The sequence below is a fragment of the Nonomuraea sp. NPDC048881 genome (assembly GCF_040649795.1).
In the GTDB taxonomy this organism is placed as follows: Bacteria; Actinomycetota; Actinomycetes; order Streptosporangiales; family Streptosporangiaceae; genus Nonomuraea.
Window position 1 is genome coordinate 1 of the sequence record NZ_JBEZGC010000004.1, and the last position, 57671, is coordinate 57671.

At 65.3% G+C, this 57671-nt stretch carries 46 protein-coding genes and 5 pseudogenes (1 of these 51 running past the window's edge); 23 read left to right on the forward strand and 28 right to left on the reverse strand.

Annotation, left to right across the window (positions count from 1 at the left end):
* Nucleotides 1-153: 153 nt before the first annotated feature.
* The 8 genes from AB0C33_RS15120 (at nucleotide 154) to AB0C33_RS15155 (ending at nucleotide 6035) form a co-directional block, all read left to right on the forward strand.
* Nucleotides 154-570: a plasmid replication, integration and excision activator gene (locus AB0C33_RS15120; RefSeq protein WP_358287602.1), complete on the forward strand. Its 417-nt coding sequence runs from the start codon at nucleotides 154-156 to the stop codon at nucleotides 568-570.
* On the forward strand, nucleotides 570-836 hold the full coding sequence (locus tag AB0C33_RS15125) for a hypothetical protein (RefSeq protein ID WP_358287605.1): 267 nt from the start codon (nucleotides 570-572) through the stop codon (nucleotides 834-836). Before AB0C33_RS15120 ends, AB0C33_RS15125 begins: the two co-directional genes overlap by 1 nt.
* Nucleotides 833-1144, forward strand: coding sequence for a hypothetical protein (locus AB0C33_RS15130; RefSeq protein ID WP_358287608.1), 312 nt, complete (start codon nucleotides 833-835; stop codon nucleotides 1142-1144). Before AB0C33_RS15125 ends, AB0C33_RS15130 begins: the two co-directional genes overlap by 4 nt.
* 215 nt (nucleotides 1145-1359) lie before the next feature.
* Entirely contained in the window at nucleotides 1360-2658 is a 1299-nt protein-coding gene (locus AB0C33_RS15135) for an FtsK/SpoIIIE domain-containing protein (RefSeq protein WP_358287611.1), read from the forward strand.
* A complete protein-coding gene (locus AB0C33_RS15140; RefSeq protein WP_358287613.1) occupies nucleotides 2655-2858 on the forward strand; it encodes a hypothetical protein in 204 nt (67 codons plus the stop codon). The genes AB0C33_RS15135 and AB0C33_RS15140 overlap by 4 nt, the downstream gene beginning before the upstream one ends.
* 44 nt (nucleotides 2859-2902) lie before the next feature.
* Nucleotides 2903-4468: a replication initiator gene (locus tag AB0C33_RS15145; RefSeq protein ID WP_358289044.1), complete on the forward strand. Its 1566-nt coding sequence runs from the start codon at nucleotides 2903-2905 to the stop codon at nucleotides 4466-4468.
* The gene (locus AB0C33_RS15150; RefSeq protein WP_358287616.1) at nucleotides 4465-4656 is read left to right on the forward strand and encodes a helix-turn-helix domain-containing protein; all 192 of its coding nucleotides are present in this window, start codon (nucleotides 4465-4467) and stop codon (nucleotides 4654-4656) included. The genes AB0C33_RS15145 and AB0C33_RS15150 overlap by 4 nt, the downstream gene beginning before the upstream one ends.
* On the forward strand, nucleotides 4653-6035 hold the full coding sequence (locus AB0C33_RS15155; protein WP_358287619.1) for a tyrosine-type recombinase/integrase: 1383 nt from the start codon (nucleotides 4653-4655) through the stop codon (nucleotides 6033-6035). The genes AB0C33_RS15150 and AB0C33_RS15155 overlap by 4 nt, the downstream gene beginning before the upstream one ends.
* Nucleotides 6036-6605: 570 nt before the next feature.
* Here the strand turns inward: AB0C33_RS15155 and AB0C33_RS15160 are convergent.
* From AB0C33_RS15160 to AB0C33_RS15170, 3 genes are all read right to left on the reverse strand, one after another.
* The gene (locus AB0C33_RS15160; protein WP_358287622.1) at nucleotides 6606-6827 is read right to left on the reverse strand and encodes a hypothetical protein; all 222 of its coding nucleotides are present in this window, start codon (nucleotides 6825-6827) and stop codon (nucleotides 6606-6608) included.
* Nucleotides 6828-7351: 524 nt separating this feature from the next.
* Entirely contained in the window at nucleotides 7352-8449 is a 1098-nt protein-coding gene (locus tag AB0C33_RS15165; protein ID WP_358287625.1) for a pentapeptide repeat-containing protein, read from the reverse strand.
* A gap of 299 nt (nucleotides 8450-8748) precedes the next feature.
* A complete protein-coding gene (locus tag AB0C33_RS15170) occupies nucleotides 8749-9654 on the reverse strand; it encodes a DnaB-like helicase C-terminal domain-containing protein (protein WP_358287626.1) in 906 nt (301 codons plus the stop codon).
* A gap of 18 nt (nucleotides 9655-9672) precedes the next feature.
* Between AB0C33_RS15170 and AB0C33_RS15175 the strand changes: the two genes are divergently transcribed.
* On the forward strand, nucleotides 9673-10380 hold the full coding sequence (locus tag AB0C33_RS15175; protein ID WP_358287628.1) for a site-specific integrase: 708 nt from the start codon (nucleotides 9673-9675) through the stop codon (nucleotides 10378-10380).
* Between the two features lie 658 nt (nucleotides 10381-11038).
* Nucleotides 11039-11548 carry an integrase core domain-containing protein gene (locus AB0C33_RS15180; protein ID WP_358287631.1) on the forward strand — a complete coding sequence of 170 codons (510 nt, stop codon included), beginning with the start codon at nucleotides 11039-11041 and terminating at the stop codon, nucleotides 11546-11548.
* A gap of 280 nt (nucleotides 11549-11828) precedes the next feature.
* Here AB0C33_RS15180 and AB0C33_RS15185 read toward each other — a convergent pair whose 3' ends face one another.
* Entirely contained in the window at nucleotides 11829-12617 is a 789-nt protein-coding gene (locus AB0C33_RS15185; protein WP_358287634.1) for a hypothetical protein, read from the reverse strand.
* Nucleotides 12618-12952: 335 nt separating this feature from the next.
* Nucleotides 12953-13555: a hypothetical protein gene (locus tag AB0C33_RS15190; protein WP_358287637.1), complete on the reverse strand. Its 603-nt coding sequence runs from the start codon at nucleotides 13553-13555 to the stop codon at nucleotides 12953-12955.
* Nucleotides 13556-14547: 992 nt separating this feature from the next.
* Between AB0C33_RS15190 and AB0C33_RS15195 the strand changes: the two genes are divergently transcribed.
* Both AB0C33_RS15195 and AB0C33_RS15200 read left to right on the forward strand, forming a co-directional pair.
* Complete coding sequence (locus tag AB0C33_RS15195; RefSeq protein ID WP_358287639.1) at nucleotides 14548-18468, forward strand: SGNH/GDSL hydrolase family protein; 3921 nt, start codon at nucleotides 14548-14550, stop codon at nucleotides 18466-18468.
* A 63-nt stretch (nucleotides 18469-18531) separates the two neighbouring features.
* Entirely contained in the window at nucleotides 18532-18933 is a 402-nt protein-coding gene (locus AB0C33_RS15200; RefSeq protein ID WP_358287641.1) for a hypothetical protein, read from the forward strand.
* A 164-nt stretch (nucleotides 18934-19097) separates the two neighbouring features.
* Here the strand turns inward: AB0C33_RS15200 and AB0C33_RS15205 are convergent, their stop codons facing one another.
* The 4 genes and pseudogenes from AB0C33_RS15205 to AB0C33_RS15220 all read right to left on the reverse strand — a co-directional run.
* A complete protein-coding gene (locus AB0C33_RS15205; protein ID WP_358287643.1) occupies nucleotides 19098-19487 on the reverse strand; it encodes an integrase core domain-containing protein in 390 nt (129 codons plus the stop codon).
* A gap of 43 nt (nucleotides 19488-19530) precedes the next feature.
* Nucleotides 19531-20259, reverse strand: a pseudogene (locus AB0C33_RS15210) (IS3 family transposase); the annotation flags it as partial.
* Between the two features lie 490 nt (nucleotides 20260-20749).
* A pseudogene (locus tag AB0C33_RS15215) lies at nucleotides 20750-21970 on the reverse strand (ISAzo13 family transposase); the annotation flags it as partial.
* A gap of 68 nt (nucleotides 21971-22038) precedes the next feature.
* Nucleotides 22039-22258: pseudogene (locus AB0C33_RS15220) on the reverse strand (transposase); the annotation flags it as partial.
* 179 nt (nucleotides 22259-22437) lie between these two features.
* On the opposite strand from AB0C33_RS15220, the pseudogene AB0C33_RS15225 reads away from it, so the two are divergent.
* The 3 genes and pseudogenes from AB0C33_RS15225 to AB0C33_RS15235 form a co-directional block, all read left to right on the forward strand.
* Nucleotides 22438-22698: pseudogene (locus AB0C33_RS15225) on the forward strand (DUF4429 domain-containing protein); the annotation flags it as partial.
* Nucleotides 22699-22764: 66 nt separating this feature from the next.
* The gene (locus AB0C33_RS15230; protein ID WP_358289046.1) at nucleotides 22765-23112 is read left to right on the forward strand and encodes a DUF4429 domain-containing protein; all 348 of its coding nucleotides are present in this window, start codon (nucleotides 22765-22767) and stop codon (nucleotides 23110-23112) included.
* Between the two features lie 1915 nt (nucleotides 23113-25027).
* The gene (locus AB0C33_RS15235; RefSeq protein ID WP_358287646.1) at nucleotides 25028-26080 is read left to right on the forward strand and encodes a hypothetical protein; all 1053 of its coding nucleotides are present in this window, start codon (nucleotides 25028-25030) and stop codon (nucleotides 26078-26080) included.
* Here AB0C33_RS15235 and AB0C33_RS15240 read toward each other — a convergent pair.
* From AB0C33_RS15240 to AB0C33_RS15250, 3 genes are all read right to left on the reverse strand, one after another.
* Entirely contained in the window at nucleotides 26077-26577 is a 501-nt protein-coding gene (locus tag AB0C33_RS15240; RefSeq protein WP_358287649.1) for a hypothetical protein, read from the reverse strand. The genes AB0C33_RS15235 and AB0C33_RS15240 overlap by 4 nt on opposite strands.
* A 589-nt stretch (nucleotides 26578-27166) precedes the next feature.
* Nucleotides 27167-27862: a hypothetical protein gene (locus AB0C33_RS15245; RefSeq protein WP_358287652.1), complete on the reverse strand. Its 696-nt coding sequence runs from the start codon at nucleotides 27860-27862 to the stop codon at nucleotides 27167-27169.
* A 39-nt stretch (nucleotides 27863-27901) separates the two neighbouring features.
* Nucleotides 27902-28093 carry a hypothetical protein gene (locus AB0C33_RS15250; RefSeq protein WP_358287655.1) on the reverse strand — a complete coding sequence of 64 codons (192 nt, stop codon included), beginning with the start codon at nucleotides 28091-28093 and terminating at the stop codon, nucleotides 27902-27904.
* Nucleotides 28094-28830: 737 nt separating this feature from the next.
* Here AB0C33_RS15250 and AB0C33_RS15255 point away from each other — a divergent pair.
* Both AB0C33_RS15255 and AB0C33_RS15260 read left to right on the forward strand, forming a co-directional pair.
* Nucleotides 28831-29028: a hypothetical protein gene (locus AB0C33_RS15255; protein WP_358287657.1), complete on the forward strand. Its 198-nt coding sequence runs from the start codon at nucleotides 28831-28833 to the stop codon at nucleotides 29026-29028.
* Nucleotides 29029-29129: 101 nt separating this feature from the next.
* Entirely contained in the window at nucleotides 29130-31295 is a 2166-nt protein-coding gene (locus AB0C33_RS15260; protein ID WP_358287660.1) for an NACHT domain-containing protein, read from the forward strand.
* Between the two features lie 899 nt (nucleotides 31296-32194).
* On the opposite strand, the gene AB0C33_RS15265 is transcribed toward AB0C33_RS15260, so the two are convergent.
* The 3 genes from AB0C33_RS15265 to AB0C33_RS15275 form a co-directional block, all read right to left on the reverse strand.
* Complete coding sequence (locus AB0C33_RS15265) at nucleotides 32195-32824, reverse strand: HNH endonuclease family protein (protein ID WP_358287663.1); 630 nt, start codon at nucleotides 32822-32824, stop codon at nucleotides 32195-32197.
* 1807 nt (nucleotides 32825-34631) lie between these two features.
* Nucleotides 34632-35291 carry a pentapeptide repeat-containing protein gene (locus AB0C33_RS15270; protein ID WP_358287665.1) on the reverse strand — a complete coding sequence of 220 codons (660 nt, stop codon included), beginning with the start codon at nucleotides 35289-35291 and terminating at the stop codon, nucleotides 34632-34634.
* Nucleotides 35292-35466: 175 nt separating this feature from the next.
* Complete coding sequence (locus AB0C33_RS15275) at nucleotides 35467-35871, reverse strand: hypothetical protein (protein ID WP_358287667.1); 405 nt, start codon at nucleotides 35869-35871, stop codon at nucleotides 35467-35469.
* Between the two features lie 410 nt (nucleotides 35872-36281).
* On the opposite strand from AB0C33_RS15275, the gene AB0C33_RS15280 reads away from it, so the two are divergent.
* Complete coding sequence (locus tag AB0C33_RS15280; protein WP_358287669.1) at nucleotides 36282-36467, forward strand: hypothetical protein; 186 nt, start codon at nucleotides 36282-36284, stop codon at nucleotides 36465-36467.
* A 221-nt stretch (nucleotides 36468-36688) separates the two neighbouring features.
* Nucleotides 36689-36958: a hypothetical protein gene (locus AB0C33_RS15285; RefSeq protein WP_358287671.1), complete on the forward strand. Its 270-nt coding sequence runs from the start codon at nucleotides 36689-36691 to the stop codon at nucleotides 36956-36958.
* A 241-nt stretch (nucleotides 36959-37199) separates the two neighbouring features.
* Here AB0C33_RS15285 and AB0C33_RS15290 read toward each other — a convergent pair whose 3' ends face one another.
* Nucleotides 37200-37898 (reverse strand): HNH endonuclease family protein, encoded by a 699-nt coding sequence (locus AB0C33_RS15290; protein ID WP_358287673.1) that lies wholly within the window; start codon nucleotides 37896-37898, stop codon nucleotides 37200-37202.
* Nucleotides 37899-38214: 316 nt separating this feature from the next.
* On the opposite strand from AB0C33_RS15290, the gene AB0C33_RS15295 reads away from it, so the two are divergent.
* Nucleotides 38215-38424, forward strand: coding sequence for a hypothetical protein (locus tag AB0C33_RS15295; RefSeq protein WP_358287675.1), 210 nt, complete (start codon nucleotides 38215-38217; stop codon nucleotides 38422-38424).
* 312 nt (nucleotides 38425-38736) lie between these two features.
* On the opposite strand, the pseudogene AB0C33_RS15300 reads toward AB0C33_RS15295, so the two are convergent.
* From AB0C33_RS15300 to AB0C33_RS15315, 4 genes and pseudogenes are all read right to left on the reverse strand, one after another.
* Nucleotides 38737-38895 (reverse strand): annotated as a pseudogene (locus AB0C33_RS15300) (DUF1883 domain-containing protein); the annotation flags it as partial.
* Between the two features lie 618 nt (nucleotides 38896-39513).
* Complete coding sequence (locus AB0C33_RS15305) at nucleotides 39514-39636, reverse strand: hypothetical protein (RefSeq protein WP_358287677.1); 123 nt, start codon at nucleotides 39634-39636, stop codon at nucleotides 39514-39516.
* A gap of 50 nt (nucleotides 39637-39686) precedes the next feature.
* The gene (locus AB0C33_RS15310; protein WP_358287678.1) at nucleotides 39687-39812 is read right to left on the reverse strand and encodes a hypothetical protein; all 126 of its coding nucleotides are present in this window, start codon (nucleotides 39810-39812) and stop codon (nucleotides 39687-39689) included.
* Nucleotides 39813-40047: 235 nt separating this feature from the next.
* A complete protein-coding gene (locus AB0C33_RS15315) occupies nucleotides 40048-40221 on the reverse strand; it encodes a hypothetical protein (protein WP_358287680.1) in 174 nt (57 codons plus the stop codon).
* A 385-nt stretch (nucleotides 40222-40606) separates the two neighbouring features.
* On the opposite strand from AB0C33_RS15315, the gene AB0C33_RS15320 reads away from it, so the two are divergent.
* Nucleotides 40607-41887: a helix-turn-helix transcriptional regulator gene (locus tag AB0C33_RS15320; protein ID WP_358287683.1), complete on the forward strand. Its 1281-nt coding sequence runs from the start codon at nucleotides 40607-40609 to the stop codon at nucleotides 41885-41887.
* 535 nt (nucleotides 41888-42422) lie between these two features.
* Nucleotides 42423-43247, forward strand: coding sequence for an IS5 family transposase (locus AB0C33_RS15325; protein WP_358289049.1), 825 nt, complete (start codon nucleotides 42423-42425; stop codon nucleotides 43245-43247).
* Between the two features lie 808 nt (nucleotides 43248-44055).
* On the opposite strand, the gene AB0C33_RS15330 is transcribed toward AB0C33_RS15325, so the two are convergent.
* The 3 genes from AB0C33_RS15330 to AB0C33_RS15340 all read right to left on the reverse strand — a co-directional run bounded on the left by AB0C33_RS15330 (nucleotide 44056) and on the right by AB0C33_RS15340 (nucleotide 45785).
* Nucleotides 44056-44286 carry a hypothetical protein gene (locus AB0C33_RS15330; RefSeq protein ID WP_358287686.1) on the reverse strand — a complete coding sequence of 77 codons (231 nt, stop codon included), beginning with the start codon at nucleotides 44284-44286 and terminating at the stop codon, nucleotides 44056-44058.
* A 90-nt stretch (nucleotides 44287-44376) separates the two neighbouring features.
* Nucleotides 44377-44967: a hypothetical protein gene (locus tag AB0C33_RS15335; RefSeq protein ID WP_358287688.1), complete on the reverse strand. Its 591-nt coding sequence runs from the start codon at nucleotides 44965-44967 to the stop codon at nucleotides 44377-44379.
* Nucleotides 44964-45785, reverse strand: a complete 822-nt coding sequence (locus AB0C33_RS15340) for a hypothetical protein (protein ID WP_358287690.1) — start codon at nucleotides 45783-45785, stop codon at nucleotides 44964-44966. Before AB0C33_RS15340 ends, AB0C33_RS15335 begins: the two co-directional genes overlap by 4 nt.
* 1203 nt (nucleotides 45786-46988) lie before the next feature.
* On the opposite strand from AB0C33_RS15340, the gene AB0C33_RS15345 reads away from it, so the two are divergent.
* On the forward strand, nucleotides 46989-49181 hold the full coding sequence (locus AB0C33_RS15345; protein ID WP_358287693.1) for a hypothetical protein: 2193 nt from the start codon (nucleotides 46989-46991) through the stop codon (nucleotides 49179-49181).
* An 859-nt stretch (nucleotides 49182-50040) separates the two neighbouring features.
* Here AB0C33_RS15345 and AB0C33_RS15350 read toward each other — a convergent pair.
* From AB0C33_RS15350 to AB0C33_RS15370, 5 genes are all read right to left on the reverse strand, one after another.
* On the reverse strand, nucleotides 50041-51255 hold the full coding sequence (locus tag AB0C33_RS15350) for a Wadjet anti-phage system protein JetD domain-containing protein (protein WP_358287696.1): 1215 nt from the start codon (nucleotides 51253-51255) through the stop codon (nucleotides 50041-50043).
* Nucleotides 51242-54616, reverse strand: a complete 3375-nt coding sequence (locus AB0C33_RS15355; RefSeq protein ID WP_358287699.1) for an SbcC/MukB-like Walker B domain-containing protein — start codon at nucleotides 54614-54616, stop codon at nucleotides 51242-51244. Before AB0C33_RS15355 ends, AB0C33_RS15350 begins: the two co-directional genes overlap by 14 nt.
* A complete protein-coding gene (locus AB0C33_RS15360; RefSeq protein WP_358287702.1) occupies nucleotides 54609-55418 on the reverse strand; it encodes a DUF4194 domain-containing protein in 810 nt (269 codons plus the stop codon). Before AB0C33_RS15360 ends, AB0C33_RS15355 begins: the two co-directional genes overlap by 8 nt.
* Entirely contained in the window at nucleotides 55411-56952 is a 1542-nt protein-coding gene (locus AB0C33_RS15365; protein ID WP_358287705.1) for a DUF3375 family protein, read from the reverse strand. Before AB0C33_RS15365 ends, AB0C33_RS15360 begins: the two co-directional genes overlap by 8 nt.
* 329 nt (nucleotides 56953-57281) lie before the next feature.
* Nucleotides 57282-57671 carry the end of an SMC family ATPase gene (locus tag AB0C33_RS15370; protein ID WP_358287707.1) on the reverse strand. Its footprint extends 2850 nt past the window's final position, so 390 of the gene's 3240 nt are visible here — the last part of the coding sequence; the start codon falls outside the window, past its right edge; it ends in the stop codon at nucleotides 57282-57284.

The window sequence follows — 57671 nt, forward strand, 5'->3', positions numbered from 1 at the left end:
TGAGCTTGAGGATGTCTACAAGGTGAGGTAATTCTTACCGCGCCACTCCGGCTCAACCACTTGTGCGGACGAGTGGCCACAGCCTACTCTCAACTTATGCGGACAAGTGGACGAGCGAACGAAGGGCTCTCCACCGCTATCGAGAGGAACCACATGGCAATCCAGGGACCCATCCCCGTCAGCTACACCATGGTCTTTCCGCACGGCTGCTACATCGTCGGCGAGGTCGAGCCCGTCAAGGACTTCGACGCCTCCGCCGGCGGCCGGTTCGTGCAGGCCCGCGACAAGCAGACCCAAGAGCTGGTCTGGCAGGTCGCGGTCATGGATGGTGACCCGACTCTGAAGCCCGCTCAGAAGACGGTCGCGGTCAAGATCCTCGCGCCGGTTCAGCCGGTGCCCCCGCAGCCGATGCCGGGGCTGCCGTTCACGCCGGTCGAGTTCAACGGCATCACGATCACTCCGTACGTCAACGCCGCCGGACGTCTCGCGTACTCGATCAAGGTCCGCGAGATGCACGCACCCCGCCAGACCGCCCAGACCAAGGCTTCGGCCGGAAAGGAAGCCGCCTGATGACCCGACGCCGTACCCCGCGCAACAGCGTGATCCGGCTGACCACCGGGCACGCCGCCCGCACCATGAACCACCCGTTCGCCCGCCGTGAGCCCGTCCTGGCGCTCGACTTCGGCGCTACCTCTGTCCTGGTCACCACCAGCGGACCGGTGACGGTGGAGGATCTGGAGTTCGCGCGCCAGCTCGCCCACGCGGCCCACCGCTTCGCCCGCTCCGTCGAGCGCAGCTTCTACGGCCTGCCCGACGGCAAGGGGGTCGCGGCATGACTCTCAGCCCGTACACCCACGTCACGCTGTCCATGGAACCGAAGTCCACACCGTACGTCGGCGTCTCCTTCCACACGCCCGACCTCAGGGTTCGCGCTGGGCTCCTGCTCAGTAGCCCGCGCCCGTACCTGGAGCTCCACTCCCACGAGGCGAACGTGCACATCTCCACCACCGGGGCCGGGCCGGTCACCGACGCCGACCTGAACATCGCCCGCGAGATCTTCAACGCCGCTGCTCGCTACCTGGCCGAGTGCGAGCAGTTGCACGCCGAACAGTCGGCCGAGGACTCCACCGACCCGGTGGCCTGACACGTAAGGCGGGGCCGCTGGAAGCGGCAACTTCCGGCGGCCCCTCGGTTCTCCCCTGACTCCACATCACGAGAGGTTCCCAGCTTATGTTCAAGCGGCTGCCTGGCGACGAGGCGCGCAACCTCGTCTCCACCACGCCCGACACGGCCGTCGTCTTCCGACCGGCCGTCGTCAAGACTCCCGCCATCCTCACCATCGTCATCCTCATCAGTCGCATGCTGGCCAGGCTCGTCCGTACGATCTGGCGTCACCCCATCGCGACCGCCATCCCGGTGGCCATTGGTGCCGTCTGGTACTTCTACGGCTGGCCGTTGGCAGCGTCCCTGTCCGGGACCGTCGTCATGGCCCTGGCCTTGTGGGCGTTCCTCGACCGGTCGTCGTTCGCCCGTCTCGTCGGCTACCGGCTGCTGGCCTGGTGGCGGCTCGTCTGGATCTACCGGCGACACTGGCAACCCGTCATGATCGTCTCCGGTCTCGGCCGTCACCTTCGGGGCCGTGACTACCTCCCGCGGCTGGGCAAGGTCACCTGTACCTCGTGGGCCGACGTGGTCACCGTGCGCATGCTCAAGGGCCAGGCGGTCAAGGACTGGGCCGATCGCACCGACCACCTGGCCCAAGGCTTCGGCGCGACGTCGTGCCGCGTGGCCCTGTCCCATGCTGGACGGCTGACGCTGACCTTCCCGCGCAGCGACCCACTCGCCTCTCCCCTGCCGGCGCTCGCCATCCCGGACGAGCCGACGGTGGGGCCGGTCGAGATCGGCAAGGGCGAGAATGGGCGGCCGTGGCGGCTCAAGGTGCATGGCACCCATGTCCTCGTCGCGGGGGCGACCGGGGCCGGCAAGGGGTCGATCATCTGGTCCGTCATCCGTTTCCTACTCCCTGCCGCCGGCGCGGGCCTGGTCGAGTTGTGGGCGCTGGATCCCAAGCTCATGGAGCTGTCTTATGGCCGCGCCTTGTTCGGTGATCGGTACGCGGCCACGCCCGAGGAGTGCGCCGACCTGCTGGACGAGGCCGTGTCCGTCATGCAGAAACGAGCGGCCCGCTTTGCCGGACTCCAGCGCTCCCACACCCCCACCATCGATGACCCGTTCGTCCTGGTCATCGTCGATGAGGTGGCGTTCCTGACCGCCTACCAATCCGACCGGCAACTCCGGCAACGCATCTCCGCTGCACTGGCCACCCTGACCACCCAAGGCCGTGCGGTCGGCGTCGGCGTCCTGGCCGCGCTCCAGGACCCGCGCAAGGAAGTCATGAACATCCGCAACCTATTCCCCGACAAGATCGCGCTCCGGCTGGATGAGTCCGAACAGGTGGACATGGTCCTGGGCGACGGCGCACGCGACCGGGGCGCCCTGGCCGACCACATATCATCCGTCCCGGATCTGGGCGCGGGCATCGGCTACGTCCGGCTGGAAACCAGCCCGGAACCCGTCCGGGTCCGCGCCGCCTACGTCTCCGATCACGACATCCGCGCCATGGTCGACGCCTACGCCCCGCGCGGGGAGGCGGCGTGAAGATCTGCTTCCACGGCACCGCCGACGAGATCAGCCGGGTCGCCGGCCGCCCGCTCCTGGTCCTGCTGACCGCCCGTGATCTGCCCCACATGCGGGTCTTCGAGCTCTACCAGCCCCACGTCCACGCCTCCCCCTCCGCCGAGCGCTACCGGCTCTGCGCCGTGATGACCGAGACCCCCGACGAAGGGAGGACCGCGTGACTCATCCGCACGACCGCGCACTGCCCCGGGCCGTCCGCCAGGCCATGCCGATGGCCCGGGATGTTCTCGTAGAGGTCGCCAAGCAACACGGGGTCTGCATCCGTCCCATCCCGCTGCGGCGGCTCGACATCGTCACCGGCAAGTCCGAGATCATCGACGTTCCGTGCGGGGCCGTCCTCGACAGCAAGTGCCCGCCGTGCGCCAAGCGCAACCGGCAGCTCCGCATGGCCCAATGCCGCGAGGGCTGGCACCTCGACAGCGAACCCACGATCACACCCGACGAGCCGAAGGAGGAACAGCGCTGGCTGGTGGAGTTCCGCGCCGACATGCAGGCCAAGCGGGATGCCGCCGAAGAGGCCGGCGACGACACCACCGACCCGGACGCCATTCTGTCCGGCCTCGATGACGAAATCAACGCCGCTGGCATGCGCGGCAAGGTCACCGGATCCGCGGCGCCCAAGCGCACCCGATCAACCCGCCGGCGACAGGACGCACCCGACCTGCCCAAGCGCAAGATGACCAACACCACCCTCGGACGCACCTTCACCAGCGGAGACGGCAAGACCTACCGGCCGTCCCTGTTCGTCACGCTCACCCTGTCCAGCTACGGCAAGGTCCGCGACGGCGTCCCGATCGACCCCGGCACCTACGACTACCGGCGCGCCGCTCGGGACGCGCTGCACTTCTCCAAGCTCGTGGATCGCTTTGTGCAGAACCTCCGCCGAGTCGCGGGCTATGACGTGCAGTACTTCGCCTCCGTGGAGCCTCAGAAGCGGCTCGCTCCGCACCTGCACATGGCCATCCGTGGCACGCTCCCACGCACGGAGATCAAGCAGATCATCGCCGCCACCTACCACCAGGTCTGGTGGCCACAAGCCGACGAAGTGCGCTTCGACGGTGACCACCTGCCCGTTTGGGACGAGGAGGCCGGCTACCTCGACCCTGCAACCGGCGAAGTGCTACCCACCTGGGACGAAGCCCTCGATGCACTCGACGAGGACGCCGAACCCCTCCACGTTCTGTGCTTCGGTGACCAGGTGGACGTGCAAGGTGTTCTCGCCGGTACGCCGGACGCTGACCAGTGCATCCGGTATCTGTCCAAGTACCTGACCAAGTCCATCGGCGACAGCCTCGACGGTGGCCAGGCCCAGCGCGAGCATGCCGCCCGCATGGTCGATGCCCTGCGCTACGAACCCTGCTCGCCGACCTGCCCGAACTGGCTGCGCTATGGCGTCCAGCCCAAGAACGCCAAGGCTGGGATGGCCCCCGGCCGGTGCCGCTCCAAGGCCCACAAGCCCGAACACCTCGGCTACGCCGGACGCCGCATCCTCGTCTCCCGCAAGTGGTCCAACAAGACCCTCGCCGAGCACAAGCAGGACCGCCGCACCTGGGTCCTCGAAGCCCTCGGCCAGGCCGACGACCCCACCGACCCACACCGCTACGTCTGGCGACCCGTCCCGGCCGGAGACGCCAACGTGCCACCACTCGCCATACGCCTCCTGCGCAGCGTGGCCGAACGCCAACGATGGCGAGCCCACCTCCGAGACCTGGAAGCCAGAGCAGCAGGACAAGACCTTTCGGCAACCGAAGACATGGGGAAGGCCGCATGACCAAGCACGACGAACTCCTCACCGTCCGCCAGGTCCTCACCGAGCTCGGCGGAGTCTCCCGCCGCACCTTCTACCGCTGGCGCGAGATCGGCAAAGCCCCCGAAGGCATCCGCCTGCCCAACGGCGAACTCCGCATCTACCGCAGCGACCTCGAAGCCTGGCTCGAATCCCTCAGGAGCGCCGCATGACCACCTCCTACAAGGTCAAGTTCTGGGACATCCGCACCAACACCAGATCGGACGGCAAGGACAAGAAGCCCCGGATCGTCTCCCACACCGTCCGCTGGACGGTCGGCAACCGTGAGAAGTCCTCGACCTTCAAGACCAAGGGCCTGGCCGAGAGTTTCCTGTCCGACCTCCGCCAGGCGGCCAAGAAGGGTGAAGCGTTCGATGTGGAGACCGGCCTTCCGACATCGATGGTCAAGGCCAAGGACGCTCGCACCTGGTACTCCTTCGCCGTCGCCTACGTACACGCCTGGTGGCCCCACGCTGCGGCCAAGTCCCGTGAGGGTATGACCGACACACTCGCCACCCTGACCCGTGTCCTCGTCGGCGATGCTCCCGGCCGGCCATCCGACGAGGTCATCCGGCGGGCACTGCGCGGGTACTCGTTCCTGCCCGAAGACCGCAGGCCGACTCCGACACCGGAGATCGCGCGGGCCTTGCGCTGGCTGGAGAGTGCATCGTTCCCGCTGAGTGCTCTGGAAGAGACCAAGCACGCGCGTACAGCCTTGGAAGCCCTGGCTCTGTGCCTGGACGGCAAGGCCGCGGCAACCTCGACCTACCGCCGCAAACGGGCCGTCTTCCACCACGTACTCGAATACGCCGTGGAGCTGGAGGAGCTTTCGGCAAATCCCCTCCACAAGGTCAAGTTCCGCAAGGCCAAGGTGAGCGGCGAGGTTGACCGGCGCTCGGTCGTCAACCCGCAGCAAGCCCGCGAACTGCTCACCGCGGTGACCTACGTGGGACGGTCACGCGGGCCGATGCTGGCCGCGATGTTCGCCTGCATGTACTTCGGCGGTCTACGCCCTGCTGAGGCGGCCGGACTGCGGCAGAAGGACTGCCACCTCCCAGCGAAGGGCTGGGGTCTGCTGACGCTGGAGAAGACCAGGCCACAGAGCAACAAGCGGTTCACCGACTCCGGGCAGGCCCACGACGAACGCGGTCTGAAGCACCGGGATGTGAAGCAGACCCGCACCGTTCCCGTCCCACCCGAACTGGTGGCCATCCTCCGCCAGCACATCGCGACGTTCGGGGTCGGAGCGGACGGCCGGCTGTTTCGCACTCGCACGGGCGGCGTGATCTCCGGGTCTGCGTACGCGAAGGTCTGGCAGGAGGCTCGGACGTACGCCCTAACGCCCGATCAAGCCGCGTCTCCCCTGGCGGGCAGGCCGTACGACCTTCGGCACGCGGCCGTCTCGCTCTGGCTCAACGCGGGCGTGCACGCGCCAGAAGCAGCCGAACGGGCGGGACATGGCGTGGACGTGATGCTGCGCGTCTACGCCAAGTGCATCGACGGCCAACGGGACGTCGCCAACGGCCGGATCTTGGATGCGCTCGCAGCATGACCTACAACCACGGCAGGACCCCGGGACATCTCGGGGTCCTTTCGCCGTTTCCGGGGCCCGAAACCACTGTGCCCACCTGGGAAAACGGGCCTGCGAGCATTCCGCGTATGTTCCGCGACCAGTGGCACAGGGCTGCTTTCGGCCGCCTCACCCTGCCTACGAGCCAAAACCTCCGATCATGCAAAAGACCAGGTCAACCCGCAGATTGCCTGGTCCTGGTTGCGCGCCCTGCAGGATTCGAACCTGCGACCGTCGGATTAGAAGGTAGATCTTTTAGTGTCGCGCGATACCGTTTGATGGTAGTTCATGCCGCCTCCGCGCACATCGCGTGCCAGGCGATGCCGGATCCTGACGGCGCATGACGGGGCGTACGAGCACGCACCGAGCACGGTAGACACCCTAACGCGATAATCGCAGCGACGCCACGCCATGGGTGCACACCAAAGAACATGCTGGCACAACGTACAGAGGCCGGTCGCCGTGCTCGACACGTGCTCCAACCTTCGAACGCTTCGCCAGATCCCCTGCCCAGCCTGGATACTCAGTGAGTTGCCGGACGCCGACGGCACCCTACTGCGAGACGACTCCGTTGCCCAGGGCGTATATCTGGGCGGTACGCGACAGGCCGGAAACGCCGGTGACATACCCGGCGGGCAGGCCCATCAGCCACTGGTCGGCGTCCTGCGACTTGCCCGGCACGCCGTGCGTGTCCTGGGTAATCCGCTGGACAACCGCGCCCTTCCTAAGCGGGTAGACCACGCCTGTCAGCCGCTCTCCCGGCGCGCCGATCACGACGAGACCGCCATAGGCGACGGACTCTCGCCCGGCGCTCCGGCGCTCTTCACCGGCCGGATCGACCGGGACACGGTCGCGACGGGACCACCGGCCGTCGCGCTTCCGACCGGGGCGGCGTCAGGCGAGAGGCAGGAGGCCAGCGCCCATACCAGCGCCGCTGTGCACGAACGGGCGAAGGACGGCATGCGTCACCCCGCCGATCAGGAGATCCTTCCCGCGACCCCGTTTCCCGGCAACCGGTCAACACTGCCGCAGCTGATTGCGGATATCGTCGCCGGTGTAGATCCACGCGTCGGACGCCACGCCCTTAGGGGGCAGTTTGTTGACCTTGACGGACCTGCACGTCAGAAGCGCTGTAGTCGCTTCCGAAGGCCTAGGAGACGTCCGATATCGTTCCACCAGACCGGACCTAAACGTGCGTCAGCGTGGACAACGACAGGTCTAGCGAGGCGACCACGAAAGTCCGCCTGGCTGTTTGATCACGCTGCTCGTTGGCCCCCAGGAGCTCGCTGAAGACGGCATTAGAATCGGGTGGTTGAATCGACTCGGGCCTGGCGTCGTATGTCTTGTTCCGTCATGCCGATGATGCCGCGCAGGTCCGCCTTGGTCAGGTTCGCGCCGGCCAGGTCCGCGTCAGTCAGGTCCGCACCACGCAGGTTCGCGCCGGTCAGGTTCGCGTCGATCAGTTTTGCGCCGGTCAGTTTTGCGCCGGTCAGGGTCGTGGCGACCAGGTCCGTGTGGGTCAGAGTCGCGACGGTCAACCCCGCGTCGGTCAGGTCCGCGCCGCTCAGGTCCGCGCGGCTCAAATCCGCGCCAAACAGGTCCACGCTGGTCAGGGTCGCGTTGATTAGGTTCGCGCCGGTCAGGTCCGCGCGACCCAGGTCCGCGTCGGTCAGGATCACGCCACTCATGCTCGCGTCGGTCAGGCTCGCGTCGAGCAGCATCGTCCACGTCAGGTTCGCACTTGTCAGCCTCGCGCCGGGGATGCGAATTCCCTGCAGGTCGATCTGGCTGGTGTCCTCTTGGGTGTTTCTACGCCCGATGACAGTCAGCACGGCTTGGATGTCGGTGGCCGGTGTCGCTGGTGGCTTCGCCGTGGGTGTGGGGTCGTGTTCGCGGACGAAGGCGGCCAGGACGTCGTAGATGGTTTGGTGGTCGCGGGTGGAGTCCTTAGCGAGGCGTTCGAGGGCATAGATGCCGCCGAGCCGGACATCCACTGTGCGGGAGGCGAGTTGTCCGACAGCGTTGGTATAGCGGTCCGTGATCTGGCCTTGTTCGGTGGTGAGCTGGGCTTGGCGTGCGGTGTCGAGGGTCTGGGCGGTGTACCACAGGCCCTGGGCGGTGAAGACGATGCCGCCGATGACGACTAGGCCGGTAGCCGCCTGAATGAGGGTGTGGCGCGCGGCATTGATCGCCTCGACGCGCTCGGTGGCGGTCATCTCCTGCCGCTCGGCCGAGGTGAGGGGAGCGCTCTCGCCTGCCAGGCGGCGGGCCGCAGGGCCGAGCAGAAAGGCAATGGCTAGGCAGGAAGCTCCAGCCAGAGCAATGCCAGCGAGTGTCCATCGGCCCCAGTCTGGAATGGGCAGGACCACGGCCGCCCCGGTGGTGGCCGCGATCACGCCCAGGATGGGGAGGATCCAGAGTAATCGGCGCCCCCATCGGTGCGGCGGGAGCGGCTCAGCGACTGGTGGCGGTGGAGCCTGCTCAGGCTCGTGAGGAGGCGCAGCGGCGCGGCGAGCTTTGGCCGCTGCCGCTGCGGCGATGACTGCGCGCGCTGGTACACGGGGGTGCCTGCTCGTCATGCCCCAATTGCACCGCTTCACCGAGTCGAATGACCATTACCGCAAGGGCACGGTACATCACAATTCCAACATACAAACGGACGCCGCTGGGATACCCCAACACCCGAGCAGCGCAATCACTCGCGGGCGAACTCCACCAGCCGGGCGTAATGAAACTGAGCCGCCAACGTGACCGTGCCGATCGGCCCCTGCCGGTTCTTCGCCACAATCAGGTCCATCTCGCCAGCCCTGGGCGACTCCCGCTCGTATGCGTCCTCTCGATGGAGCAAGATCACCGTGTCGGCGATATGCGCGATCGCATCTGAGTCCCGCAGGTCGGTATGGACGTTCGGGCGCTTGTCCAACCGCTGCTCCACGAGCCGGTTGAGCTGGGCCGACACCACTACAGGTAGTCTCAGCTCCCGCGCCAGCGCCTTGAGCTCGTAACCGATCTGCGTGACTTCGCGCTCGCGCGTGTCGCCCGGTACGTCGGGGCGTACGTACTGCAAGCCGTCCACCACCACAAGTTCGACGGTGTGATCGCCGTGAACCTTCCGCACGTTCTCCTGTAGCTCAGCCATTGTCCAGGCAGACGGCGTTGACAAATGTAATGGCACGCCTGCGACCCTTTCCATCGCCGCAGCCAGGCGTGTCCAATCGTCATCACTCAACAGGCCCGAGCGGAGACGGTGTAGTGATACGCGAGCCTCTGATGAAAGCAGTCTCATGGTGATCTCTTCTTGAGGCAGCTCATAGCTGACAAGGTAGGCGCCCTGCTTTTGCCTGGTAGCGGCGCGGCAGAAGTCAAGCAGCAGGGTCGTGCTACCAATCGAAGGCCGTGAGGCAACGACCACGAGATGTCCTGGACGCAGGCCCCCGAGGAGCATGTCGAGGTCCTCGAAGCCAGTTGGAACATGATGCCAGCGATTGCCGCTGGCCCCGATGGCTTCCAGCAGGTCGAGCGTGTCAACCACCGCATCCGCCAGAGGCGGATACGCCGGGAGGTCTTCCCCCTCGTCCGGCCTTTCAGCGGCCTCGGTCACGTCGAGATTCCTTTCTGCTTGGCTGGGTTAGCCGAAGGGTATGGCTCTGCGACGTGTGACCGCGGGCATTCGACGCAACGCCGCAGCGAAACTCGGGCTCGTCGCCGCCAGCAGAGCCCGCGGTTCGCGCAGGACCACCTGTACGCCGCCTGGTGGCTGGCCGCGCTGCGCGGCCTGCGCCGCGGTGAGCTGGCCGGGCTGCGCTGGACGGACGTGGACCTGCAAGGTGCCGAGCTGACGGTGGCGCAGCAGCGCGTGCACGCCGACGGCCAGGTCGTGGTCGGGCCGCCGAAGAGCGCCGCCAGCTGCCGGGTGGTGGCTCTGGACGCGGAAACCGTACGGGTACTGATGCGGCACCGCCAGCGGCAAGAGAAGCTGAGCGCAAGGGCAGGCACGCGCTGGCAGGACTCGGGGTACGTGTTCACCACCGCCGAGGGTGCGCCGCTGCGGCCGAACTACCTCACCGGCCGGTTCCGACGGCTGGTAGCCGCCTCCGGGCTGCCACCGATCCATCTGCACGACCTGCGCCATGGCGCCGCCACGCTAGCGCTGGCCGCGCGCACCCATCTGAAGGTGGTGCAGGCGATGCTGGGGCATGCCAGCATCGTGCTGACCGCTGACACCTATGTCTCGATGCTGCCCGAGATGGCCCACGAGGCTGCCCGAGAGACGGCCCGGCTGGTGCTGACCGCCGCGTCCGCACTGCGCCGACCACTCGGCAGCTGACTCAGGATTGCCTCACATTTGCCCCATGCCGCCGCAGCAGGCGGCCGCGGCTGGAGTTTCCGCAGGTGGAGAAGCGCGCCCTGCAGGATTCGAACCTGCGACCGTCGGATTAGAGGCCGCGCGGTGCCGCTTGATGGCAGTTTATGCCCCCTGCGCGCACATTGCGTGTCAAGCGGTGCCGGGCCCTGACGGCGAGTGACGGGGCGTACGAGCACGCACCGAGCACGGTGGATACCCGATTTGATCACCGTGGGTCACCCACATCATCAAGCTTGTACCCACAGCCCGCCGTCACGCCACATAGATCCTGGTCCCTGTGCTCGGCACGTGCTCCCGCGAAGGCGGCCACGCTGCCTCGCCGCCTTCGAGATGGCGTCGGCAAGCTGACGGCCGGCGAACGGTACGCCGCTCGTACCCTACCCTGGCCATCACCAAGACCCCTCGGAAATTTGGCAGAGCCCCTGAGATGAGGCGAACCGTTCCTCATCGAGGAAGCGCCCCAGTGATCCGGTTGACAACGCAGCCAGCCCGTGGCCGTTCGAATGACCACCTGCGCTCCATCCGCCTCCCCATCGTCAGTGGCGCGATCAACGAATACCACCGCGATGGGTAACCACAGCTCAGACCACGTAACTCAATATTCGAGCGGCACACGGTCATGCTGCGCCGGCTGTACGTCTTCTTCGTGATGGAGGTCGGCACCCGATTCGTGCACGTGCTCGGCGTGACCGCCCACCCTGATGGCGCATGGGTTACCCAGCAGGCCCGTAACCTTCTTGTCAATCTGGACCACCGGGCCGACACCTTCCGGTTTCTGATTCGGGATCGGGACACGAAGTTCACCTACAGCTTCGATGAGGTGTTCACCGGCGAAGACATTCAGGTGCTGGAGATCCCGCCTCGGGCGCCTCGCGCGAACGCGTTCGCCGAGCGATGGGTACAGACGGCGCGCACGGAGTGCACCGATAGGCTGCTGATCTTCAGCGAGCGGCACCTTCGTACCGTGCTGGACGAATATGTCGATCACTACAATCGGTACCGGCCGCACCGCTCTCTCGGGCTTCGAGTCCCCACCGATGACTCCGACGTGATCCCGCTACCGGTGGGCTGGATCGAGCGCCGCCAAGTCCTCGGCGGGCTGATCAATGAATACCAGCGAGCTGGCTGACCAACGAGGCGCCATCAAGAATGCGCAGGTTAGTACCTTGGACCTAGTCTTGACAGCCTTCAGGGTGCAGTGAAGTACGTGATCGCCAGGCGCATCGTAGCTGCGCATGCAGAGAGGTCTCCGGTAGGAGGTTACCCAGGAAGAGAAACCTCGTATCCGGAGACCTCGTAGCGCTTAGTGAAGAGGACGCCCAAGAGCCCGGGCCGCACGTCGCAGTGGACCAAGCGTCAGCTCATCGACGGCACTCCACAGGCGAGGGCCGGTCAGCGCACTGAACTTGTCAGCCCTTGGCAACGATGCGTTGCGCGTTCTCGACCCAGCTCTTGAAGACACGAGTTGAGTCGACGAGCGCCGAAGCGTGCTTGCCAACTTGCACCTTCTGGTATGCGGCTTCGAGCGCCTTGTATATGCCGAAGAGGTTGACTGCTTGCTTGCATGTTGCGTCGGCTTCGGCCGCGCGCTTCTCCTCCTCGCTGGCCGGCTCTTCGGACTTGCGTCCAGCCCAGCGCGGATCACTGCGGGCCGCTCTTGGGTCCGCATACCTCAGACCCTTTTGCTCCATGCAGGAGCTCCACGCGGCATTCGCCGACTGCATGCGACTATCGCGCAAAGCGGAGAACTTTGCGTCGGCCGCCAATGCGCGCGGGTCCACCGCCAGCTCTTCGGGTGCTGTTTCCGCATCGGCGGATCGGATCTTCCGGTCGCCAGCCTCCAGGCAGCCTCCAGATGGGACGGCAAGACCAGACTTCGTCTTGGCAACCCTGCCCATCAAGACCTCGATACCCTCTCGATCTGGTCTGGTGGGAGTCGATCTCGCGGCTGGCTTCCGGTCGAATTGCAGCGGCTGACGTGGGGTGATGCCAGGGTAGCCAGATTCGGCAGCTGTCGCCGGATCTGGATAGTCGACCAGATCCAGTTCCTTGAAGGTATTTGTAGTCGCCATGGGCACGGTGTCGGCCGTCCATTGTTTGAAGCCGAGACTATGCATACAGTCCCTGGCCGCGAAGCTCCGCGCCTTGGCGATGAGAGCGATGTCGTTCATCGACGTCATAAAGGTGTCCAGCGGCATGGGGACACGCTGCCCCTTGCCGATGACGGGAATCTCGCCGAGAGGCGGCTCATTCGCGGGGTCGGACGTGGGTGGGACACCAGTCTGTGCCGGAGTTGGCGTGGTGCTGGCCCCAGGCGTGATGCTAACGTTCGGCGTGGGTGTGCTTGTGGCTGCACTAGCTTGCGCGGGGACGGCAACGCCTTGCCGCTCTGCCCCGCCAACCTGGGGTTGTGCCGATAGGAATGTTATGCCGGTGATCAGTAGGACGGTGCCACCGGCCGTAGCCGCGACACCTAACCACCCCTTGACGCGTGACCTTTCAGTCAATGCCGGTTCTCCGTTTCTCCGGGGCGCTACCAAAGCCACCCATTCCAGGCGCACTTTTCTGCGATTATAGAGCTGTTACTCGTCATCTGGCAGCCACCGTCGTCGGGCTCGATGCCCGAGTGCCCTAGATAGACTCGTGCGTCGCTGTCGGCGGAAATTACCCCCCAAGAAAGGGCATCCCAGTAGGGGTCGTTGTTGCAGCCTGCCTTGTTGATGATCTGCCAGCGCCCGACCCCGTCGTTGCCGCCGTAGTAGGGAGTGCGCCACTGCCCTCTCGTGCCACCGCCATAGGTATTTTGAATAATGCCGTAGTAGCAGCCGCTCTGCCCGTACATCGCCATGCCGCTGTTAGCGTTCTGGTAATAGTAGTAACCGCTACTCGCAGTGTATTCATACCAGCGCTGATTCCAGGAAGCAGGATCGCTCGGCCATACGATGACCTCGCCACCAGCGCTCGTTGAAGACAGCCAGATCTCTAAGTAGCTACTATTTCCCCGATTCTGCCACTGTACCCGGTCGTCGGCCTGGGCGGCCGGGGATGCTATCAGGGTGATGGCGGCCAGTGCAGATACGGCCGACCCGACGATAAGTAAGAGACGTGCAGGGAATCTAGTAATGGCTCCGCTCACTCCGAATCCTTTCGAGTGTGAACATATCTGGAAGTGTTGCAGGGAGGGGGCCGTCCTTTCTTCCACGACTCAGTGGCGTGGGAGTACAGGGAAAATGCGCCGACAGCGGCGCGAGAGGGGACGTCGCAAGAAGCACGATCAGGGCCTACAGAGGCAGCGTCTTAACTCGCGGGTAGTCAGTCGACCCGAGCTAGACTGCTTGATAATCCAACTTTGACTCTAATAAGACAAGCGCCGTTGTTGTGATCTAGGTCACATAGCATGCTTGCGCTCAACCTCGCAGCGCCTCGCCCATGACCTGGCCTCCCAGTCTCGGATAGCGCTATCTATGCAGTTAGATGCTGGCATTACTTGCAGTTGGGGAAGCACGTTCCGTAACTGACGGATAACGCTATCCGGGGCGATGAAGAACGCGCCGCCTGGATGTATCCGGAAACCCACTCTCCGCCACGTTCGCGCACCAAGAAGCACGAGTGGCCTCATCGCAACTTTCCCGTGCAGCTTCATCCGCTACAGACTCACCCCCTTCCCTGATCTTGACGCCCGCGAGAACGCCAGGTACACATAAACAGGCAGAGTCAGACAGAGCTGTCGATACGCTTACGTGACACATCGTCTAGGGATATGCCTTCCACAAGAATCCATCTGGAGCGTCCATGACATTTCATATGCATCTCCAGCATGGTTTGAAGCATCAGGTCATCACCACCGTCGCCCCAGCAAGGTCCTTGAAGCCAGCAGTGTCGCCTGCGCGCTGATGTTCTGCAGTGTTTGGAGTATGTGTGCCCAAAACCTCATGGTTACGCACGTCATTGACGAGAGCAGCGCTTGCGGTTCTCGTCACATCCATCACTATCCCTGGCAATGGCGCAGCCGCTGCTGTACTAGATGGATCTAGCGCCACTCGTGAGGTGACGTCCCATGACGCTCCATCTGACCGGCGGACTCCTATACCGTCTACGGGAAAGCCGAAGGACACACATCCTTCAAACGTGCCCGCAGCTCGCCGTCAGCAGGTCTTACCAAGCGGATGGGAGTCGTCAGAGGATGTGGCATATGCCGCAACTGGAGACTCCACTGGTTTCCACATACTGATCGCAGAAGCACGAAACGGTTACCAATGGCGGACGCTCACGACGTTATCCGAGCCTGGAATGGACACGGATCAATGGGTAGGCAACGCGTGCCTAACCGGCGACGGCGACAGCGCCATAGCGATCTACGCGCCTAGGCATTTCACTAACCGTGCCGAGCTGTTCGCGCGCGGAGCCTTCGCGGCGGTCGTCGATGTGAAGACAGGCCAGGTGACGAAGCTCTATGACCAGGTGAGTATGGCCTACTTCAACCCCGGCTGCGGTGCGGGTGAGAAGGCTGTGCTGACGCAGGCAGCAGTGGAAGGGCATACCTCCAGCCGCCTGCTGATGATTGACGCGAAGGACAAGAAGGTCACCCGAACCGTGGTGCAATCGGGCCAGCTCACTTCGGCGGTGCCTTATGGCGAGGAGATCGTGGCGGCCTCGGGAAATGGCCTGGTCGCCATCTCGGGCACCGGCAAGCGTCGCATTTTGGCGCGCACAGGTTCCCTGCCTTTCGATATCCGCGTGGATGCCTCCGGCGGCGTGGCCTACGCCGAGCAGGTTGAGGGCCAGGTCACCGTCAGCTACCTCGACGGCCCGCACAGCAAGCCGCGTACCGTGGCCAAGGGTCCGCTTGGTGGCCTAGGCGTGCAGTCGGGCCTCGGCGGACAGCTGTTCCTGTTAGGCGATGAGAACGTCAAGGTGACTGCGCTGCCGACCGGGATGACCCGGATCAACGCCCGCCCCGAAGGCCAGATCTCGACAGGCGGCGAGATGGTAGTGCGCAGCGCCAGCCGGCACGGGTTGAAGCCAGGGGAGCCAGGCGATCCGCGAGACAAGAGCATCCGCGGTGTTAGCGGTGATGCTGCTGAGCCGGAGGACCTGGATATCTCTGCCCGTGTCGCAGCCACAGGGGCCGATCTGTCATTCGAGGTGGCGCCGCATGAGCTGGTAACGCCGCGAGGACACACAGGCAGCATCCCGAACCAGCAATTGCTGAAGGCATTCGCCACCCAGAAGGGAGCCTCCGGCCTGACCGCGGCTGGGGACAGTACGGTGGATACCGGCTACACCTGCGCTGTGCCTCGCAACGATCCGAAAATTCAGGTCTATCAGCCGCATTGGCGACAGGTGGAATGGGCGGTCGACCAGCTTGTGCTCAAACGGCTCACATTGACCCGGCCCGCTAACTGGAAGGGTTCGAACCTTCCGGCCTGGTCCCCGCAGGCGCTATTCCCCGCCGAAGACCTGCGTGGCGGTGGCCGGGTGCCCACCAACATCATGCTAGGAATCTTGGCCCAGGAGTCGAACCTGTGGCAGGCACAGCGCAACGTCATGGAGGGAGAGACAGGCAACCCCCTGATCGGTAACTACTATGGTGTCGACGTCTACGACAAAGACCCCAGCAACGACTGGGCCATCGACTTCTCCAAGGCAGACTGCGGCTATGGCCTCTCACAACAGACTGACGGGATGCGTCTGGCGGGACACGAGCGGCCGGGGGAGACGGCTTGGCCGGCCAACACACAAAGGGCCGTGGCAGTGGACTACCTCACCAATATCGCGGCCGGTCTTCGAACGCTGACCCAGAAGTGGAACCAGATCTGGGATGACTCTGGCGGCACGGTGCTGGCCAGTGGTGGTGACCCGTCCAAGATCGAGAGCTGGTACTTCGCGGCTTGGGCCTACAACAGTGGCTACCACCTAAAGTCCGACATGGGCGGACCCAACGGCGCCGACACCTGGGGGCTGGGCTGGACGAACAATCCCTCCAGTGGACTGTGGAAGCCGGGCCGCCACCCCTTCCTGGACCACAACACCTACGCCGACGCAGCCACCCCTCAGTACTGGCCGTACCAGGAAAAGGTACTGGGCTGGGCCGCCTGGCCGATCGTCAAGACCTACTGGGACGCGGCATCTAAGACGTGGAAGGAACAGGCAGGCTACAACCAAGCCGGATGGGCCACCGACGACTTCCGCTCAGCGATCGTTCCGATCAGCAGGAATGGCACCCTCATTACGGTGGACGTCAACGCGTTCTGCACCACCGACAACGGCTGCACGCCCGGCACTTCCTCCTCCGAAGCTGGTACTTGCCAGCGGCCCGACTTCCACTGCTGGTGGCACCTGCCCATGGCATGGAAGACCTGCCCATCTGCATGCGGAGTGGAGGGGACATTCCGGTATGACGACCCTTACTACGCTAGCCACGAGCGCGAGGAGCCCCAGGACTACTGGCGCCCTTGCCTAACCTCGGGGCTACCGTCGGGTTCTCTGGTAATCGACGACGTGCCGGAGTCCAATTCAGTCCCTCCGCAGATCGGATCGTGCAAATCCACAACTGTGACGACCGCAGGAACGCTCACATGGAAGTTCGGTCGCGACTCAGCAGGGCGTGTGCCCGCCAGGGCTGACTTCCAGCAGCTTGGCAACGGGTATGGCGGGCATCAGTGGTTTGCCTACACGCGCCGCCCCAACCAGAACGGGGCAGTCATGCAGGTGACTGGCACCTGGACTCTCGACCGCGAGATCCACGGTTGGGCCCGCGTGATCGTCCACAACCCGGAGCGCCGTGCACAAACACAACAGGCTCCCTACACGGTGAACCTTGGCAGCGGAAAGACCGAAACCCGACATCTGTCACAGTTGACCCAGAGTAACCAATGGCGGAGCCTGGGCGTCTTCAAATTCGACGGCACGCCCTCTGTCAGTCTCACCACTCTGAACGAGGAAGGCGACGGCACCGCCGCTGTCACCTGGGACGCTATCGCCATCCAACCCCTGCAAGCCAAGCCCAAACACTTCGTGGTGGCCATGGGTGACTCCTACTCCTCCGGAGAAGGGGTGGGGAACTACGCCCATGAAACCGACCTCGGCTACAAGTCGGCGACGTGGAACGCCTGCCGCCGCAGCGACGACTCCTGGATCAGGAAGACCGTCCTGCCTGGCCAGACTAAGACCATCGGAGAACTGGCTGACAGCTTCGACCCCAACCTCGACTTCCACTTCCTCGCCTGCTCTGGCGCAACAACAATAAGCATGAGGCGGACAGCACCTCCCCATCAAACGACCAAGCTGCAGTGGAGCGACTACCGCGACAATGCGGACGGCAGATTCCGTGAGATCAGTCAGCTCGACGCCGGATACCTCGACGAGAACACCTCACTTGTGACGTTGTCCATCACTGGGAACGATGCAGGGTTCCCAAAAGTAGTGGAGAAGTGCTACCTGTGGGACTGCCAGGGCAACGCTTACGAGCAGGAACTCCAAGAGAAGATCACCGGCTCCGTGAACAATTACTTGTACGACCTCGATGGTAAGGGTCCCGTTCCCTACAACGGCAAAGACACACTCGAACGCATTAGCGACGCTGTTCAGAACGACTCGTCCACTCGCGGCAAGAAGGCCAAGATCGTCCTCATGGGATACCCGAGGATCTTTGACGGAAATCCCGGCCCGGCACAACCTTGCAGTTCTACGATAAACTTCAGCGGAACGGAAAAGGAGATGCTGAACCGGCTCTCTGATTTCATGGCGGCCCAGGAGGCATCCATGGCAGCGGGCCTAAGTGCAGCCGGCAAGGAAGTTTCCTTTGCTAATCCCATATCAAAGTTCGGCTTGCATGGTGCTTGCGATGCCGATCCATGGATAATTCCGGTCAACTTTACCCAGACCGGAGAGGGGGACTTCGGTGACACGTTCAACGGTTGCCTCACCGATGGCATTAGGTGCGCGAGCCGTACCTCCATGCACCCGAATGCGAAGGGCGTCGCGGCCTATACGCAAACCCTCCAAGAACATCTCGCCAGCACAGGAATCAACTATACCGGCTGGTAGGTCCTCTAGAATGCCGGCATGGTAGAACATAGCTCAAACCAACGGCGCGCTATCATCCTGATCATGTCTCTAGCCCTCCTCCTCGGACTAGCATCTGCCCCGGCTTTATTGTATGGCGCGCTGTTGGAGTCCGAGGTTGAGGGGCAAGCCGAATCGGCGCTGGGAAGATACGCCGACGAAGTGGGGCGACGACTTCAGGAAGATCCATTAGGAGATTCCTGGCGCGATGTCACTGGCGCCGGCATCCTCGGAGAAAAGAGGCCAACCCTTCGCTCACTGATCATTTCGGCGAAGGTCACTGTTCAGGCTGGCATTTTCCTCAGTACCAGCCTGGAGGTTAGATGTTACGATATAGCTTTCACGAACATCGGAACCCCTGACCAGCGATACGACCTGGACAAGATCTCGGGATGCGAGCCGGAACGACGCGGACCGGCCGTGACGGGTTCACCCCGGACCGGCTAAGGCAGGGTATGAACGCTCACCTCGGGTCGCGCCGTCAAGTCCAGCGGCATGGCGCGCTCACAGATCGCGGCAGCCATGCATGGTGTGCCGCTTCATACTCATCGCACGGCTGTGCGGTGCCAAAACGGTGAATATTGTTGCTGAGCTGGGCGTTCGCAGGGCGGTTAGGCAGCTCTGCGGTACTCGCTGATCAGCCCGGTGACGGTGCTTCGCCGGTGGATCCGGGCGGTCATGTCGATCACCTCGTTGGGATCGTGCGACGGCGGGCGGTGCGAACTACCCTGATGCGGTCGATGATCGTTGAAGTGGCGTCCATACTCGACCAGGACCGTGCGCAGGTGCCGTTCACCGTAGATCAGCAGGCGATCGAGGCACTCTCGGCGTAGCGTTCCGACAAATCGCTCCGCGAACGCGTTCGCCCGCGGTGACCGGGCAGGTGTCTTGATGATCCGCACACCACTGGCAGCGAACACCTCATCGAACGATCGAGAGAACTTGCCGTCACGGTCCCGAATGAGAAACCTGCAGCTGTCGGCACGTTCACCCAGGTCCATCAACAAGTTCCGGGGACTTCCCCCATAACCGTGGACACCGATTTCAGGCGGCAAACTTCAGGCTATCTGTCGTCTTCTCGTAGGCGATCGGGCTGAGCTGGCCGAGCCGGGAGTGCCGCCGGATTGTGTTGTAGCGGGTGATCCAGCCGAACACGGCCAGGCGGGCGGTGCGGGCGTCGGGCCAGCTGGTCGCGCCCTTCAGCGTCTCGCGTTTCAGACTCGCGTTGAAGGACTCGGCCGCGGCGTTGTCGGCGCTGGTGCCGACCGCGCCACGTGAGCGGGTGACACCGAGCCGGCGACAGGCCCGCGCGAACTCCCGCGAGCAGTACTGCGCCCCATTGTCACTGTGAAACACCACCCCGTCCAGACGGCCGCGGGTCTGCGCCGCGGCCTGCAGCGCGTCGACGACGAGCTCGGTGCGCATGTGATCGGCGATCGACCAGCCCACCAGCCGACGGGAACACAAGTCCACGATCGTGGCCAGATAGAGGAACCGGCCGCCACCCACCGGCAGGTAGGTGTTGACCACCCTCATCCCGGCCGTGCGCAACTCGGCCGTCATCCGGGGCGAGCCGTAGGTACCGTCATGCTCGGCGTGGATCCGCCGCATCCGTGCAGCCAACTGCTCATCGGCCTGGTGGCGGGCCAGCCGCGCCGCGGCGCCCTTCAACCATCGATAGAAGCCCGAGCGCGACACCTGCAGCATCCGGCACAACCGCTTCACGCCGTAGAGCGCTTTGTGATCCTCAACGAACTGGAAGCGGTTCAGGATCCGTCAACTAACTACTGCCCGGTTTGATGTTGGTTTCGTAGGCGGTGATCTCGTTCTGGAGTGCCTCGATTGAGCGGGGCGGGTGGGTCCGGCGGCGGGGCTGGGCGAGGATTGTGGCGAGGTCGGGGGCCGCGAAGCCCAGCAGAGGCCTGGTCCGGTGGGCGTGGTAGCTGAGGGTGTTGCGGTCTCGGCCGAGTAGCCGGGCTGCCAGGGTGAGCGTGACGGTGTTGCGGTGGCTCAGGACAGCGGCCAGGACGCGGTGTCTATGGTCGAGGAATCCGAAGCCGGGGTTGTATCCGCGCCGGTTGATGCCCTTGCGCTTCTCGCGTTCGGCCTCGGCCAGGGTCCTTCGCCAGGGCTCGAGTTCGGTCACGAGCCGGTCGAACTGGTCGCGGGTCATGCCGGTCAGGGCGGGGTGGGTGAGCAGGTAGGTAGCCTCGGTCGGGATCGGGGGCGCCTTCGCCTGGTCAGGTTCGGTCGAGGGTGCTGTGCTGGGGTCGTAGGGGCCGATGGTGTAGTTCCATTCGCCGTGGAAGTCGTCGCGCTGGACGCGCCGCAGGAGCACCTGGCGCTGCTCCTTGGTGAGCGTGCGCCCGGTGGGGTAGTTGTTGTCGTCCAGGACGGCGCTGACGGTCAGCCCGGTGCTGGTGCGGGTGGCCGAGATGCTCTGCAGCAGCACCTCGTAGCTGGTCAGGGGCCGTCCGCGCAGGCTGTGGGTGATGCGGGAGAACAAGCGGTGCTCGACCTTGTTCCACTTCGATGTCCCCGGCGGGAAGTGCAACACAGTAACGGCCAGCCCGCTCTCGTCGGCGAAGGCGGCCAAGTCGTTCTTGAACAGGTGGGAGTCGGCGGAGTTCGCTCCTCCCGAGTCGGCGGTGATCAGCAGCCGGGTCGCGTCGGGGTAGTGGCCTCGGCCTTGCTGGTTCCACCAGCGGCGGATGGACTCCACCGCGAACGCCGCAGTGTTGCGGTCGGTGCCCACGTTCACCCAGCCGATGTCTTGGCCCAGGTCATAGACGCCATACGGGATCGCAACCGGGGTATCGGCGAAGGTGAAGTCGTGATCGGGGGCCGTGATCGGCTTCCTCTTGGGCCGGTAGGTGCGGCCGGCTCGGGCGAAGTCACCGATCGGTTCCTTCTTCTTGGCGTCCACGCTTACCACCGGCAAACCGCCGGCGAGGAACTGTTCGACCGTGGTGTTGATGTGTTGGAACTGGGCGTCGCGGTCGGGGACCTGGCTGCCGGCGCGCCGCTTGGCCATGCCCTGGAGACTGAACCCTGCCGCGCGCAGCAGATCGCCCACTGCCGGGGCACTGATCGGGTGCCCTGCCGCGGTTAACTCCCGGGCCAAATCCCGCAACGAGGCCGTGGTCCAGCGCAGCGGAGAAACCGGATCACCGATCTCCCGCGGCTCGATCAACGCTTCAAGCGCCGGCACCAGGCCCGGGTCACGCGCAGCAGCCGGCTTTCGTCCGCCACCGGGACGGCGCGCCCGGCCCAGAACCGGTGCACCACCCGCGAGCTCGAGACGTCCCCGCGTGATGGTCGACTCCGATACCTCTGCCAGCCTGGCCACCACCACGATCCCGCCATGCCCCAGCGCATCGGCCTCAGCAGCCAGATACAGGCGGCGCTGCCGCTCGTCCAGATGCGGCAGCACGGCTGCGAACTTCACATCCAGGACAGCCAGGAGCGTCTCAGATATTGCCATGGAAGGCCATTTAGCATGCCACTCACCGCAGTCGCAGTGGAACTAGCAGTAATTGCTTTACGGGTCCTCACCAGTTCGTCTCGCCCGCGAAGGCCGCCTTACGCAGAATGTCCCCCTCCTGCTCCAGCTCCCGAACCCTGGCCCTGAGCTGCTTGTTCTCCTCTTCCAACACGTCTCGCGGCTGACTCCCAAATCCCGCGCGATCGACGTGATCGTCCGATCCGGCCTCGACAGCACCAACGCCACCGCGTCGGCCTTGAACTCGGGCGGGTAGTTCTTCATCACCATCAGTGACATCTCTTCCCCTGGACCTCAAGATCCAGTCTCCAAGGTGTCCACGTTCAAGGGGAAAGGCCCCAGTTCGTCGCGGTGGTCGCCCGTCTGCGTAGCCGCCAGTGTTCGGGCACCTATCCTTGCTTGCATGGGTGACGTACTGAAGGGGGCGAGGTTGCGCGTGGGAGTTCGAGGACGGTGGGCTGCGCATTACGCCTGAGCCGGGTAAGGCGTCGAAACTGAGCATGGAGCTCGGAGAGCGGTTCGTGCCGTACGACGCGCTGACCGATGTCATGCTGGAGCCTGGTGCACGCGGCAGGGTGGCGTTGCGGGTAATTCCCCGGGAGGGAGCCGATCCGGTCATGTCCGCGGCTACGGGGCAGCTCCAGGAGTCGCTCGATCCGTACCGGCTGGTGCTGCCCGCCGCCACGAAGACGCTGGCCGACCAGTATGCCAACGAGGTGCGCGCGGCCCTGTCCCAGCGCGGTCCGGCTGAGCGGTTCCTGATCGCCGGCCCTTCGGTGCCGCGTCGTTTCAAGGCATGGGACGGCGAGGCCGCCTTCGACGGGCAGGCTGTCACCTTCACCTGGTTCGCGTCCGGAGCTTCCCCGGCCAAGTACACGGCAGGTGACCGGCGTTACCCGATCACCGAGATCGAGGGCGTCGAGTGGCATGCACTGGAGGACGCTCGTGGGTCATTGCGGCTGCGCATCCGTGGGCACCCGGCCCCCTCCAACCCCAACACCGATCCCGCCTCCGTGGTGTTCGGCATTGGCTGGGGAGCCACGCATCACTCCCTGCCCTTCGCCGCCGCCGTGCTGGCCGCCGTACAAGCTCCCATGATCGAACAGGTCACGGCGGAAGGCTGAACTGCTGTCCCGTATGTGACTTTGTGCGCCTCGACGGGCAGCGCCAGCGCATCCGCCGAGGTGGTTACGGTGACGCTGAGGAAGCTCGGGGCGCAGGCCGAGCCTTGGTCGCTGCCGACCGCAACGGCGTAGGGGCCGAGTGCAGAACTGGATTACGGTTTCCCGATGCTCTTGTTGCGGGTTCTCTTCATGGCGCGTTGGACGCGTTTCCACGCCTCGATGACCTCTGCCGTCTTGATTAATATGTCACGCACTTGAGTGAGCACTATAGCCAGAGTCCCGCTTACAGCGATGACGGCAAGAGTTATCGCTTCCCAGTTCATCGAGAGGCCTCCGCCACGCCTACATCGTTCGCCTTCGAAGTAGGGGCCCTCCGCCGCGTTTTAGGCACTACTCGATCTATCCATTTCGGGTCTGCGCCGACCTCTGCGAATCTATCGCGATATTCATTTATTCCATACCCCCACCCCATCCTCCGAAAGCGCAACTGAAGCCTTCCCGAGTATGCGCTATCCGTATTGATAAGATAGAAATAGCAGCCCTTTATATGTCTTCTTTCGTCCCACGGGGAAGCGCATTCGCAGTGGATACCATCGACTTTGAGATTGAGCCCCCATGCTGGATCAGCGATAGCGTCGATGAAGCGATCGTGTTCGACTGGTACATCGAAGCAGTTTTCGAGCTCAAAGATCCAATCATCCCCGTTGAACCATGTTCGCGTGGAATACGCTCTGCTGACTGTGCTGAAGACTGCGATCCTGCGCAGCAGTCCCGAACCTAGCCATGAGATGCGCCTTTCAAAGTCTCTATATGTTGCATGTTCACTCTCATCATCGATCTCCTGCTTGGACTTTGTTGGGAATTTCCACAGAGGGGTTGAGCCCTCTTCGTCACACTCTCGATAACGCGACCTCAAGGCATCACGCCATTGTGTTCCTCGTACCCCCCGCAGGACAACCCGTCCTGATCGCCCAACAAGCCTGAGCTGAAGATCTCGACCAGAAATCTTACCAACGCGGAGCCCCGTGACTCCGTTTACCTGAGCACCAGTTTCCTCGACGTATGGAAGAAGGCGAGATAGTACAAAGTCGGCCATTGATCTGAAGTGCCCGAAGGGAATGGTGTGGCCGTCTAGTTTGATTATGATTGAGTCGGAATAAAGAAGGATTCCAGAAATTCCGAGCGGATGCGCCCAGTAGTAACCACTCGTATCCATGTACGCGAGCACCTGCGATTCAAGGAACGCTTGATCCTTAGGAGCGCTAGGGATTAGCTCCGGCTGAGATGCAAGCTGCTCTTGTGCGTATTGCGCCGACTCGCTCGTGTAGAGGCGGCGAGTACGAGCCTTAGCGGTGAGGCGTCCTTTAGCAGGCATGGCACAACCGTTCCCGAGCTCTTCTGCCCCCAAGTGCTCGACAACTGATCGGTGCGCCCGCTCGGCGCGTGCAGCGAGAGTTCACGGCGAGAGGTGGAGCTAGGGCTTCTTCGTCCTCTCTGGCACTCAGTTGGGGCAGGTGCGCCAGGACAGGCCGCCTTCCGGCCACGCTCAATTCTGCGGTAGTCAGATGTGCAAGGCAAGCGCTGCGTACGGGTTTTCTTGAGGCTGGCAAACACTGAGCCGTTTTGATCCACATGCGGTGGGCTGCTGATCACAGCGTGATCGCGAGGTCGGTGTTCGCCTGACGACATGACGAAACCCCTGATAGACGGGTTGATCACCACAATCACGTCCGCCACCACCAGGGTGCGGGTGCCGAATATCTATCCGTGCAGGTGAGGATCTAGCTCCACGGATATTGACGTGTTGACAGGCGGAGTTCACCGTCGGTAGCACCGGGCAGTGGCGGCCTGCCCACGGGCGAGGGATGGCCGCTTCACCCGCCATGAGGTTCACCAACCGCACGGAGAACCCACCATGACGGTGTACGTGGTCATCATCAACAGTCGCCGACCCAATCTGCTGGCGCTCAGCCACATGAGTGAGCAAGTATCGGACAGCGTCCGGCCCCTCATAGAAATCGTGGCGCGCGCCGAAGACGAGTCGCCGAAGGTCTCGGTCCACCGAGTGCTGTCGGAGATCCACAGAAACCGCCTGCTGGACAAGGGCATCGACTTCGCACTGGACACCAGGCCCCTTGCCGGCCGATTCGGCCCCTCAGGAGCCCATGAGGCACTCAGGTTCCTCGTCGCAGACCTCGGCGTCGGATCTTTCCGTCCCGTCATCCACACGAATGAGGCACCGGAGGACCTGGAGGAAGTGCGACGCGCCGCGGAGAAGCTGCACACCGGCGCGTGCCTCCGCGTACCTCGTCCCTTCGCCTTCAACCTGTCTGATTCGCGCGTACTCCTGGAGCAGCTGGAAGCCGTCGGGGAAACGGTGGAGCGAACGGACCTGGTCCTCGACTGTGGCTACTTCACCTCCATCTCCGAAACCAGCACAGGCGTTGCAGGCCCCTTACACCACCTCCTCGACATCGCCTGGCAGTCGGTGGCAGTCGTAGGAGGATCGTTTCCCCCCACCGACACTCTCGTGAAGCCTGCCACACCAAAGGTCAGCCACATCCCACGGCGGGAGACAGATCTCCGGCGCCAGATCAGCCAGCAATGGAGCGACGTCAGCTACGGGGACTACGGAGTCGATCATCCGGGTCCTCCCCCAGCAGACGACAAATGGCCAGCCCCAAACCTGCGTTACACGGTCGGACGGCATTGGTCCCTGTACTACTGGCCGAAAGGAACAAGCCGTGGCAACAAGGGCTTCTTCGAGCTCTGCAAGAGGCTGGTCGGCTCCTCGGATTGGCCAGGCGACGGCGTGCGCTTCTCCTGGGGTGACGAGCAGATCGCGAGGGCGGCCCGCGAGGAAGGGGGGCCTGGCGGTAGCACCGAGTGGAAGGCGTACGCACTGTCCCACCACCTGGCTGCCGTCGTCAGCATGCTGCGCAAGGAAGCGACATGCCGAGCGCCCTAGGCGCCGTCGGCACCATGGCGGGCGTGGATGGCCTCAAGCCAGCTCACGGCCAGTGCCGCTAGATGCGTGACCTCGTTATAGACGCGCTGCGTCTGCGCGTCCTGCTCTGCCGCGGCCGCAGGTTCGTAGGCTTCGGCGGCGAGCTTGCCGAGTTGCGCCATCAGCGCCACGACCCGGCTGCGGTCGAGCTCGTACAGGTCCGCACCGGCTGGGCGGATGCGCAGGCGCTCCCGTTCGCGCAGGATGTCGTCAAAGGCGGCACTCAGCCGCAACCGGGTAGCGTGCGCTCGCACCGCCTCAACGATGAATTCGGCGACCTGCCGAGGGTGATCGGCGTCAGCGACTTCGAAGTACAGGGCGTACTGCTCCTCGTCGCCCGCCGTGACGGCCCAGGCGCCGTGTTCATCCTTGTCCAGGTTTGATTGGCCGGGAACGACGGCCCATGACGCAAGGTCGACAGTGCCTATCTGATCAGGAGTGGGTATCGGTGACTGCATCGCGATCTTCCTTCTGGTCGGGAGGGGAAGAGGACGCGTTGAGGGCGGCCTTCCATGGTGGCGGAGGCGGCACGTGATCGCCAGTCCTGTTGCTTGATCGGAGGTCGGCGTTCCATCAGACGACTCGCGACAAGCAACGATGAGGGCCAGGGCGTGGTGAGCACACTCCGCACGATGCGCCATCATCCTGACGAGCTGAGGGCGTACGTGTTCACACTGGCCAGAGTGAACCAGGTATGTCCAGATAACGACTCTCGCCCGTTACCGGTGGTGGCGGTAAGTGACTGTCACGGCAGCAGGATGCGGTGGCGTAGAAAATCGACCTCAGCACGGCCGTGCATCTGCGCGTGATCGTTTCGTGCGGGTGTTGACGCCTTCGGTGTGTGTTGCGGAAGGATATTGGTCGCCGAGGTGGTGCGGGCGGTGCTGGCTTGGCTCTGTCAGGGGTGGAGCCCCTGACGGGGACACCATCTGGTGATCCGCCAGGGGCCTTGGCCGGGTCGAACGTACCCCCTCGGCACCAACAACCTCTGCTCGTCCCGAAAGCGGCGAGTATCCGGGACGGCAACGGCACCGACGATCAGCCGTTCTACATTGCCAGGCTGGCAGGCGGCGGATGATCTTGCTGGAACTGTTTGAGACTGATGGCCCGCCAGGCTCCCACCCATTCGTCCAGGTCGGCCTCACAGGCAGCGACAATCGCCTGAACGGGACGGAGGGGCGGCATGCGGGTGAACTTGGCATTGAGCGTGTCGTGCACAGTGGTGTACGGGACTTCGCGGCGCCGGTGATCATCGTTGCGGCTGCGACGACAGATCTCCGGGATGCTCACTCCGGCCCAGACCCGCAGCAGGCTCAGCTGATAGCGATACTCCTGCGGCGTTTCGGCCTGCCAGGGGTCCGGCGGGACAGGGGCCTGCCGAGGGGCCGCGATCGTGGCCTGGCGTGAGCCGGTCTGGTTCTTGGCCGGTGCTCGCCTTGGACGGCGGGGCGTGGTGTCGCCGGTCTGGCTGGCGGCGGCATGGGCATGCCTCCACAAGGTTGGCCACGGCTCCTGGCTGGGCAGGCCACCGCAGGCTGCGACGAAGTGTAGAACCACCTCCCAGGAGGGACAACGGTAGCCGGCGGCGGCGTCGGCGAGCACCGAGCGCGAGAAGATTCCACGCTCGGCGAGCTGGGCGTAGGTGGGGATGGGAGGGCCCGTGAGCTCACGCAGGCGGCGGAGCTCACGGGCCAGATCCGCGATGGGCCCATCCCAGGTGATCGGCTTTTCCGGCCGTGCCATGTCGGACGATCCCTGTACGGCGGGGATGCTCAGGTAGGGTCAGCGGCCAGGCTGGGCGAGGTCGCCGACCGTGGCGGCCAGCGCGGCCAGCACCACGCCCAGCGCGAGGGCCGGGTCGCTGCCCAGGGCGGTCAGGACGACGACGAAGGCCAGTACCACCACCCAGACGACGATGCGGATCGCCTGCCGAGTCGGCTGGCAGGCCAGGGGCCGGTGTGGCAGGGGGAGCATGAGCGACATGGGACTCTCCAAGGCGTGATGGTCCGGACGAGCAGGTTGGGGGTGCGACATCGCGCCCGTGATGCCCCGCCGGTTTGCCCTCCGCCGAGGCGAGCATGAACGTCGCTGGATTCATCATTACCGCATGTGGCATAGACCGGGTACGCGCTCGTACGCGAGGCGGCTGCCGGACAACCCCCGCTGCCAAGCGCCGAGTGGGTCACCACAAGGCGGCCAGGTCAGCGGAGGTGTGAGCCACGACCAACCCGGTGGAGTGAGTGTCGGGCTGGTCCGGGAAACATCGGCTACCAACGGTCTGGTCCGGCTGTGGGGTTGGACAACCAACTTGCAGTGCATCATGGAAGCCACAGCCGCTGGTCTAGGCCCCGCGGCGAGGTCGGCCCAGGTCGGCCGCCCTAAGGCGTCAGTTCGTTGGTCCGGACGAGCGCTCGGGGAGACACAGAACGGCCTTCCCGATTTGCCCCGGGAAGGCCGTTGTCTTCTCATCACGTCCCGGACAATCGTGCCGGACAACTCGCCCTCAACGCCGGTAGCCGAGCGCGGGCTGGAAGAAACAGGTACCGCGGAAAGCGTGCCGTCGAGCATTCTGAATGTGGTCACAGGCAAGCAGGAACTGCGTGGCCGGGCCAGCCTGAGCGGTGTAGCAGCGAGGGCAGCCGACGACCGAGACACTGCTCGGGGCCTTCCAGCGATACCGGCACAGGCGTGTGTGCCGGCAGCGGACGAGCGTGTCGTTCGGCAGGCTGCGCGAGACGATCCGCAAGCTGAAGAAGACGACCGCGAACGACAAGGAACTCAAGCAGATCCGAGAAGACGCTTCCCCGCTGGTCCGAGCCGCCCACCAGCCCACCCTAGAGAACCAGGAACTACGGGCGCAGCTGGACCTGCCCGAACCGAACGTCACACCGCTGCATCGTCGGCGTTGAGAGCCGTCCGTGGCATGACAGGCACCTCGCGCTACAACTCCCTGTCATGATTCAAGTGCGAACCGCCACCGGTCCGCCTTGCCGACGGAGACGATATCGGTGTGAGCAGACGCAAGGCCGGCTGGAGGATCGCCGTCTCCATTCTGGTGATCGTGGCGGTGGGCGTGGCAGTGGTCTCGGTCTGGCGGGCGCGGACACCGGGCGCCGAGGTCAACCTCGCGGACGTCGTCGCCGTGGCACTGGCCGGGGTCACGATGGTGGGCGCGGTGGTGGCCTGGGCCGGGCGTTCCACCCGCGCAGCTACGCCGGCCCGCGTAGCCGACGCCGACGAGGCTCATGTGGCTGTCGGCGCCGCCGCGCAGGTACTGGCCGCTCTGGTGGAGCGGCAGTGGCGCGCCGAAGCCCGCCACCGGCTCCTGGAAGACCCCGAACCGATCCCGGTGCACTGGCAGCTCATCGCCGATGAGACGGTGATGAGCCAGTCCCGCCTGATCACAGCCGACGCTGAGCTGACGATCACTGGCCGCAGCGACGACATCGCGGCCTTGGCGGACGCCTACTGCAGCCTGACCCGGCGGCGGCTGGTCATCACCGGCGGCGCGGGCATGGGCAAGACCACCCTGGCGATTCAGCTGCTGCTGCAGCTGCTTTCCACCCGCGCGACCGACCAGGCCTGCGCCTGCGAGGGAGAGGTCGTGCCGGTGCCGGTGCTGCTGCCGGTCTCCGGCTGGGATACCAGCGCCCATCCCCGGCTGCAGGACTGGCTCGCCGTCCGCCTGGCCGCCGACTACCCGGCGCTGGCCGCCCCGCAACTCGGCCTGGGCGCCGCCACCGCGCTGGCCGAAGGCGGCCACATCCTGGCTGTCCTGGACGGCCTCGACGAAATCCCCGCACCCGCCCGCGACCAGATGATCGCCGCGCTCAACGCCTCTCTGACCGCCCGCGACCAGCTCATCCTCACCAGCCGCCGCGCCGAGTTCACCACCGCGATCCGCCAGGCCGGTCGGCCGCTGAACGGCGCTGCGGTCATCGTCCCCAAGCCTGTCACCGCGCAGGCCGCGGCGGCCTACCTGACCGCCTGCCTGCCCGCCTCCCCGTCCGATGCCTGGACGCAGGTCCTGGCCGCGCTGCGATCCCGCACCGCCCCCGGCCTCACCCAGCTTGCCGCCACCCCACTGGGCTTGTGGCTGATCCGCACCGTCTACCTGGCCCCCGGAGCCGACCCCGCCCCACTGCTCGGCCCTCTGGGCGGCGACGCCGACACACTGCGCGCCCACCTTCTCAACAGGCTCATCCCCGCCCTGATCCAGGCTCGCCCGCCCAGCTCCGACCCCGCCGACCACTTCCGCCCCCGGCACCGGCTCGACCCCACCGCCACCCGCCGCTACCTGACCTACCTGGCCCGCGCGTTCCCTCCGGCCACCACCCGCGACATCACCTGGTGGCGCATCGCCCGCACCACACCCCACCTCCGACCAGCAGTCGGGCTCGTGCTCGCGCTCGTGCTCGGATTCGGGCCCGGGCTCGCCTTCGCACCCGTCTACGAGCTCGTGACCGGGCTCATCTACAGCGGCCTCGAGTACGAGCGCTGGACCACGCTCATGACCGCGCTCGGGGCTGGGCTCATACTCGGGCTGGTGTGGGGGTTCGACGAAGCCGTGACGTGGGCTCACGAAAGACCCGGCTATGCCAACCTCCGCCTGCACGGACAAACGCTCCTCTTCCTCTTCTCCGACACAGGCCACATCGTGGTCAGGCTCGTGTTCGGGCTGCTGATCGGGCTCGGGGCCGGGCTCCAGTTCGGGCTCGGGGCCGGGATCGGCGGCGGACTCGTGAGCGGCCTTGGGCTTTTGACACTCAGAATGCTCTATTGGGCGGAACAACCCACGCTCACATCGACCAGCACACCCTGCTCCAGCTGGCAAGCCGACAGGACCCTCACCCTCATTCGAACGGTCATGTCCGGGCTGGTGTTCGCGCTGATGTTCGGGCTGGTAACCGGGCTAGTGGGCGGACTCGCGTTCGGACTCGCGTTCGGACTCGTGGCCGGGCTCGTATTGGGAGAACATCATGCATGGCTGATCTGCTTCATTGCGGTGGCCCTGCTGGCCCTTCAACGCCGGCTTCCGTGGCGAGTTATGGATCTCCTTGACGACGCCCACCGCTTGGGGCTGCTGCGCGCAGTCGGGCCGGTCTATCAGTTCCGCCACGCGACCCTGCACGACCACCTCGCAGCCGACGCCTCTGGTGAAGCTCGCAACACCTGACGCTGAGACAGCCTGCGCGCCCATGTCCAGCTGGCGCGCGGTGCTCCGAGCTACATCGACGGGCCGCAGGAGGTCGCCGAGACATGCAAGAAGTTCAGGACACGCAGGCTTGACGGGGAATCTGAACAGCAGTTTCACGCCGAAGGGCACACCGTGACCGGCTGGATCCGTGAGCGCCGCTTGCAGCAGCGTCGGCGCGACCGGGTCGAGCCGAGGTGGCGGCCGGGGCGGGTATCACGCGTCTGGAGCGCGCGTACGTGATCGCGGACCTCCGCCCGCACGACCGGCGGCGCCTCATCTCCCGTCTGGGGGGCGGGCGGAGCTTCTTCGCGTTCCTCTGATCGCTACGCGCGCCGCCAGCGCGCCTGGTCACCGCCCTTCGAACTGCACCTCATCAACGTCCCTGCGTTCGTCCGGCCGAGCGCCCCGCCGGGGGCGCAGAACGCCCCAGGGTGGACGCCTCCCCTGATGGACGGCTGGGCCGCCTTGTGGGTCTTCTTAGGGATGGGGCGTGGAGCGTGCGTGCGTGCGACCACGCGTGGCTTCTTCGCCTTCGGCGACGGGGTGGGCCTAGGGGACGCTGTGGTGCTCGCCAAGGTGGCAGGGGTCACTGTGCGCGTGGGCGTGCTGGTCGGCGTCGGCGTCGGCGTGGCCGTGTCGGGTTGCGCGGTGGCGGTGGTGGCTGCTCCGCAGCCTGCCGTGAGCGCGAGGGTGACAGCGGCTACGAGGAGACGAGAGCGCATCGATGGCCCTTCAGGGGAGTAGTGACAGATGGCGGCCCACAGGATGAGACGCCAGCATGTGACTATTGGTTGCCCTCTCGTTGCTACGCGTTGATGCCCTGGGTGCGAAAAGCCCGCCCCCCGCTATGGAGGGCGGGCTCGATCGCGCTTGCGCGACTAGCAGGTGGCCAGCATCTCCGCCAGCGCCTCACGCTCAGCGACCTGCATAGACAGCCCCCAGTCGTGCTTGACGTCGATCCAGGAGCGGGCGTACTCGCAGGAGAAGGACTCCAGCGGCGGCTTCCAGCGGGACGGATCCTTGTCGGCCTTGGACTGGTTGACGTTGTCCGTCACGGCCCAGAGCTGGGAGTCGTCCAGCGAGTTGGCGAATGCCTTGCGCCGGGCGCTGTCCCAGGCCCAGGCGCCGCTGCGCCACGCTTCCTTCAGCGGCACCATGTGGTCGATGTCGATGTCTTCAGGATCGGTCCAGACTCCGCCGTCGTAGGGGCTGGTCCAGGTGCCGGATATGGGTGAGCAGTTGGCGTCCGTTTCAACGGCCTCGCCATCGCGGATGAGCACGAGTTCACGGGCGTCGCATTGGCCGGAGATGCGGGCCCAGTGGATGAACATGCTGCGGTGATAGGTGTTGGCGTGCGACTCGTCGGTGATCTCGATGGCGGCCAGCTCGGATTGCGCTTCGACCACGGTGGGGATGCCGGGCGGGCCGGCGAGCGCCGTCTGGGTGGTGAGCGGGATGAGGATGATCGCGGCAGCGATGGTGCCGGCGGTGAGGGTGCTTCGGCGCATGGAGCGCCCTTCTGGCTCCGGCCTCGGCCAGGCCTGTTTTGCCTGGTCAGGGGCGAGGTGGAGACAGGGTGAAGATCTCAGAACGGTAACGGGCTTGGCGATGCAAGGGCGGCACACTGTGTGGCCTGCGGTTTTGTGCGTGTCGGCTATTACGGGGGCCATCCGCCTCGCCGCATTGGGACAAGGGGCGCGATTACCCCTGTCCACTCGACCGGGCAAGGTTCCGCCGATCGGGGTTTCGGATGGCGATTTTCCGTACCAGCTCCGTCCGCCGCAGAACAATTCCGGCGTTCATCACGCTGGCCCGCCTACTCACGTACAAGATCACCGAAGGGCCATCAGGGGCGGAGGAAAAAACCCACCCCGGCAAGCGTAAATGATCTCTTTTGCTGTCCGATTTGGATGCATTTCCGGTCGTTGGGTTGGAGAGGGGTATGTCAAGATGACAAGTTCATAGGCCCGGCGCGGAGGAAAAACCGCTGCCGGAGGAGCCAGGTGCCCAAGTGCGCCTAGCCTGTTGTGGGCGGGCCTCCTGCCTGGTCGACTACCCGTTGACTGCCCGGCAGGAGGCCCGGCCACCCTGATCACTCAGAGGGTGACTCAGGTGGTGACATCGTGATCACTGCTGGTCCACGCGAGCCAGCCCAGCCACAACACGAACCTGGCCACAGCCAGGCATGCCGTGATGTGCCGATAGCGATCATGATCCCGGTCAGGACGGGATTCCATGCGCTTCACCTCCTCCCCTGCCGAAGCCATCCGGCAGATCTGACCGGACGTTCCGCATGGGCGGGAAGCGGCATGTAGCTCCTATCCCAGGGTGAACCCTAGAGGATCGGAGCGGACCTCTCACCGACAGTCACAGCGCTCGGATGTGAGTTTTCCCCCGCCACGCTGCCCCCGACGCGAAACTGCTGCTGGAAGGCCCTTAAAGACGGTTAAGGACGGTGAACTTTTATCCTCCTGCGACAGGAACAAGCCGTCCTGGTGGCCGGAGCAGCGGCCACGTTGGCATGTCCTGCCAGTGGCGAGTTCGTCGTTGGCCGTTGGTTTCCCGCTGGTCAAGCGCGCGCGTGGACCGCGCTGCGCTGGCTCGCCCAGATGGGAACGCAGATGCCCCAGCGCCAGGGGGGCGGAGCCATGTCCGATCCCTCAGCAGTCACGCTCTTGCCTGACCTCGCCGGCTTTCTACTCAAGCGGCGCACCCTCGCCAAGGGCAGACAGGAAGTGCTGGTGTCGTGGCGTCGAGCCCTCACCGACCGGCAAGGGCGGGGGTCGGGCTGGTCACTCATGAGGAGTGGCTGCCCCTTGAGCGGATCCGTCCCGTCGCAGGCGTCGACTACAGCCATGTAGACCACAAGGACCTCAGCCGAAGCCGGCGAACACTGCCACCGAGCCGACGCTCGCCCGGCCGTTCGTCATGTCGGGCCCGCCAGGTTGGCCTGACCGGGTGCCCTTGCCCAGCGACGATCCCACCTGGGCAGCGCAGGCGACCTCTTGGCTGCTGGACTGCACTACCGGGCGCACAACGTCGTCCGAGACCCGTACGTGCTGACCTGGCTTGCCGCCGGGCACGCCCTGTTCGCGCTCCGCGCCGGCTACCGGGCCATGACCGTGGACCTCAAGCCGTACCTACCGCCGCATGCCATCACTGAGGTGCTGGAGGTCCACAGGGTCGAGGGGCGGCGACTGGCGGCAGCGGCCGCAGCCATCAAGGTTATTGGTGCTGCCTGCGAGCGCAACGCTTGCAGTAGCACACCTCGCCCAACCTAAAGCGGCCCAAACTCCTCCACCCACGTGCGAGTTGTCAGGTAAGGACCTCAGTGTTGTCCGAAACGTCCTCCGCGCGTACTCGCAATCGCCCGTCAGGCAGCCGGTCAGAGGCACCCCACATCCTCTTCTCCCACCCGGCAGTAGGCCACATGGTCTGTTTGCTCCAGATCGCGCCGGTCAGGTTCGCGCCCGTCAGGTCTGCCCCAGTCAGGTTTGCGCCGTCCAGGTTTGCGCTGTCCAGGTGTGCGCCCTTCAGGCTCGCCTTGGTCAGGATCGCGCCGTCCAGGATCGTCATGGTCAGGATCGCGCCGTCCAGGTTCGCGCCGATCAAGTTCGCGCGGTGCAGGTTCGCGCCGGTCAGGAACACGCCCGTCATATGCGCGCGAGTCAGGTTCGCGCGGTTCAGGTGCGCGATGGCAGATAGGTTCGCGCCGTGCAAGACCGCGCCGAATAGGTTCGCGCCGTGCAGGTCCGCGCCGTGCAAGTTCGCGTGGGTCAGGTCCGCGCCCGTCAGGTCCGCGTCGGTCAGGTCCGTGTAACGCAGGTCCGCGTCGGTCAGATCCGCGTAGCGCATGGTTGCGTTGTGCAGATTCGCGCTGTGCAGGGCCGCGCCCGTCAGGTCCGAACGGATCAAGTCCGCGCCACGCAGGTCCGCGTTCATCAGGACCGCGTTGGCCAGATGCGCGCCGCTCAAATCTGCGCCTGGGCCTATCCGAGGTACAGGGGGAAACGTGACTCTCATTGTGTCGGCGGCGGCTGCCGGGCGTGCGCCGGCGGCGACGAGTACTTGAGCCCACCAGGGCGACACGGTCAGTCGCAGCCATGGGCGGTGTGGGCGGACGGCTCGTACCAGGCGGCTGAGCAGGTGGTCAGGACGCGTTGGCACGTTCATCCCCTCCAACCCCCTCGACCACCGCGTCCGGGGATACAGGCGACTGAGTCTCCGGCTTACGTACGGTGACCTCGACCCCGGCCAGGATGCCGCGCACGCTTGCTTCGGCGCCCACACCGAGCAAGAAGGCCGGCCACGGGCCGCTCATCTGCCCGTGCGCGGCCGCCGCCACGAGCGCACCGAGCAGGCACGTCCCGCCGAGCACGAACAGGCGGGGCCCGAATCGCTCGCGTGCCTCCTGATCAGTGCCGTCTTTACGACGCCAAGGCCAGCGGAATCCCGCAGCCTTGATGGCGGCCAGCAATGACACCAGCGCGGCAGCCCCGCCACCGGCCAAACCCCATAGGGCGGCCTCTAACGTCCCAAGGGCTTCGGCCTGCATGGCTCGACCGTAGCGCTCCGCCGAGCTCGCGCCTACCGATACCGGTTAGTTCGAACATTGCTCCATCCCCGGCGGTTCGCCGCGTCGCCATGGGAATTCCGGACCTATAGGCGGCGCAGCTCGGCGATGCTCCGGTCGACCAGCTCGTCCCCAGCCCGTCCGGCTGACACAGAGGCTGGCCGGGCTGTGCGGACGGCCGCCTGCGAGCGGCCCGGCGGCTGCCGGCGTCCCGAGTGTCCCTGTGCCTTGGAGGAGATGGCGTCCCTGCTGGTGACGATCTGGGCCGTGCATAGCGGCCGGGTTCCGCTCACGTCCCCCTTCGATCGGTTCACCGCAGAGGATTTGATCACGTTCTGGGCCGACGGCCTGACAGCCGCAGGCCCTTCCCCCCGATGTGAAGGATGAGATGGATGTTCTCTTTTGCCGCGCTTCTCACGCTGCTGGCCACCGTGGTGATGGCTGCCATCACCTGCGCGCTCGTTCTGGCCGCCGACGCTGCCTGGCCGGCCGCGCTTCTGAGCGCGGGCACGGCCGGCGCGGCGACCTTCAGGACGGTGCCCCGGCTGCTCGGCAAGGACCGCCGCGAGGACGAATAGGCAGCTTGCGTGCCCGACGCGCTCTGCCACAGGCGCTCAAGAGAGTCCAGCGCGGCTCGCGCTGAGCGCTGTCTGATGGATCGGCTGGCCGGGCACACGGCTCTGCGCCCGGCCCCGGCCGCAGCTCGGCTAAGCGCACAACCCGATCACTCGACCGTGACAACTATCTGCAGGCCCGCGGCGTCTCACCCTTGTCACGACCCATCCCCCTAGGAGTCTCTGTGCTCAGACGCCTGCTCGTGTCCACCCTCCTGGCCGGCTCCGCTCTGGTCGCCCCCGCCGTGGCCCCCGTGCCCGCATCTGCCGCTGTGCGCGTGAACGCCGCCGCCACGTCCTGCTACCGGCAGGTCGGGACGCACTGGGCATGCGTCACCCCCGGCGCATACTGCCCCAAGGCGGCACGCAACAAGTACGGGTACACCCAAGGCACGAACCGCAGGTACAAGTGCAGCGAGTACAGCAACCATCAGTGGCGTTGGAAGCGAGCCTGACCAGTGGCCTAGACAGTGGCCTGGAGAGCGGCTTGGGCGGCGGCTGAACGCCTGCCGCTCACACGGGCCGGCATGACACCACGAAGCGCCCCCGCCTGATCCGCCAGGACTGGGCGGGGGCGCGTTGTTGAAGGCCGGTCAGGCCTGCCCCGCTGGCGCCGATTCAGGAAGACGCAGTCAGGGCAGGCGGCTGCCGGTTCGGTTCAAAGCCTGCCGTCCGGCGGCGTTGAACAAGGCCCGATCAGGTTGAGCCTGTGAGGGGGCTGTTGGGGCACTTGGCGGCCTCGGCGGTCAGCGTGGCCTTCTCCTGCTCATCGACGGTCAGCTCCCACCGGCGCTTGACCGCAGTCCATTCGGCGATGTACCGGCAGTGGACCTGCTCGATCGGCATCCACTGGGCCGGGTCTTTGTCCGCCTTCTGCCTATTTGAGCGCGCCGTGACGGCCACCAGATGCTCGGGCCGGTCCAGGTAGTTGGCGTACTCCTCGCGCCGCTGGGCGTCCCATGCCGAGGCGCCCGAGTCCCAGGCCTCGGCCAGGGGGACAAGATGGTCCACATCCAATTTGCCCGCTTCTGTCACGATTTGATCATCATAGTACGAATACCACACGCCGCCGCTCAGCGTGCAGCCCGGGCCGACCGTGGGCGGGTCGATGGCCTCGGAGATGAGCACCTCGTACCGGGCCGAGCATCCGTTGCCATCGGCGTCGACCCAGTGTCTGAAGCTCGTGCGCTTGTAGCCGTCACGGCTCTCGGTTGCGACGGGCAGGTCTGCGACGGCCTGGTGCAGCAGTGGTGGTGGCGCGGCCAGTGCTCGAGACGCCATGGTGATGCCGCTGGGGAGTGCTGCCGCGGAGGTGGCGGGCGCCGTGGTGGTGATGGCGGTGGCGATGAAAAGTACGCCGGCAAGGAGTGCTGCGCGCCGCGGGGGGAGATGCACGTGTACCCACCTCTCTTGATTACTTAGAGTTGCAACTATGTGCGCTAAGTAATCACATGGTGGCGGCTACGTCTCTGGCGTTGCAGAAACACTCACGTGCCTCCAGCGCCACAATGCGGATCGGCTGGCCGGGCGCGCGGCTCTTCGCCGGGCCTCACCGCCGTCCGCCAGGCAGCGTCCGAAGAAAGGCCCTGCCGCTGACCTGCTTTGGCTGACTCCAGTCCTGGCCCTCCGGGAACAGGTGCATGCTGGGCGTTCCCGGCAGTCTCGACACACGCGAGCCCCCTCTTCTGGAATCGGCATGAGAAGTTGGACCATGGCACCCAAACGGCCCGCAGTCCCCCGCCTGCTCGTCAGCGACACGACCGCCGCCACAGCCGAGAACGCACGGATTCAGATCGCCGTGACCACCGGGCGGGAATGGCTCAAGACCAGCATCCACGACGCGATCTTCGCCGTCGGGCTGGCTCACATGGACGAGGTGATGGCCATGCTGAACGCTGCCGCGGCAGAGGACGAGGTCTGATCTCCAGCAGTTCGCGGAACTTCGCGGACAGACCCACGCGCGCCCGCGGCGACCTGCCCGAACCCGGCGTTGCCGGATGACGGCCGGTTCCGCTGGAACAGGGTCTAGGCCCTAGATACCTGGTCAGGGCGCGTTTTCGGCTCTAGAGCAGCCTCTAGACCTAGAGGGGCCGGCCTCTAGGTCTAGAGGCTCCCGGTCAGACCTGCCGCTCAGTCGAAGAGCTGGACGACGGTGACGTTCTTGACCCGGTCGTAGCTGTCGACGATCAGGTACCAGTAGTCGTCGTAGGGCACCTGCAAGGTGGGGGCTGTAATCGAAGAACCCGCCGTGGTACTCGTAGGCCTCCTCATCGAGGTACGCCCGGTATTCCTCGCTGTCCATCAGGCAGACCCGGGCGGTCGAGCCGCGCCAGTCCACCTCGAAGCAGGCGCCGGCCCCGGTTTCTCCAAGGTCCCAGTACGAATGCCGCACACACCATTAGTAGCTGGCCACGCACCGCGCGGAAAGCCGCGCAAGGACGACCTACCGATGGGCCGGTGGTCATCGACGTGCGTTGACCGCTTCTCCAAAGCCCCGGCCGGACCGGCTTCCATTTGCCAGCATGAGACGCACCAGACCGTCCAACAGAGACATGGGAGACCTTGATGGCGCGCCCGAAGTTCCGGATCACCTGCTGTCTGTGCGGCAGGCTCATCCTTCTTGCGTCGGACGCCTACGACCTGGACAAGGAATGGCAGCGCCGATATCCCCAGATGAACGGCACCATCGCGTGCGGGTGCGCTGTGAAGATCTCCTGGCAGTGCCACGGCCCCGGCGGCGGTTACGTAGAGGGCCACATTCCCGCAGTCCGGTCCAACGGCGAGCCCCACCCCTACGGCAGTTGCTTCGATGCCTGGTCCCACGTCGGGCCACCCGGGACGCACGTCGCGCAGGTCATCAGCAACCCTTGGTCAGGCTTGCTCCAAGGGGCTGAGAAGTACGTGCGCTACACCGCTGAGCGCGGGGGCGTGGACCCCACCGTGGCGCAGACACTGCGGGCCGTCCTGGCTGAGTGGGACGCTGCCCAAGCCGAGGACCGACCCGCATCCGCTACCCCGGTGCAGTTGGGACCTGCCGATCCAGGATGTCGCCCCACTCCGGCAGGATGATGAAACCGCCGCGGCCGCGGAACTTCTCATCCTTCAGCATGACCAGTTCCACCAGGGCCTTCACGAACGGGCTGTCGGCCTGTTCGGCAGGTAGGGCCTGCAGATCGGCGGCGCTCAGCTCATGCTGTCGGCCAGTAGCTGGTCGATGCGGTCCGGGGGCACCTGCGACGCGGCGACGATCAGCGGCACCAGGCCGCTGACGGAAGGGATGTGCTGGCCGTACAGCGGCCCGATGCCCACGTGCGGGGCGTCGGCGACCGGTCGTCAGGCAGATCGTTGCGCCACAGCTGCGCCCACCAAGTGCCGGTGCCCTCGTCCCAGCCCCACACGCTGCGGTGCTGCCATCCCTCCATAGAGAAGCCGAACGGCCCAGGGTTCTTCCTCCTCTTGCACTCCCCTCACTAGCGAAGTCGAGCGCACGGGCGTCAGTGAATCAGGTCGGCTCCGGCTCCGTTCTCAACATGAGCCAAGCTCCTCACAACAGGACTGAGAAGCTGCCCATCGCCCCCAGCGCGACGGTAAGACCCACCAGCAAGGCGGCTGGCGCGGGCTTGCCGGCCTTCCGCGCCAGCCATACGGCCACCAGACCTGCAATCAGGGAGGGCACGATCACGATGGCGGCCTTGATCGCCCGGTCGGACAGGGACATCGAACCTCAATTCTGCGCTCTAGAGGAGTTATCGCCCCCAGGTGATTGGTCGGGGGTCTTTCCTGTTGTACGCGGCGACAAGAGGGAGCGGTAACGGCCGGGCCGTAATGGGGGAAGGGCGGCCCGATCTCGGGATGATGCGGAACGAATTTCGTTCGGGTTCCTTCGGGCATCGGATCGTTCCGTACAGCTGTACCGGATCGTTCCGCGCGTTCCGCGGAACGATCCGGAACGGACGTGAGCTGCACAGATGAGCGCAGGGTCGTCCCGTGTCGTACCGCATCGTCCCGGGTTCACGCGCGTATGGCGTGTGCGTCCCGAACTGTCGGCCGAGTGCGGGACAATCTTGTATTGCGTTTCTCCCCGAGCATTTTGTGATTGGCGGGTGACCGACACGATGACTGGCCGTGCGGTCGGCGCTCCCAGAGAGCGCCTTTATGAAGAATTGCGGCAATTGCGCAAAAAGGCGGGAAATGTCTCTTATGGGTACATCGCCCAGCACAACAAGCTGGGCCTGACGAAGACCACAGTGTCGGCAGTGTTCACCGGCAAGGGACGAAAAGGGCCGCCGAGCTGGGAAAACGTTGCAGCCATCTTCGAGGTTCTGCAGGCCAAGCTAGGCATGACGGGCGTACAGCCGGTCAAGGTCTTGGGGTCCCTGGACGACCTCTACCAGCTGCATCAGGAGGCCATTGAGGAGCAGGTTGCGACAATCGCCGTGGTCCAGCCGCTGGAAGAGCCTGCGCCGGCGACCGTGTCTGTTCCCGTGGAGGAGACACCCCTGCAGGAGTTCCCCGTCGTGTCGGCGCTGCCCACTTCAGCGTCTCCGTCGCTTCCGGCCGCGCCGGCAGGCGTGATGTACCCGCATCAACCTGCATGGCCTGCAGCAGACGGCTTCCTCCCGGTGATTCCGGTTCCCGCATGGCTGGAGCCTGCACCGATCTGCCTCGAGCATCAGGGCAAGAGGCTGGTCGATGAGATCTTGTCAGGCGAGCTGAACGTCGTTCCTCCCCTTCCTCTGGTGCATCAGCCGGTGGAGCAGGAAGCCGCTCTTGCCCTCCTGGCCGCGCCCCCTTGGGGACAGTCCACGACAGAGCGGCTGCGTCGCTGGTTCGGCCCACGCGGCCTAGAGCTCATCACCCAGGTCGAAGGAGGTCATGCCGTGGCCACCTTTGAGCTGAGCGTGCTCCTGATCAACCACGACGCGATTCAGGAAGGCATGTTGTTCCTGCAGCAGGCTGCGCAGCTGGACGGCGACTTGGCGATTGAGCTCCCCGGCCTGCGCGTGGGCGATCATCTTTGCGGATCAGTGATCCGGGACATCTGCCAGCGTGTCGCCGACGGCTACAAGCAGGCCGGCTACCGGCTCAGGCAACAGCTGTGGACCGAATACACCACCGGGATCGACATCGAGGCCCCCATCGCCATGATGGTGCCCACCCGTGGCCGCCATAGCCGAGGCCGCTACGGGTGGGCCGTTCTCAATGAGCTGGAGGTGCAACGCGTCAAGAAGGCCTACTGGCGCTCTCGCGCCTTTGACGGCCACGAGCAGAGGGAGCCGGAAACCGCGCCGCTCACAAGGATCACCGAGGCGTTTGCCGCCGGCGTCGCGGCGGCCTACCAGAACAAGCGGCGACCGCACCCGGTTACTTCGGATCAATGGTGAGACTCTGGGGTCGACGTACGGCGGGAGAGCCGCTCGGCGGCCGCGCGGAGCGCGGCCGCCTGGCCGGTGTCCAGCCAGGCCATGCGGCGACGGGGCCACGTTTCCGCTGCTAGCAAGGCATCAAACAAGCTGTCCTGGCCGCCGGATCAGCGATCACGCTGTTCTGTCCTGCGGGTGGCGAGTTCGTCGTTGGCTGCCGCCTCCATGCTGGTCAAGCGCGCGTGGACCTCGCCGAAATGCTCGTCCAGACGCGTACGCAACTGCTCCAGCGCCGTGGTGGGGGGCCGGCTGGACGTGCATGGGGGGCTGGCGGTGAAGGCATGAAGGCCGGGCGTGGGTGGTGATGTCTCCGCGCTTACTACTGGGGACTCGTAGTCACGTACGCGGCGGACGTGCATTGTGATCCGTCTCACGTTTTTCGGCTCGCGGGTTTGGCTGCTTGTCCGCTTATTACCGCTTAGTGCGTGTTTGAGAAGATCGTTCATGTATGGCGTGGCGGCGTGACGACCAGCTCGTGGGCGGCCAAGGTGTCTGGATGCCCCCGCAGCGCTACCCCTCGGACCTGACCGACGCCCAATGGGAGCTGATCGAGCCGTTACTGCCCGAGCCGAACACCGGCGGGCGTCCGGAGAAGCACCCGCGCCGGGAGATCGTCAACGCCATCCTGTACGTGGTCCGTTCCGGCTGCCCGTGGCGGTATCTGCCCACGGACCTGCCTCCGTGGCAGACCGTGTACTGGTACTTCCAGCAGTGGGAGCAGGCCGGCGTGACCGAGGCCCTGCTGCGCGAGCTGCGCATCCAGGCCCGCCGCCAGGACGGCCGCGACGACGAGCCGTCCGCCGGCATCATCGACTCCCAGAGCGTCAAGGGCGCCGACACCGTCGGGCGTGACAGCCGCGGCTATGACGCCGGTAAGAAGGTCAACGGCCGCAAGCGGTTCATCATCACCGACACCACCGGGCTGCTGGTCACCGTCGCGGTGATGGCGGCGAGCTGGCAGGACCGTGACGGCGCCAAGACCGCGTTGCTGTCGGCGTATCTGACCACCCCCATCCGGCACGTCTTCGCCGACCAGGGGTTCGCCGGCCGGTTGGTGGACTGGGCCTGTGACACCCTGCGCACGACGTTGGAGATCGTCCGCAAGCCCGCTGATCAGCGAGGCTTCAGCGTCATCGCACGGCGTTGGGTGGTAGAGAGGACGCTGGCCTGGCTGACCGCCTGCCGCCGTCTGGCCCGCGACTACGAACGCGACCCCGCCGTTTCCGAGGCCATCATCCGCTGGGCTGCCATCGCCGGTATGGCCCGCCGTCTCACCCGCAGGGGCCCCGCTCGACGACAGGCCAGAATCGTCTGCGACTGACGAAGACCGCCGATCTCAAACACGCACTTAGGACTGTACATTCCCGTACATTCCCCTCCATGCCTGGCACGCGCACACTTGGCGCACAGTGAAGATCCACTTCGCGCGCGCGGGAAACGCCTCGCTGGCCTAGGCTGGCGGATGCGGTCCAGTTACCGTCCGGAGCGCTTCCGGTGCGTCCAGGTAGATCCACCCGCGGGGGACCTACCCCAGCCCTCGCCCTTGAGGTGGGGGTGTGCGCATCGGGAAGAAATCGATGGACGGTGATGACTGGCGGCTACGTCCGGCGGACATGCAGATACTCCTCGTCGAGGTGTATCTGGCGTACGTCCCCTCGCTGCTGGAGCACGTCGGCAGGGCCTGGTGACGCAACACCAGGTCCCCGCCTGTGCGTCCAGTTGCTGACGCGGCCGTGACGAGGCCCCGGGATCAGGCTGATCAACTGGCCCGGGGCTCTCTGCTGCCAACCCAAGGGGCTGGCCATGAACAAGTTCATCGCGTAAACATGTTCATCCATTTAGCACTCTACCTCGCGAGCTTGGGGCTGGGCGGTGCAAGCGCCACGCGACAGGTGTAGGAGGACCATTGCGCGTTTCGCTGCCGGCCCACCGAGGCCGAAGCTGGCCCACACCGCCCCTAAGCCGATCTTGAGGCGTAGTGACCCTGCTGCAGGGAGACCTGACCGTATCGCGGTGATCTTCCTCATTTACGGTGGGATTTGTGGAACCCCTGGCTGACCTGGACTTCAGGGACGTCCGGGAAACGGTCGTTTCTGTGAACCTTCCGCCCTGCTGCCTGAGCTTTGTGGTCAAGAGTCAGCCGACTCGTCCACCTGCTTGAGGGCGGCGACGTACTTGGCGACCGTAGTGGCGTCGGGGACGCCGAGCATCCGGTAAGTTTCCACCGCCTCGCACAGACCGGCCACTGCGGCGTCCAGGTTCCCCATGGCGGCAGCACAGCGAGCGATGCCTTCCAGCGCGTGTGCCTCGTCAAACGGGCTGCCAACCTCCTGGGCCAGGCCCAGCGCCTGCCGATACACGCCAGCCGCCTGCTCTGGCCCAGCGGAGGCAGCCAGCAGGAGCCTCTGCAGCGCGACATGGCCACCTGTCGGAGGCGTCCTCGACGACGGTCACGTTTGCGCGCTTCGTGGGCTGCGGTCCTCTGCGGCCTCGGTAAACTCTCGCCTCCGCTGGTTGAACTCCGCCTCCTCCTTCTCGAGCTCTTCGCGCCTAGCCTTGAGCTCAGCCTCCTCCTTCCTGAGCTCCTGACTCCGCGCCTCGTTCTCGGCCTTGATTGCGCCGGCGCGCCTGGCCAACTCGAGAAAGTGGATGGACGCCTCGAGATTCACCAGAGACTGGTCGAGGTCATCACCGTCACCAGTTGCCGTCGCGCCCGCCGCGATCGCGGGCCGTAGTAGCTGGTCCCGCGTCTTCAGGAGCTGGGTGTGCGCCGTTTTTGTCTTGATGCCGAATTCTGACTGAGCGAGCGGACGCTCAGGACGAACCGCGAAATATAGCCATAGGGCTCCGGGCTCGGGGTTGCGCATGCGAGCAAACGGCGTCTCACCGAGGACTGGATTGGGCGGACTGTTGAGTGCCCGGTTCACCGTGCCATAGTCGAACTCAAGTTCTCGCTGGATCTCCTCGTGGCTTAAATAGTCGTGGGAGTCAAGCAGTTGCTGGATACGAGACCGCACGCCGGCAATGAATACGCCCATCATGCCTCCCTCTCAGAGAGGAAAGTCTCGAGATCGCTGACCAGCGAACCCGACGGGCCGCTCGCCCAGGCCTTCGTCCAGCCGGTTGTTTGCTCGAGCCGCGACAGCGCAAGTAGCACTGCGCCCCGCATCCCCTCCGGTACTTCGTCTCGCGCGAACACCGCGTTTAGACGACGCCGAAGCCCTAGGTCAGCATTGTGGATGTACTCTGCGAGGTCATCACCCACCTGCTGCCCGCGTATGCCCTCGGCCTCGTCCGCCTCCTGACGCGCCCGCGTACCGGCCGTCGCCGCAGCGCGCATAAGGGCTCGGGCAGCCTCAGGGTGCCGCTGTGCCAATTCCTCGACGTGTTCAGCCGACATGCCGCCGAGAAGCTCAGCCACTTTTGCCTGGCGCTCACTGATGGAGCTATTGCTGGTCACCGGATTGTCGATCTTACGGTCACCGCGGAGGCGGCGGACCTGACGCTTCGAAAGGGAAGCGCCGTACTCGGCGAACCACTCGAAACGCTCCGGCCGGTCACCGGCTTCCTGGGCGGCCGTCAGCGAGACGCCGTTGCGGACCTCGGATGGATTGCGACGGGCGACGGTGAGCCATCCCCGCAGGGTGGGCTTCGTGATGCCCGAGCCTCGCGCTTCAAGAGCAGCCAAGATCACCTCGAGCGCCTCGTTCACCTCGGCGTCGGTCGCCTCCCCTTCCGGAAGAGCTACCGCAAGAAGATCCGCGTTCTCCCAACGGTAGGAGTCGGCGGCTCGGTCGGCTTGCTCCTCATTCGCGAGCAGTCGATCAGCGAGGACCTCCGGATCGAAGACTCTAGGCACGGGCACCCCCTAGGAGCAGAGCCCGAGCCAATCCCGGGCGCGTTTTGCAGAGAGTGCCATGTTTACAGAATTGGCGCAAGGTTTTAAGAAAGTCCCTCATTTAGCAGTCCATGGTTGTATTGTGCGCGCCGTAAACGCGACCAACGCACCTCATCGCATGCAAGGAAACAGTCGGTACCAAAAAAGCCACAGAAAGCCCATAAGCGATGTTCCGACACGAGTCGGAATCAAGAGAGGGTGATATGCGACAATTCATCAGCAATGTGAGCCGCATTGATCCGATCGGGCCCAACTTCCTGTTAACCGCATCCCCGTACACGGGTCTCATCCTTACGAGGAGAGACAGACCTTTTGGGCTCTCTGCCTGGTTTACACCCTGGACGTCCTCCCTGAGATGGGAGTGTGGGCCGGCCCTGACCGCCTGAGGAGATCCCCGTCCTCGACCGAGCCGACATCCACGAGGCCTTCCTCAAACTGGCCTGCGTCCTCATCTGCTGGCGGCGCCTCACTTCATTGCGTTAGGAGCTCTTAGAGCATGGCTTCCTGCCGTTCGAGGTCGAGTCTCTCGTAGGGCCGCCAGACGTTCAGGCCAGCGCGCGGCGGCAGTGCTGCGGTGTTCCAGATCAGATCGAGCACGGCGGTCGAGTGCTGGCGGACCCTGGAGGTAGAGATGCTGACCTTATCCAGCAGGGTGCACAGCAGCCGGAGCCATACCCCCATATGCACGGGCCGACGGGGCAACGTGACGGTTCCGGTGGCCAGGCCCTCTGGGCGAGGCGGTCCAGGGCGAGGACGTGTTCGGGCGCCACCCGATGCGGAAGCGGCGACGATACATTTTTGCAAACGCTCGCCCTTGTCTTAACCTCCAGATGTAACCTGTGGAGGTCGGTGCAGTCACCCTGTGCCGACCGCGCACCGCTCCGGTTATGCGGAACCGCACGCGGCAGGGTCCGACCTGCTGCGTGAAGATCGGCTGACACTCGTCATCGGCGGGATGTCCGGGCTCGTTCTTTGGCTCGGCAGATCAGCAGGTCGCCTGGAACCGTGGAACACCGGTCGACACGGAAGTTCGCGGACACCAGAGCCGCTGAAACAACCGTGACGGCGCTCGCCGCCCTCGGGTCGGCGCGCAGTGGGTTTCGGCACCGCGCCGGAATACGGGCCCTCGTCCTCATGCGCGCCAGCTTGCGAAGGGGCAAGCACATGAGTACCCCCCCGTTCACGCCGGACCCGTCTGAGTCCGAGCCCGGTCCCGACGGCACCAACAGCCTTCCGCCGCTGCTGCGTCGCCCGGACCCGATCCCTGATCCTGTCCCCTTGGCACAGCTGCGCGGCGTTCGCAAGGCTCTGCTGGACAATCCGCGATGCTCCCTGGATGAGCCAGCCGCAAACGCCATCACTGCCGGCGCAGTCGACCCTCTTCGGCTGCGCGCGCTCGTGGAGGTCAACGGTAAGGGCGAGCAGGTCATCAACCTGCTGACGGCTAAGCCGATCATCGGCGGAACCCTGTTCGTGACCGGCACGCACGCACGGTACCTGGACCTCGACGTGCTGCCGGACTTCATCAACCAGCGGTGGGCCCACCTGCTGCGTACCCCCATGGATGTCACGCCGCCGACCAATCCGGTGCCGACGTACGAGACGCTCCAGGCAGGCACCGACGACGCGAAGCGGCCCTTGGCCGTCCTCACCGTCAAAATGCGAGACCGCAAGGCACTGGCCTACGCGGTGACCGAGAGTATGCGCCAGACCCACCAGGCGCAGGGCGGCGAGAACGACTACACCGATTCCGTGCTGCAGCAGGGCGTCAAGGAGCCGCTCACGCTCATCGTGGTTCGGGTCGTGTACGACGACGGCAGCACGGACACCTACCTCGTCGCCGGTGACGGCAACAGCCGGATCGTCAGCATGTGGCTGGCTCGCACCGGCGGGGACATCGACGCCGCGGCCGCCGCGTGTGTGGCGTCGCTGATCGGCCCGACAGACCGCGTCGGCGAGCGTCGCCCGGCCGACCAACGTGCCGCCCGCCGTCGGGTGGAGGAGATGGCCGCGCGGGTGCGTCGCGGTCTGGCCGAGCCTGAGCCGACCGAAGCGACCCGCCGCGAAGGACATACCCTGGCCTTCCCCGCCGTCGTAGTGGTGGGCGCGCAGGACGAGCACGGCAATCCGCTCCGCGACCTGGTGTCGGCACGCGATGACTTGCTGGCCAACCTTCACGTTCGTGTCACTCCGTGGGCCGAAGGCGCACAGAACACCCAGGGGATGCAGCGGGTCTACCGGCACGCTCTCGGCGATGGCCTGATCAGCCAGGACATCTACGACGTCGTCTCCGGCCGGGTGGGGCCGCAGACCATGCACGAGCTCCTCGGTCTTCCGCCCCACCGGCTGTGGTCGGCCGGAGTGCACCAGTACGCAGTCCTCGCAGGTCTGCGCGCCGCCAAGATGAACCGGCTTATCCGCCAGGAGTTCGGGATGGGGAAGGCCGACCGCCAGCGCGTTAGCGAGCGGCTGGCACCGATGGCTCTGTCCGCCTACCGCAGTTCGGAAGGGATCGAGCAGTCCCTGCGCGCCTTCGGCAACGGCGGCACGATCACTGACCGGGTGTGGAAGACGTCCTGGGCGCTCACCCCCGGGGATAACCCGCTGCACGTACTGGACGACGTTCTGGAGCGGGCACTGGCCGGGCACTTGGACGCGATCGCCGAACTTACGGTCCTGGGGGGCACCGCGGCGATCATCGACGGCTATATCACCCGCGACCGGGGCTCAAAGGAAGGCGTTGTCCGCGACTCCCGCAGCGCCCCGTTCCGGGCCACTCCCACCAAGCTGCTGACCATCCTGTCGTCCACCGCCGGCGGGCTGTGCATGCTGCACTCCATCGCCCGGGCGCACGTGGCCGCGGATCCGACCACCTTGCCCAAGCAGTTCCATACCCGGCAGCGCGATCTCGAAGGCGTCTTGGTCCACGACGGTGAACCGGTCAGGGACCAGGCCGGCGTGCAGAAGACCATCGACTACGAGTGGGACCTCGTCTACGCCGCCGATCCCGTTGAGGCCGAGGCCACGATCGCCAAGAATCGTGCGACCGCTAATGCCGATGGTCAAGGCGGAGGGCAGGACCGCCCGGCCGAGGACGTGCTGCAGCGGCGGGCCCTCGATCAGGGAATCACCGGGGTCCTCAAAGCGGCCCAGGCGCTCGCCGTGCTGAGCACGACCCGCGGCCGGGAGGTATTCGGCAGCCCCGCGGCGGTTGAGACGCTGTCCGAGCGCCTGCGCCGCATCGAGAGGATCCTCACGCAGTACGGGCCCGTCAGTACCGCGCTGCTCGCAAGCGGGGACGAGGATGAGGATGAGGAGACCTCGGATGAGCACAACGCTCAGGGCGGCGAGGAATGACGACGACTGCGCTACCGAGAGCGGTCCTCAAGGCGCTGCTTCCCGCGCTTCAACTGCTCAAGCCGGTACTCAATCTGTCGCTCGCCCAGGCCGCAGACCGGCGATCCACCGCGCTGAGTGCTTTCGCGTGCCGTGCAAACCCGTCGGACGTGCGTCGACGGATTGCGGCGGCGTCCGCAGTCTATGTTGCGTGGGACGCGCGATGCGCCTGCCGGTACGTCGGCAGCGTTTGTCGCGAAGGCTCTACCGCGGTCGGTGATCGGCTCGCCGAGCACTACCGTCACCCGCGTGAGGGCACGTCGCGTCGGGCGAGTTGGGCGCTGCTTACGGTCCTGCCGCTCCAGGCCAGTTTGCCTGTGGACGCTGTCCGCAACGCTGAGGGGTGGGCCGCTCGGGTGCTGGGTCCATTGGACGGCGCCGCCCACCCGATGGTCGACCTCGCGCTGCCGCCCGCCGCGCTCGCTGCGAGCGTGACCAGATAAAGAGGCTCGGGCCGCACTCAACAGCCTCACCGCCTGGTCACAGGTGTTGCAAAGATGACGGGGATTAGGCGACCCGGGGTGATCAGGTCACACCAGCTTGACATCACCGGTGTCGTCCTCGACGAGGTCGAGCATGCCGGGCGGTAGTACGGGCGACCCTTTGGGAGGTCAAGGTTCGTGGAGCGGCCACGTTGGGCGAGGTGTCTCCCTTCAGGGCAGGATGCATCGCGGGGCAGACTGCGCCGGTGCGCCGGTGGCCACTTGGCCTACTGTGCGGCATCCGGGTATGCCGCAGTAGACGACGTCGATCTGGTGGATTGAGAGCACGGGCAGGCCATAGGTTCCTCACCCGTGGTGTCCCGCACTGCCAGCGTGGGTCACCTGCCTTGGCACGGCAGGTTGGCAGAGAGTGCTGCGGTGAGAGTGCTGAGGGCAGGCTGCCAAGGGATGCGCTCCTGCTCGAGGAGTAGTCCGGTGGGATGTGTCTCCGCATAGTCCAAGAGCTGCTGGTACAGGTGTTGTTCGGTGTCGTCGAGATGGTGGAGGCTGGCGCGTTGAGGGCCGGCCCCTTCTACGGTGAGGTGCCGGTACGCGTCCAAGGTGGCGGGGTTCATGAGGATGGTGCGAGCGGAGATGGCGCGAGCGCGAAGGTCATTGATGAACTGCAGGCCGGGTAGGTCGATGTCGCCCCAGTACAGGATGGTGGTCGCGGTATGGATCCAGGAGATATCGGCGTAGACGGCGATGTTGAAGCCGTTGCCGTGCAGGGCGACGGTTCCGGGAAAGTCGTCGGTGAGGGCGTAGCCGGTTTCCTTGTTCTCTAGGATGATCACGTTGGTGGGGTGGTACTTCCATTGGCTGAGGTCGGCTGTTGAGGCGGCGAAGTGACGCATCCCACCGACCTGGGCGCGCAGGTCCGGGCAGAGGACGGCGATGTGCACGAGTTCGGGTGGTACCCGCAGGCCGAGGCGCTGGTGAAGGCGGCGTCGCTGCGACGGGCCAGCGGTCCCTTCTTCGGTATCAGGTTCGTGTGGAAGGTCGGGCTCCCCCAGAAGGACGAGAACGATGTGCTGGTGGCGTTCCAGCCATTTGGTGTCGATGCCCTCGATGGGCAGTTGCCGCATGAGCAATCCGGATGTTGGGTTGGCGTGCAGCCAGGTGACGGCGGCATGGAGTCGCTGGTAGTCGCCATCGGAAAGGTCGGTGATCTTGCGGATGATGCCGGTGAAGTCGGCGTGAGGGAAGGATGCCTGCAGGGTGATGAGCCGCTGACCGCAGCGATCCCAGACCTCGCGGCAGCGGGGGTCGATGTCGGCGACATGGCCGGGCCGGTCGAGGACGAGGTGTCGGGGCATGGCATGGCTGCCAGTGCTGAAGCGGAGCTTGGCGTATTCGAGGCGGCCCGGCCCGCTGTAGCCAGCCCATGCTGTGGCCCAGGAGTGGCAGGCGATAGGGTCGTCGGCGCGTTCCTGGGTGGTCGGCGGCTGCAGAGGGATGCGCCACGGCCAGGTGCCTTGGTTGCGTGCCCACGCCGGATACTGTTTCTCGAACCGATCCTTTAGCTGCTCGCGAATGGCCTCAGGCTGATGCAAGGTAGGCTCCGTTGGCCTCAGTGCTCCGGCGGACGGCGAGTTCACCGAAGGTGGCGAAGGTGGCATTGGAACGGGCGGCGTCGGCGGTTTCGCGCTTGTCGACGAGGATCGCTTGGCCGATGTACGGCTCCAAGAGCCCGGACATGCGGATGGGTGCGGCCATGAGGAGTTGGAATCCGAACGCGTCGAACGCCGATAGCGCCTGAGCCGAGAACTTCTCGTCGGATTTGCCGAATGCTTCATCGAGCATGAGGGGCGCGAAGCAGGGCTTGCCGCCCGAGTCTGGGCTGGCCAGGTTGTAGCTGAGGGCGGCGGCGAGGCAGAACGCGACAAGTTTCTCCTGCTCACCGCCTGACTTGCCGCCAGCATTCCGATAGGTGTTGATGGTCTGGCGGTCGGCGTTCTCCTCACGCCCGTAGAAGCTGTAGGACAGGCGGACATCCAGGACTTCGCGGCGCCATCGCTCGGCCTCAGCGCCGTTGGTGGTGAACCTAGCCAGCAGTTCGCGGACGCGTTTGAACTGACCGAGTGCGACGCTCGGGTCTTTTCGGCCGGCGGGAGCGCTGCTCATGATCTGATCCACGCGGCGACGGAACTCGCGGCTGGCATCGAACTGCCGGTTCTCGGGGGCAATCTGCAAATGGGTGCCGGTGTTGAACTCCACCAACCGCAAGCCGACGTTGACCATGTCGACTCGGGAACGGATGTCCTTGGCGGCTCGGTCGATCTCAAACAGCAGGAGCCCAATCGACGGCAGCATGTCCTCACTGATCATCTGCTGGAATCGGGAAACGGCGTGAGGCAGGCGGCGTTGCTCGATCTCTGTGTGGAGGGCACAGAAGTCACCTCCGGTCCGCTCGGCGTCGCCGCTGCTGTCGGGGGCGGCGTCGGGCCATTTCTCGATGAAGTTCGAGATCGCGTTGCCGACGCGGGTGAGCGCGATCTTGCGCGTGTGTTCGGCGGTCGCGCGGCCGCTATTCAGATCGCGGCGCAGGTCCCTGCCGACTTGGGTGATCGTGTCGGGCGTCGCGGTGACGTCGAGGCGGGCGTAGGTCTGTTCGAGGTAGGCGAGCATCCCGGGATCGTCGACGAGATGCGGTCTAGCTTGTTCGAGGTCGCGGACGGTTGTTAGGTGGTCGTGCTGTTGTTGTTCGTTGCGGATTGTGTCCGCGGTCCGGGAACGCTCTCCAACAAGGTCCTCCCATGCCTTTTGGGCGTCATCGCGTTGTTGCTCAAGGCGCTGCAGGTCCACATCACCCTCTTTGAGCAGCCGGATCTCCTCTGCATACCCGGCGGCCCGGCGGGCAGCTTCCTGGTGGTCGAGGTCGCTCCACTGGATATAGGCGCCGATCTGGGTAGCAGCGTCGTTGGTGGTGCGCAGGTTCTGAGCCTTCTGCGAGAGCTGCTCGGCGTGCGAGGAAGCCTGCTTGTAGGCCTCTTCGAGATCTTCTACTTCCTCCTGCAGCGCGGCTCGCTTGGTGGCGGTGTTGGCGCCCAGGATGTAGGAGGAGCAGCGGGTGAGTTCGGGCCGGTCGTCTTTGCGGTAGTGGTTGCCGCCCGATTTGATGGTTCCGTTGACGGTCACGGCGATAATGTGGTGTTCCAGGTCGCGGGCGGTCTCGACGCAGGCGTGGTCGAACCGGCGGGCGAGTTGAGCAGTCAGCCACGGCCCGCAAGGATGGTCTGGGTCGGTGACGAGCTTCCCTGCCAGGATGGTGGCTGGCGGCTTCGGCTGGTGGGTTGAAACTCGGGTGACGATGCTGTATTCGATGACGCCGCGCATGTCATGGGTGTCGATGTAGGTGCGGACGGCGTCCTTGTGTCTCTCGGGAACCAGCAGGCGCAGCGCGAAGCCGCGCAGCACCTTTTCCGCGGCGGGCCGCCATCGCTCCTGCCCATCGGCGAGATCTATAAGCTCCGCGGCATAGGGCAGGTCGGCGGCGGGGATCCGAGTGGCGCGGGCAATGTCCTCGCGCCGCTCCTGGGCGTGCGGCGGCAGGAGGGATCGCGCGGAGCCGAGGACCTGGAGCTCTTTGGACTTGCCCTCCAGTGCGGTGCGGGCGTTCCCCGCGTCAGCGTGGGCCCGATGCAGTGCTGGTGCCAACGCGGTTTGCTCAGATTGGGCGTGGTCGATGATGCCGGGGAGGCTGTCGCGCAGGGCTGTGAAGGTGGCCAGGTCGTGCGGGCAGGGCCGGTCCAGCCGGCTGACCTGGCTGGCATAGATCTCGAAGGCCTTGGCGCGCACGTCCCGCTCACTCGCGGCGGCCTCCAGCGCGGCCTGCAGGTCGCGGAGCGCGGACCCTTGCTCATCGAGCTGCCGGGAAAGCCGCGACAAGGTCTTTTGGGCGTCTCCGGCCCGACGGTTCTGGTCGTCGTGGAGGGTCTGCAGGCCGGGGATGTGAGCGGAGAGCCGGCTGATCTCAGCGGTGAGCACATCGAGGTGGATGTGGCGGAGGAACCGGTCGAGTGGATCGCCGCTGACGCGTTCGGCCAAGCTGATCGTCCTCGTGGCGGCGAGATAGGAGTCCCACTCGGCGGGGACACAGGCGAGGACCTTCGCCTGGTCGTGGGCACGCCGGGCGGTCTCATACGCCTCATCCAGCGGCGCGAACTTCTCCACCATGCTCGTGGCCGCGGCGAAGGTGCTGGGTTCCTCCAACATGTTGTCGCGGACGAAGAGGTTGAGGTCGCCGACGTTCTTCATCGCTTTGGCCTTGCCCAAGAGCGACAACGCGGTCGTTGAGGAGCCGAGCCCGACCCTCTTGGACAGCTCCCGCGTGTAGGCCTCTTGCCCGTCGGGGTAGGAGCCAGCCGGATGGGCCTTCTTGAACCAGCGAATGTCGAACTCCCGCTCCGCCCAGGCGTTCAACTCGGTGAGAGCGAAATGGCCGTCATGGAGCTGAAACCAGGACTTGGGCGCGTCGTTCTCCGTACCGGTGAAGTATTTGACGACGACCGCCGTGGTGACCGAGCCTTGCCGGTTGTCGTAGGTCGCGGCGATCGCCGACCAGGTCGGTTTCCCGGCCCGCAGATAACGGACCTGAGCCTGGCCCTGGTCGTCGTCCGTTTCTGACCAGGCGCCGCGCACGTAGTCGGCGGTGCTGCGCGTACCCTGCTTGGTGCCCTTGGCCGTCTGGTCGGCCGAAGCGTTAAACCGCTGCTCGCGGGTCGGAAGCAGCACGACCGAGTGGCCATCCAGCAGGGACGACTTACCGGATCCGGAGGGTCCCGTGAACAGCACGCCTCGCACGTCGATGGGCAGCTCCTTGTAGCCGCAGAAGGTGCCCCAGTTAACGACCTGGAGACGCACCAATCTGAACTGGCCGGCAAATCCCGCCTCTTGCCGCATCGCCTCACCCACGCTGGCTCTCTCTCCCCGGGTGTTGGCCGACAACCTCAACTTGTGGATCGTCGGTGTGGTCATCTGGTCGATCGGCGGCGACCGAGCCCGGATCGGGGCCTGAGGCGAGGGCCAGGTAGCGCTCACGGAGCGCTTCGACGCGGTCGGCGGTGAGGATCGAGGCGATCACCGGGTAGATGATGTACCGGTCTGTTCCCTTCACCGGTTTGATGATCGACACCTCGTCGAGGGTTTCGATGGCCCGCCGGATCTTCCGCTGGAACCCGGCGTCGTCGGTATCGTCCGGCCGCTGGTAAGCCTGCATGTGCTCGACCATGTCGTCGGATTCCACGACGGGCTCCTCAGGGGCGAGGACGTACTGGTTGTACAGGTAGAGAGCGAGGGCCGAGGCGGCCAGGCTGAGGGTCCGGGCCCGCAGGATGATGCGGCTGTGCGGGCTGTGGTCGCTGGCCTGCTGGGTGAAGGCGTAGCCAGCCTCCCGGTTGATCTCCAAGATCAGGCCGAGCTCGGACAAGCGGCTGCGCAGCACGTCCTCATACTGCAGGATGACCGCCCAGTGCTTTTTGGACTTCTCCGACACGTGTGGCGCGGCGACCAGTTCCTGCAAGGCCCAGCACACCTCGGCGGGCAGCTCGCTGGTGTCGCCGTCAAACCGCGGCTGCCGCGACCCCGGATCGACAAGCCCGCCCACGCTAGCGCCGCTATCGTCGAACAGCTCGTCGAGATCCAGCAGAGCGTCGAACGACGGCTCCGGCTCGTCGAAGACGTCGGCGAAGGAGATCGGGATCTGCGGCTCAGCCATGGGGATCCTCCGGTAAGACGGCGACACGCTCGATGTAGGGGATACGGGCGCGGGGGACGAGATCGTCGGGTAGCCGGTCGGCGAAGACCAAATAAGGGACGTAAAGGTCACGCAGGCCACGCCTGGTATGCACCTGGACGATGATCTTCGTGGTGTCATCGACGGCGCCGTGGTCCGTGGCCAGGGCCCAAACGCCGATCACGTCTCCGGTGCGCGGTTCGGGAAGTTGTTCCAGGACTTCGGGGAGAGTCGCGAAACCGCCGTGGGCGTCGATGGCGGTGTGGACGGCGGCTCTGAGAACTTCCCAGGCGATCGCTTCCTGACTGGCGAACGCGGCGGGGTCAATGGCGAATTCGTCACTGGAATCCTCCACCAGGTCGGGCCGGACCGCGATCCCCTCGTCCAGGCGGAGCCGGCCGACGGAGGAGGCGTCTACGCCGCTCATCGGCACCGTGAACCCGATGTCGCTACCCGGGCGGCTGACGACCTTGAAAGCCTCTGCCGCAGCGGCTTGGGCTTCGCTGACGCGAGTCCGCATGCTGCGGTAGTGGAGTGCGTCCCCGCCGCGTACGAAGTTGCTCATGCGCCGGAACGACACGCGCCGTAGGTCGTCCACTTCCCGCACCCGCATCCACATCGTGTCGATGAACTGGGTAAGCATCTCCGCCAGATGCGGCGGGAGCCCGTCAATACGCGAGACGATCTCGTCGATGTCGCCTTCCATCCGAGCACGCAACGACGGGACACCGAACAGGTCCGCGAACGCCCGGAACGCTTGCCCTTCCGGCGAGCTGGCGATGACGTCGTGACCATCGAACATCTGGGACAACAGCTCCGCGAACTCCGCCGGATCGTCCGAAAGGCTTTGGCGCAGCAGCATCGCAGTGTTGGCGTGCATCTGTTCCCCATACCGGGCCAGGTCGGTCGGGATCCGCTGGATCAGCTGCGTGATCGCCATCACCTGGTCGACGAGCTCGGTCTGGCTCGGTGCCGGCAGCTCTCCGCGGTCCAGCAGGTCACGCTGCCGCTCCAGGTCAGCGATCTGCTCATCGATCGCCCTTCGGCGGGCTTGGGGATCCGGATTCGCCTGCTGGGCGATGCCGCGCAATTCGTGCATGACCAGCGCGAGCGCTGACTCGGTCGCCACCGATCCGGGCCGCCGCAGATCCCTCATCTGCCGGATCGCCTGCTGGGCTCCAGTGGTGAGTTGATACCGCTCAAGCCTGCTCTGCGGGTCAACGAACCGATGCACCCACCGCTTCTTCACCCACTTCAACAGCAGCACGCCACCGGCCGGAAGCTCACGCGGCACGACGCTCCGGTCACCGCCCGATGCATGCCGCGCCAGAAGGTCCATGTCCTCCTCGAGCATCGCGGCCAGCGTCAGCCCGTCCACCGTCTGCCCGTCGCCCAGCCTCGCCGACATCAGCGCGATATGGAACAGCGCATCCGGAGCCCTCAGCAATGACATCGTCACATCAGCGGCAGCATTCGCCTGAAAGTCGACATAAATCGCATACGCCTTGTCGGCCACTCCGCGATACACCTCCCTCGCCGTTCAGAAGCCATTGTGCGACCGCCCACTGACATTTCGCAGACGATGGCCCAAGAGTGACGTTCTATTACCGGCCGGACCGCCGGCCCGCAGATGTCACCAGGAAGACCAGGGTGGGGCCGTGCACACAAAGATCCTTAAGCGATAGTCCATGCCTCCGCACCATCGCGCCACCTATGACATGGATCGGGTCGGCCAAAGGCTACGATTAACAGGGAACAGATGTTCGAAAATGGCACGGATGGGGTGCAACTGTGGGGGCAGCTCACCCGCCTGTGCCCGAGACAAGCTTATTGAAGCTGTTTTTGTCAGTGGTGTTCTTCGTGGGCCTCGTGTCCGGCCATGGCCAGCAGGCCCGAGGAGGCCTGTCCGAAGATGAAGGCGTCGCGTTGTTCCGGGGTGAGCCAGGTGGTTTTCGAGCCGGCGTGGGAGCGTTCGACGAGCAGGACGTCGTCGACGGCTTCGGCGACGGCGTGGAGGTGGCTTATGACGGTGACGAGTTTGTCGCCGCCGCTCTGGTCACGCAGGACGCTGAGGGCGGTGTCGAGGGTGGTGGTGTCTAGGGCGCCGAATCCTTCGTCGAGGAAAAGGGAGTCGAGGCGGGCGCCGTTGCGGCTGTGGAGTTCGACGAGGGCCAGCGCGAGGGCGAGGGAGGCGAGGAAGCTCTCCCCACCGGACAGGGTCCTGGTCGCCCGGGT

Coding starts and splice junctions, on each gene's coding strand:
- AB0C33_RS15205 (WP_358287643.1), bottom strand. CDS start 19,487: ATGGACCTGGGTGAACGTGCCGACAGCTGCAGGTTTCTCATTCGGGAC.
- AB0C33_RS15345 (WP_358287693.1), top strand. CDS start 46,989: ATGAGTACCCCCCCGTTCACGCCGGACCCGTCTGAGTCCGAGCCCGGT.
- AB0C33_RS15325 (WP_358289049.1), top strand. CDS start 42,423: ATGCCCCCGCAGCGCTACCCCTCGGACCTGACCGACGCCCAATGGGAG.
- AB0C33_RS15155 (WP_358287619.1), top strand. CDS start 4,653: ATGACCACCTCCTACAAGGTCAAGTTCTGGGACATCCGCACCAACACC.
- AB0C33_RS15200 (WP_358287641.1), top strand. CDS start 18,532: ATGTCTCTAGCCCTCCTCCTCGGACTAGCATCTGCCCCGGCTTTATTG.
- AB0C33_RS15275 (WP_358287667.1), bottom strand. CDS start 35,871: ATGCAGGCCGAAGCCCTTGGGACGTTAGAGGCCGCCCTATGGGGTTTG.
- AB0C33_RS15185 (WP_358287634.1), bottom strand. CDS start 12,617: ATGCCGCTGGACACCTTTATGACGTCGATGAACGACATCGCTCTCATC.
- AB0C33_RS15265 (WP_358287663.1), bottom strand. CDS start 32,824: ATGCGCCGAAGCACCCTCACCGCCGGCACCATCGCTGCCGCGATCATC.
- AB0C33_RS15295 (WP_358287675.1), top strand. CDS start 38,215: ATGGCACCCAAACGGCCCGCAGTCCCCCGCCTGCTCGTCAGCGACACG.
- AB0C33_RS15145 (WP_358289044.1), top strand. CDS start 2,903: ATGCCGATGGCCCGGGATGTTCTCGTAGAGGTCGCCAAGCAACACGGG.
- AB0C33_RS15360 (WP_358287702.1), bottom strand. CDS start 55,418: ATGGCTGAGCCGCAGATCCCGATCTCCTTCGCCGACGTCTTCGACGAG.
- AB0C33_RS15245 (WP_358287652.1), bottom strand. CDS start 27,862: ATGGCACGGCCGGAAAAGCCGATCACCTGGGATGGGCCCATCGCGGAT.
- AB0C33_RS15235 (WP_358287646.1), top strand. CDS start 25,028: ATGACGGTGTACGTGGTCATCATCAACAGTCGCCGACCCAATCTGCTG.
- AB0C33_RS15280 (WP_358287669.1), top strand. CDS start 36,282: ATGTTCTCTTTTGCCGCGCTTCTCACGCTGCTGGCCACCGTGGTGATG.
- AB0C33_RS15180 (WP_358287631.1), top strand. CDS start 11,039: ATGCTGCGCCGGCTGTACGTCTTCTTCGTGATGGAGGTCGGCACCCGA.
- AB0C33_RS15250 (WP_358287655.1), bottom strand. CDS start 28,093: ATGCTCCCCCTGCCACACCGGCCCCTGGCCTGCCAGCCGACTCGGCAG.
- AB0C33_RS15335 (WP_358287688.1), bottom strand. CDS start 44,967: ATGATGGGCGTATTCATTGCCGGCGTGCGGTCTCGTATCCAGCAACTG.
- AB0C33_RS15240 (WP_358287649.1), bottom strand. CDS start 26,577: ATGCAGTCACCGATACCCACTCCTGATCAGATAGGCACTGTCGACCTT.
- AB0C33_RS15130 (WP_358287608.1), top strand. CDS start 833: ATGACTCTCAGCCCGTACACCCACGTCACGCTGTCCATGGAACCGAAG.
- AB0C33_RS15135 (WP_358287611.1), top strand. CDS start 1,360: ATGCTGGCCAGGCTCGTCCGTACGATCTGGCGTCACCCCATCGCGACC.
- AB0C33_RS15120 (WP_358287602.1), top strand. CDS start 154: ATGGCAATCCAGGGACCCATCCCCGTCAGCTACACCATGGTCTTTCCG.
- AB0C33_RS15125 (WP_358287605.1), top strand. CDS start 570: ATGACCCGACGCCGTACCCCGCGCAACAGCGTGATCCGGCTGACCACC.
- AB0C33_RS15150 (WP_358287616.1), top strand. CDS start 4,465: ATGACCAAGCACGACGAACTCCTCACCGTCCGCCAGGTCCTCACCGAG.
- AB0C33_RS15315 (WP_358287680.1), bottom strand. CDS start 40,221: ATGTCCCTGTCCGACCGGGCGATCAAGGCCGCCATCGTGATCGTGCCC.